We start from the raw sequence: 47,396 nt of genomic DNA on the forward strand, positions 1-47,396 counted from the left end.
GTCGTTTGCTTTGTTATGTATCCAATTATCTTTTATATAAATAAACAGTTTCGTAAACCAAAAGACAATAACAGAGGTCATAAAGTTATTGATGAAGATGTAAAAATTCATATAAGCAGGGTGAAGTTGAAGGACATTTAATTTTTCATTCATTTGGAATATATTTAACTGCTTGTGGATCTCAACCCAACCTAGACCAACGACCGCACTGACAACGAGTGACCAGATGTAAAAGTTCTTCTTATGCAATATGCAATACTGATAAAGCAACATATAAATGACAGGAAGGATGGCTGCATTTACCGAGAATGCAAAAGGAAATTGAGAAAAGATCATATAGGGATGATCAACGTATCCATACCGAACCAGATAAGAATCTCCATACGTAAACAAGACATGGACAGAATATCCATAGAAAAGTACTTCAAAAAATTTTTCTTTATCAATAAATTTAAATAAAATGACTAAAGGAAAGATAAGCCAAAATAAGTGGTACCAAAATTGCCAAGTCGAAGCATCAGAATATAGCGCCCAATACTCATCGGTCATGTAATTTACATTTGTTTGTACTCTATTGATTTTTTCAATAAATTCTTGTTGTGTCATACATGTCTCCTTTCACCCATATGTTTGGTCATGTATGACGTAATTATTCCACAGCTCTTGAACCAAAAGAAAAAGGGTCTGGCTCCTACCCACAGCGGGTAGGAGCCAGACCCCTTTTTACTACATGAAAGCCATATTATTTTTTCAAAGACGCGCCAATAAATTCTCTAAATAGAGGTTGTGGGCGTGTTGGTCTTGAGCTGAATTCTGGGTGGAACTGTGATGCGATAAAGTATGGATGATCTTTTAGCTCAATGATCTCCACAAGTCGTCCGTCTGGGCTTGTCCCAGAGAAGATGAAACCTGACTTTTCCATTTGGTCACGGTATTCATTGTTGAATTCATAGCGGTGACGGTGACGCTCATAGACGATTTCATCGCTATATGTCGCTCTGGCAACCGTTCCGTCTGTTAACTTACAAGGGAACAAACCAAGACGTAGCGTTCCGCCCATATCTTCAACGTCTTTTTGTTCTGGAAGCAGGTCAATAATTGGGTATGGCGTTTCTGGGTTTAGTTCCGCTGAATGAGCACCTTCTAAACCAAGTACATTACGCGCATACTCGATGGATGCTAGTTGCATCCCTAAGCAAATTCCTAAGAATGGCACATTGTTTTCACGAGCATAGCGAATCGCCGAAATCTTTCCTTCTACGCCACGGTCTCCAAATCCACCAGGAACTAAAATTCCATCAGCTGACCCTACTAACTCAGCGACATTTTCATCTGTTACTTCTTCAGCATCGATCCACTGAATATCAATATCCGCATCAAATGCATAACCAGCGTGGCGTAGCGCTTCTGCTACCGACAAATACGCATCTTGCAGAGCAACATATTTCCCAACAAGGGCAATCGTTACTTTTTCAGATAAGTTTTGTACTTTTTCCACTAATGCCGTCCACTCGGTCATATCTGCTTCGTTGCACTCAAGCTTCAAATGCTTACATACGATTGAATCAAGGTGTTGTGCTTGAAGATCTAATGGTACTTGATAAAGCGTATCCGCATCACGTGCTTCGATCACGGCGTTTTTGTCAATGTCACAGAAGAGCGCAATTTTCTCCTTCATATCTTGAGGAACTGGCTTTTCTGTACGAACAACAATCACATTCGGTTGAATACCAAGACTGCGTAATTCTTTCACACTATGTTGCGTTGGTTTTGATTTCATTTCACCTGCCGCAGCCAGGTAAGGAATCAATGTACAGTGAACATACATCACATTTTCATACCCAGCATCACTTTTAATTTGGCGAATCGCTTCTAAGAACGGCAAACTCTCAATATCCCCTACTGTTCCACCAATTTCAGTGATGACAACATCGGCGCCTGTTTCGCGGCCAGCACGAAATACTCGCTCTTTAATTTCATTTGTCACGTGCGGAATCACTTGAACCGTTCCTCCTAAGTAATCACCGCGACGCTCTTTCTTTAAGACTGTAGAGTATACACGTCCTGTTGTTACATTGCTGTTTTGACTAAGGTTAATGTCGATAAAACGCTCATAGTGACCTAAGTCTAAGTCCGTTTCTGCTCCGTCTTCTGTCACAAATACTTCCCCGTGTTGGTACGGGCTCATCGTTCCAGGATCCACGTTAATATATGGATCAAATTTTTGAATCGTTACTTTCAAGCCACGATTTTTCAATAAACGCCCTAGAGATGCAGCTGTAATTCCTTTTCCAAGTGATGATACTACGCCACCAGTTACAAAAATATACTTTGTTGTCGCCATGTTTTCGTCTCCCTTGCTAAATATATAAGTATTCTCTCCTACATGGAGCATCTTCACACGAAATGCAAATTGCTTGCCACAGCTAAAGAAGCTGGCATACAGATTGCTATGGGGGTTTATTCATTATCTTCCCTTTAGGGTATGCTATATAAAAAGAAAAAAACAAAAGTGACAGCTCTCCCTAGAAAGGGGGCGCACTTTTGTTTTTGTTTTATAAAATGATTCCATTGATTTCTTAAGCCCTAAATGATTCTACCTATATTGCTTACAGAAGTCAAGTAGATTTCACCTGTTTTAAAATTAACGAATGTCCTCATCTTCATCTTCTACATCTTCATCATCGTCTGTATCATCAAGATCCAAATCTTCGTCTGTATCCTCAAAGTCCGTATCTTCATCCTCATCTAGATCGTCTTCTTCGGCAATTTCATCAAGTTCATCTTCAAGATCTTCATATTCATCTTCGTAATCTTCAAACCCATCATCAAGTGTATCGGCATCATCCAATGATGCCTTCGCTTTTTTGCGTGGCTTCACTGGTGTTGTGATTTCTTCTTCGGCTTGCTCTAATGGATACCAGCTTTTTAAACCCCAACGGTTGTCTCCTAAAGAGTGAAAGCGTCCATCGATGTTCATATCTGTGTATAGGTTTGAAATACGTAGTTCCACTTCTTCCTTTGACATTCCCTTAACCTCTGCCACTTTTTGTACGAGGTCATAATAATCATAAGGTGTGCGCTCATCTTTCATAATTTCAAACGCAACCTCCACCATCGACATCTCTTGTAATTCTTCTTTATCCAATTGTTGTAGCTTCATCAAAAGGCACGTCCTTTCAGTCAATCTTCTTCTATCTATTAATCCAACCGTTGTTGGCATTTCAAGCATACTTTTCATTATAAACATATTTCCGGTGTTTATGCTAGTTCATGGAAGAAGAAAGTCTTTTTCCTAAGCAATTAGCTTCGTAATATATAAATTCGTTTTGCCTAATTCAATTAATTTATGATCGAGAAGAACGAGTGGGTTGATGGGATCGTGTGGAAAAATAAAGACAATCTCTGCAACCTCCCCATTATTTAACTCGGCATAATGCCCAATAGAAAGCTCCATAAATCTTTGGATAAATGTTAAGGCATAGGTTGGCTCTAGCTTCCCAAAAGACTCATCTTTGATATGTTTCAGAACCCCGTAAAGAGAGTGCCCTTTCCGGTAAACTCGGTCTGATGTCATCGCATGAAACACATCGGCTATTGCGATGACTTTGGAAAAAGGATGAATTTCATCTGCGTTTTTATGGTGAGGGTAACCCGAACCATCCTCCCTCTCATGGTGTTCTAATGCCATTAAACAAATATCTTCCGTGTAAATGGAGTCTTTTTTTAATAGCTTGTACCCATAAGTTGGATGCATTTGAATTGCTTCATATTCTTCATGTGTTAACCGACCTGGTTTCGTCAAAATATAATCACTCAATTGCAATTTCCCGATATCATGCAAAAGTCCGCCAAGTGTAATTTTTCGCTGGTCGGCTTCTGAAAAGTGAAGCCAATTCGCTAACATGGAAGCAACGACAGACACGCCGATATTATGGCGATATGTATAATCATCTTTATCAAGCATGCCTTCTAACAAAGTCGATAGCCGCTCCTGTCGTGCTAATACTTGAACCGTTGGGAGAACGGTTGATTCAATTTCAGTAAGAGCTTGTTTATTTTTTTAAACTTATCAAAAATCACTTTGATTTCATTGGATGCCCCTTCGATTAAGTCCAAGTGGTCAGGTCGATTCGACTTGCCACAAACGGCATTCAAATACTCGATTCTTACATTCAATCTTCGCAGCAGAGATTCCGATAACACCGTTCCCTTTTTTAGCAGAAGTGTCCCTTCGTCATTGACTAAATCATGCAAAAGCTCTAAACCGATATATTTTTGATAAAGTTCCTTTGCAATCATTCTTGACACCCTCCTACCTGCTATTCATTCATTATACAATATTCTCTTTATTTTGACATCTTTGACATAGCAATACCAAAAGGATTATCCAAAAAGAGTTTTGCTCTTTTGGATAATCCTTGAAGTTACCTTCTTTTACATATTTCGACGATACTGACCGCCTACTTCATAAAGCGCTGCCGTAATTTGCCCTAAACTTGCTACTTTAACAGTTTCCATTAACTCAGCAAAAACATTGCCGCCTTGCATAGCTGTTTGCTGAAGTTGTTTTAATGCGGCAGTAGCAACCTTTTCGTGCTTTTTTTGAAATTGACGCAAGTGATCAATTTGTTGCTTTTTCTCTTCTTTTGTTGCACGTGCCAACTCTAGTTCAAAGTCGTTCTCACCTTCATCCTGTTTCGGATTCAAGTACGTGTTAACACCGATAATTGGCAGCTCCCCTGTATGCTTCTTCATTTCATAATACATCGATTCCTCTTGAATTTTGCTGCGCTGATATTGGGTTTCCATTGCACCAAGTACACCGCCACGATCGTTAATTTGCTCCAACTCACGCAGCACGGCCTCTTCAACTAGATTCGTTAACTCCTCAATAATAAACGACCCTTGTAATGAATTCTCGTTTTTTGCTAAGCCAAGTTCTTTTGCGATAATCATTTGAATCGCCATCGCCCGTCTTACGGAGCTCTCCGTTGGTGTTGTGATCGCTTCATCATAAGCATTTGTATGGAGCGAGTTGCAATTATCGTATATCGCCATAAGCGCTTGAAGTGTTGTCCTGATATCATTAAAATCGATTTCTTGCGCGTGCAAGGAGCGTCCAGACGTTTGAATATGATATTTTAATTTTTGACTGCGTTCATTTGCCTTGTATTTATCCTTCATCACCGTTGACCAAATTCTTCTTGCGACCCGACCAATAACTGTATATTCGGGGTCAAGGCCATTGCTGAAAAAGAAGGATAGGTTCGGAGCAAATTTGTTAATATCCATGCCGCGACTTAAATAATATTCGACATACGTAAAGCCATTTGCAAGTGTAAAAGCAAGCTGTGAAATGGGGTTCGCGCCCGCCTCAGCAATATGATAGCCAGAGATCGAGACCGAATAGTAATTCCGAACGTCATAATCAATAAAATATTGCTGAATGTCCCCCATCATTCTAAGAGCAAATTCCGTTGAAAAAATACACGTGTTTTGTCCTTGATCTTCTTTTAAAATGTCAGCTTGAACGGTACCGCGGACCACGTTTAACGTTTGCTTCTTAATCGATTCATACTCTATGCTAGTCGGCTTTCTCCCATGCTCCTTTTCAAAACGAACACATTGCTGGTCTATGGCCGTATTCATAAACATCGCAAGCAAAATCGGAGCAGGGCCATTTATCGTCATAGATACCGATGTAAGAGGGGCACATAAATCAAAGCCCGCATATAATTTTTTCATGTCGTCTAACGTACAAACACTAACCCCACTTTCACCAACTTTCCCATAAATATCGGGGCGATAATCAGGATCTTCTCCGTACAATGTCACCGAATCAAACGCTGTACTTAAACGCTTGGCTTCATCGTCTTTTGATAAATAATGAAAGCGCCGATTCGTTCGCTCCGGCGTCCCTTCCCCAGCAAACTGCCGCTTTGGGTCCTCTCCTTTTCGCTTGAACGGAAACACTCCCGCAGTAAAAGGAAATTGCCCAGGAACATTCTCCTCCATTGACCACTTTAGAATGTCTCCCCAATCTGAATACTTCGGCAAGGCAACCTTTGGGATTTTCAGGCCGGACAGGCTTTCCGTTTTCAGGTCTGTTGTTATTTCCTTATCACGGATTTTCGTCACAAACGTATCCTGGTTATACGCATGTTTTAAAGCTTCCCAGTGATCAAGAATGTGCTTTGAAGCTGGGAGGAGCTGCTGTTTGTACTGGCGTTGGATCGTTTTGAGCTGTTCGGTTGCCTCCTCCGTTTCTGTTGCTTGATCTTTTAGGATGTTAAGGGCACCTGTTACCTGAAACAATTTCCTTGCAACTTTTGCTTGTTCTTCGGTTGTTTTTTTGTACTGGCGTATCGTTTGGACGATATCCCGCAAGTAGTGCGTTTGTTCAGGTGGAATGATCACATTTTGTTTGATCACTTCTGCACTGGTTTCAATCGTCGTCTTCCAGTTGGTTTGACTTTTTTTAGTAATGAGTTCCATTAGAGCAGCGAAAAGTGTATTCGTTCCGAGGTCATTGAACTGACTGGCAATTGTCCCGTACACAGGCATCGCTTCAAGCGGCTCATCAAAGCGGTTATGGCTGCGTTGATATTGCTTGCGTACATGCCTTAGTGCATCCTCTGACCCTTTCCGGTCAAACTTATTAATCGCAATCAAATCGGCAAAATCGATCATATCAATTTTCTCAAGCTGTGATGGCGCCCCGAATTCACTCGTCATCACATACATCGAAATGTCTGCCACTTCAGTGATTTCAGCATCGCCCTGACCAATTCCACTTGTCTCAACAATAATCAAATCATATCCGGCCGCTTTGACGACAGCGAGCGCTTCCTTCAGGCTCGCAGAAATCTCCGTCCGCGATCCGCGGGTCGCTAGTGAGCGCATAAATACACGCGGGTCGAAAATTGCATTCATTCGAATTCGGTCACCAAGCAGCGCCCCTCCCGTTTTTTGTTTTGTTGGATCGATGGAGAGGATCGCGATGGTCTTCTCTTCAAATTCAAAAAGAAATCTACGTACAAGTTCATCGGTTAAGGAGCTTTTCCCTGCTCCTCCTGTCCCTGTAATCCCGACAACCATTGGAGAGGCAGCAAGCTGGTTGGTTGCTTGAATGGTCAATGTTCCATTCATTTCGTGTTCACATGCTGTAATAAGACGTGCTATCGTGTTTGGATGTTTTTCTTTTAGCTTTGTCACGTTATGCTCACCTTTGCCAGCTAGATTAACATCACATTCTCTTAGCATTTGTTCAATCATGCCTAAAAGGCCGTGTTTGCGGCCATCTTCTGGTGAAAAGATTCGCGCTATCCCGTACTCATGCAACTCTTTGATTTCTGGTGGGGTAATAACGCCACCGCCACCACCGTAAATACGAATATGCCCCGCTCCTTTTTCTTGCAGGAGATCGTAACAGTATTTAAAAAACTCGACATGCCCTCCTTGATAAGAGGAGATCGCGATTCCTTGAACATCCTCTTGTATGGAAGCGTTTACAATTTCTTCAACAGAGCGGTTATGCCCTAGGTGAATGACCTCTGCCCCGCTCGCCTGCATGATTCTTCTCATAATGTTAATCGATGCATCATGACCGTCAAACAAACTTGATGCGGTCACAAAGCGCACATGATTTTTCGGACGGTACGTTTCTGACATGAACAATCCTCCCCTACATCAAACGGTGATTGACTCCTTGAAGCAGCTGCTCGATTTGCAAGTTTGTATAGTCTTCTAAACTAAAATGCTTCTGAATTTGCCATCTTCTAAATGTCCACATATGACCTTGCACTAAAATATTATGGGCAACTAACTTCACTTGCGCGTCATGCACGTGGATAACACCTTCTTTTGCACATTCACGAATGACTTGCTCGATCATCTCTGTCATTTCTACTTCTTTTTGAAGCACATAAGATAGCGCCTCTTTCGGAAGTGACTTGGCCTCTTGATACATGACTAGCACTTCATCCTGCATATCATGAATCACCTGAAAATAAGCAGCCACTGCCTTCTTTAACCGATCAATCCCCTTGTTATCTGTATCTAGATGATACGCTAAACGATCTCTAACCTCTTCATAGATTGCATCACAAACAAGGTAAAGAATATCTTCCTTTGATCTAATATATTCATAGAGTGTACCAATACTAAAGCCTGACTCTTTTGCAATTTCTCTCGTCGTTGTGCGGTGGAACCCCTTTTCAATAAATAAGCGGACAGCACCTTTGACCATTTGTTCACGACGTTTTTTAATTAATTCTGGATCTTTGACTAACGATGGAACTGATTTCTTCAAATTTGCCAACCTACTCTCACTTTTATCTCATTCCTTTTAGCATACTAGACTTTGGGACAATCTACCACAGTGAGTTTAGAATATTTTGTTAAATTTGACGTGGATGGATAGGCTGCAAATTTTTTGTCGTGCAATAGCGCTTTTCACTGGTTCGAGAGGCATGTTTATCCGCGAAAATTTAAATTTATCAGCGAAAATGAATTTTTATCGGCGAACGTTGAAATTTAACGGCGAAAATCCACTTTTATCGGCGAAACGGCCGTAAAGTAGCAAAATTCCCATTTTATCGGCAAAAATACTCGTCTTTTTAGCAAACTTATTCAGCTAACAACATCTTCCCTATGACCAATCTTTGTATCTCATTGGTCCCTTCATAAATTTGCGTAATTTTCGCATCACGCATATAGCGTTCAACAGGATATTCTTTCGTGTATCCATACCCTCCAAATACTTGGACAGCTTCAACGGTCACCTCCATCGCCGTATCGCCAGCAAGCAGCTTCGACATAGCCGATTCCTTCCCGTACGAGAGCCCTTCGCTTTCCTTCCATGCAGCTTGATAAGTGAGCAATCGACTTGCTTCAATTTTTGTCGCCATATCAGCTAACTTAAAGGAAATTCCTTGTTGGGTGCCAATCGCTCTTCCAAACTGCTTTCGTCCCTTTGCATACTCAATTGATGCATCTAGAGCCCCTTGCGCGATTCCAACTGCTTGTGCAGCGATTCCATTACGACCGCCATCTAGCGTCATCATCGCAACCTTAAAGCCCTCTCCTTCCTTTCCAAGTCGGTTTTGAGCAGGGACCCGGCAATTTTCAAAAATGGTTTCTGTTGTTGGTGAGGAGCGAATCCCTAGCTTATGCTCCTTTTTACCGACTGAAAAGCCCGGTGTATCGGCATCTACGATGAAAGCCGTGACACCTTGATGCCTAAGACTTGGATCCGTCACAGCAAAGACGACATAAATATCAGCTACTCCACCATTTGTAATAAAAATTTTCGAGCCGTTTAACACATAGTGTTCCCCATCTAGTACAGCCGTCGTCTTCATTGCCGCAGCATCTGAACCCGAGCCTGCTTCAGTCAAAGCATAAGCCCCGATTTTGGTTCCCTCTGCTAACACACGCAAATACGTTTGCTTTTGCTCCTCGGTCCCAAACTTAAAAATCGGCCAACCAGCAAGTGAGGTATGAGCAGACAGTGTTACCCCTGTTGATGCACACACTCGCGAAAGCTCCTCAACGGCAATAACATAACTCATATAATCTGAGCCAATTCCTCCATACTCCTCTGGCCAAGGTATTCCGGTCAGGCCAAGCTCTGCCATCTTATCAAAAATCTCGCGGTCAAAGCGTTCCTCTTCATCACGCTTGGCTGCTGTCGGTGCGACTTCTTTATTGGCAAAATCACGAACCATTTTCCGAATCATTTCCTGTTCTTCTGTTAAGAAAAAATTCATAAGCCTTTCCCCCTAGTTTAGTAACTGTTTGCTTATAACAAGCCGCTGAATTTCACTTGTCCCTTCATAGATCTCACACACTTTCGCATCGCGAAAATAACGCTCAACCGGATACTCCTTCGTATAACCATAGCCTCCAAAAATTTGCACGGCTTCAATGGCAGCTTCCATCGCTGTTTTGGAAGCAAACAATTTAGCCATTGATGCTTCATGGCCACAGCGCATGCCGTTATCTTTTAAATGGGCTGCTCGGTACGTAAGAAGTTTTGCCGCTTCTATTTTGGTGGCCATATCAGCCAACTTAAAAGCAACAGCTTGTTGAGTGCCAATGGCTTTGCCAAATTGCTTCCGATTTTTCGCATAGCTTGTCGCTGCTTCAAAGGCAGCTTCTGCAATCCCTAGGCTTTGTGCTGCAATTCCAATTCGACCAAAATCCAGATTTGCCATTGCAATTTTAAAGCCGTCGCCTTCTTTTCCTAGCAAATTTCCAACTGGAACGCGGGCATTTTCTAAAATAAGTTCCGTTGTATTCGATCCGTGTAGACCCATCTTCTTTTCCTTTTTGCCAACTTGAAACCCTGGTGTGTTTTTTTCAACGATAAATGCTGAGATTCCGTTCTTCCCTGTACCTGGGGCTGTCGTAGCAAAAACGATGTACGTATCTGCTTCGCCACCGTTTGTAATAAATACTTTTGAACCGTTTAACTCGTAATGATCGCCCTTTTTTACAGCCGTTGTTTTTAACGCAGCTGCATCCGACCCCGCGCTTGGCTCAGTAAGACCAAACGCTCCTAAATACGTTCCTGTCGCTAATTTCGTCACATATTTATTCTTTTGCTCTTCTGTTCCAAAATACAAAATCGGATTTGTCCCTACCGATGTGTGTACCGATAAAATCACACCGACGGTTGCACTTACCTTCGATAGCTCATGAATTGCAATGATATAGGATGTAAAATCCATCGCAGAGCCGCCATATTTTTCAGGGATCGGGATCCCCATTAAGCCTAGCTCGCTCATCTTTTTGATGATGCCCTTTGGAAACGTCTCGTGTGTTTCCATTTCATCAATAAAAGGAGTGATCTGCTCTTCTGCAAATTCACGAACCATTTTTCTCATCATCTTTTGCTCGTTTGTGAAGCGTAAATTCATGACTACACCTCCTTAGATGTAATACTAGCTGTATTTGTAAAAACCTCGACCGGACTTTTTCCCAAGCCAGCCTGCCTTTACATACTTTCTAAGAAGCGGACACGGGCGATATTTATCATCGCCAAAGCCTTCGTGGAGGGTCTCCATAATATAAAGACACGTATCAAGACCAATAAAATCGGCAAGGGTCAAGGGGCCCATCGGATGATTCATTCCAAGCTTCATGACTTCATCAATCGCCTCTGGCTCTGCCACGCCTTCGTAAACCGTAAAGATGGCCTCGTTAATCATCGGCATTAAAATTCGATTAGAGACAAAGCCCGGAAAGTCATTGACCTCAACAGGTGTTTTGTTCAGTCTGAGTGCCAATTCTTCAATCGCTTCATACACCTCATCAGCTGTAGCCAATCCGCGGATAATTTCGACTAGCTTCATGACAGGAACTGGATTCATAAAATGCATGCCGATCACTTTCTCAGGTCTATTCGTTGCCGCAGCGATTTCTGTAATAGGCAAAGATGACGTGTTTGTTGCTAAAATCGTCTCTTTGGGCGTTATTTGGTCAAGTTCAGCAAAGATCGATGATTTCACTTCGATGTTTTCGACCGCTGCTTCAATCACCAATTCAGCTTCACTGGCGTTTGCTAAGTCGGTTGATCCCTCGATCCGCTCCAAAATCTCTGTTTTTTCTGCTTTGGTTAATCTGCCTTTTTCTACTTGGCGAGCTAAATGGTTCGAAATGGATGTTATGCCTCGTTGAACATACTCATCTTTTATGTCGTGAAGAATCACGTCAACTCCAGCCATCGCATGGACTTGGGCAATGCCCGAACCCATTTGACCTGCTCCGATGACCATAACTTTTTGAATGTTCATAGCTACTCTCCTTTTTTGTGAATTAGGTTTAACCAAAAGGGAAGAGCGCCCTTTTCCCTTAATAATGCGTACATAGTTTGCGATCGCTACACTCGCCGTGCGCCTTTTGAGAAGTTCGCGCAGGAAGGCTTAAAAGATTACGGCGGCTTCACTGATCGCTTCGGTTTAACCAAAAGGGAAGAGCGCCCTTTTGGTTAAACCTCTATAAGTACCGCGTCTCCTTGGCCTCCTCCGCTGCAGATGGCTGCGATGCCTAGGCCTCCGCCTCTTCTTTTTAGTTCATAGGCTAATGTGAGAATGATGCGGGTGCCGCTTGCTCCGATTGGGTGGCCGAGGGCAATGGCTCCTCCGTTTACATTAATTTTGCTGGAGTCAAGGCCAGCAATTTGCTGACTTGCTAAGGCGACAGCTGCAAAGGCTTCATTGATTTCAAACAGGTCGATGTCACTTGCTTTTTTGTTCGTTTTTTCAAGAAGCTTCTGAATGACCAAACCTGGTGTTTTTGGGAAGTTTTCGGGTTCAATGGCTAGAGCCGTATGAGCAATGATTGTTGCTAGAGGCTCAAGTCCCGCTTTCATTGCTTTAGCCTCAGACATGAGTAGCAATGCTGCTGCACCGTCGTTAACACCTGGGGCATTGCCTGCTGTGATCGTTCCATCTTTACCAAAAACTGGTTTTAGTTTTGCTAATGAGTCTAGTGTTGTATCGATACGAGGGGCTTCATCCTTTTCAATAAAAAGAGGAGCTCCTGCTCGTTGCGGGACTTCGACTCCTACTATTTCATCTGCAAGTTTCCCAGATTCAATCGCCGCCACTGCTTTTTTATGACTTTCATATGCCCATTTGTCTTGTTGTTCTCTCGAAATACCGAGCTCCTTGGCTACAGCATTTCCATACGTGCCCATATGAACATCGCGGAAGGAACAGGTGAGTCCGTCATGAACTAGCCCATCAATGACCTGGCCATTGCCCATCCGTTGTCCCCACCTTGCATTTGGCAGATAGTATGGAGCGTTACTCATCGATTCCATTCCTCCAGCAACTACTACCTCTGCTTCTCCTAAACGAATGAGCTGATCAGCCATTGTTACACTCCTCATGCCAGAAGCGCACACTTTGTTGATCGTTTCTGTCTGAACCGACCAAGGAAGACCAGCATGTCGAGCAGCTTGGCGTGAAGGAATTTGACCAAGTCCAGCTTGCAGTACATTTCCCATCATTAATTCATCGACTTGTTCTTTTTGCCAATTGGCACGACTGAGCGCCTTTTTAATGGCCTGCCCCCCTAATTCGCTAGCACCAAGTGCACTTAGAGCCCCACCATATTTGGCAAACGGAGTCCTTGCTCCACTAACAATGACTGTCTTCATTCGTTTTCCTCCTCCTTTATTCTGAGCGAACGCTCACTCAATTTTTATAAAATGAGAGAAGCCTGATATCTTAAACCAGACTTCTTTCTTGCTCATACTACATTTATGAAAGCCCTTTCTTTTTTATTCTAGTGGACGATCTCATTTTCCTTCTGGATGAGTGATTTTTCTAAAATTTCGACTAGGTCGAGTGTTTGAACGTCTTCTTCGACTTCCTTTGCTTTTGTCCCGTCACTTAGCATCGTTAAGCAATATGGACAGCCGCTTCCGATGACCGATGGCTCTACTTCAAGCGCTTGTTCGGTACGAGCAACATTAACGCGCTGACCTGTGTCTTCTTCCATCCACATCATTCCACCACCGGCTCCACAGCACATGCCGTTCTCGCGATTTCGTTTCATTTCGAGAATTTCTACACCTGGAATGGCTTTTAAAATGTCGCGAGGTGGTTCATACACTTCATTGTACCGCCCAAGATAACAGGAATCATGATAGACAATTTTTTCTTTCACTTCATACTTCGGCTGAATCCGTCCGTCTCGGATCAACTCAGCAAGAAGTTCTGTATGATGGTACACTTCGACTCCTTCTAGGCCAAATTCAGGATACTCATTTTTAAACGTATTGTATGCGTGTGGATCAATTGTGACAATCTTTTTGACATTATGCTTTTGGAACAAATCAATATTTGCTGCTGCAAGCTCTTGGAATAAAAATTCATTCCCAAGTCGTCTCGGTGTATCTCCTGAGTTTTTTTCTTTGTTTCCAATGATCGCAAACGTGACACCTGCTTCATTCATCACTTTTGCAAATGATTGGGCTATTTTTTGGCTGCGTTTATCATATGAACCCATGGAACCGGCAAAGAATAGAAACTCAAATTCCTCTCCTGCTTTTTCCATTTCCTTCACTGTTGGAACGTGAATATCATCGCGACCTGTACGCCAATTTTCCCGCTCTTTGCGGCTAATTCCCCACGGATTGCCTTGGCGCTCAATATTGGTCATCGCTCGCTGTGCATCGGCATCCATTTTTCCTTCTGTTAATACAAGATAGCGGCGCAGGTCGATAATTTTATCGACATGTTCATTCATAACTGGACACTGGTCTTCACAGTTCCGACATGTTGTACAAGCCCATATTTCCTCTTCTGTAATGACATCTCCGATTAAACTTACTGAATATCCAGCGGCTACTTCCTTCCCACCAGATCCTTGCATCGCTAACTGGTTTGCTTTCGTATTGGAAAAAACAAATTCCGGAAGCCATGCTGATTTAGACGTTACCGCAGCGCCTTTTTCAGTTAAGTGGTCACGCATTTTTACGATTAAATCCATCGGGGACAGCATTTTTCCTGTTCCCGTTGCTGGACACATATTTGTACAACGACCACATTCGACACAGGCATATAAATCGACGAGCTGTTTCTGATTAAAGTCTTCAATTTTATTAACACCAAATACTTCTTGGCTCTCATCCTCAAAATTAATCGAAGACAGCTGCCCCACTTTATGAGTGCGTCCTAAGAAAACATTTACTGGACCCGCAATTAAATGCGCATGCTTCGATTGCGGAACGTAAACGAGGAATGTGAGCAAAAACAATAAGTGCATCCACCAAAATACAAAGAATAACGCACCTGCTACAACTGGTGTTACAAACCCAAAAACCGTTGCAATAGTAGAGGCAATCGGTTCAAATCCGCTTAATGATTTATCAAGCCAGATGATCTCCATCCCTTTTGCTAGAAGCTTTGATGTCATTAATCCCCCAATAAAAACAAGAACAAGTCCTGCTTTCCAGCCACGCTTTAAACGGCCTAACTTTTCCACATAGCGGCGGTGAAAGGCCCAGACAACTGCAATTAAGATCATCAGCACAACTAATTCTTGAAAGAAGGTAAAGGCTGGATACAGCACTCCAAGTGGCAAGTGTGAGCCAACCGCCAACCCTTTCCATATTAAATCAATGGCTCCAAGCTGAACGAGTAAAAAACCGTAGAAAAACATGAGATGGATGATGCCGCTTTTTTTATCTTTTAACAACTTCTTTTGACCAAACACATTCACCCAAATTGCATGTAGACGCTCTTTCATCGTATGATTGAACTCGGCTTTTTTTCCAAGCTTGATGTACTCATACCTCGTTTTAACTAGCGTTACGAATAAATAGATGGCATAAGTCACAACGAGTAAGAATAAAATCCAATTAACCCATGTTAACGCTTCCACAAATGAACATCTCCCTTCGCTCTTTCCTTTAATAATACTCCATGGCCATTTATATAAAATGATTATAACACGGTTTGAATGAATGGTCATTCATTTTTTATGATATTTTTCTCATGAACTTCTTCATTTTGCACATGCTAAAAGCAGAACTTTAAAGAGCGTTCGGTGTCTTTTCATAAAGCGCTTGTAGAAAGAAGGTTATGCTATGAATGGATGGGTTATTACTGCTTTAATCTTAATTGCTGTTCTTATTTGGTTGAGAATCGATTTTATTTTAGGACTACGTCAGCAACGAAAAGAAGCAACTCGGCATGTTCAGGAAACACGGTACGGTGAAGTAACCTTTTTACCTACAGGTGATGAGTTTTTTAGAAAGTTGTTTGCTGATATTGAGCAAGCAAATGATCATGTACATTTGCTTTTTTATATATTTAGAGACGACCATATTAGCGGCAAGTTATTGAAAATTATTGAAGGAAAGGCAAAGGAAGGCGTCGATATCAGGCTTTTAGTCGATAAGCTTGGCTGTGACATTCCCAAAAAACGTATAAAGCAATTGAAAGAATCAGGGGTTCGCTTCGCCTATTCTCATCCGGTATCATTGCCTTATCTCTTTTTCACTTTTAACCGGAGAAATCATCGAAAGTTAGTTATCGCTGACGGACGTGTTGGGTATATTGGTGGCTATAATGTTGGAGATGAGTATTTAGGGAGAGATCCTAAATTTGGTACGTGGCGTGACTTCCATTTACGAATTGAAGGAGATGGGGTTCAAGATTTACAAGGGCAATTTTTGCAGGATTGGCAAACAGCGAAGCAAAAATATATGGAAAAGTCCTCTCATTATCCAACATTAAGAAAAGGACCAATCCCACTGCGAATTCTCCCAACAGATGGAGTTTATTTAGAAGAGACATTCATTGATTTAGTCAGTCAAGCAAAAGAAACGATTATCATTGGGACCCCTTACTATATCCCTGGTGAGCCTTTGCAAAGAGAACTAATGGCTGCAGCAAAACGAGGGGTCGATGTGAAACTAATTGTCCCGAAAAAAGGTGATCATCCTCTTGTTAAAGAAGCTGCGTTTCCTTACTTTAAACCATTGCTCGAAGCAGGAATTAACGTTTACCAATATTACCGTGGGTTCTTCCACGCTAAAGCTGTTGTCATTGATAACCAAGTATGCGACATTGGCACAGCCAATTTTGATAAGCGAAGCTTCCATATAAATCATGAAATCAATTGTTTACTTTATGACCCTGAATTTATTCAGAAAGTCTTAAAGGTAATGGAGCATGATATTTCCATTTCAGAACGCCTGACACTTGAAGCCTATCAAAAAAGACCGCTCACTCAAAGGGGGAAAGAACAAGTCGCCAAGCTCGTCTCAGGCCTATTATAAGGAGGCCACTGAAAAAAGGTGCGACTTTCACCTTTTTCAGTGGCCTTTAAGCAATGAGCGGAACCGTTGCTTTGTTTTAAGCCTGCTATGAGTGGGTTTCATAGGTGCAAACTTGCTTTGCACCGGCAGCCGACTTTAGGAGGCTCATGTTTCTCGTAGCAGGCGCGCAACGTGTGGAGCCATTGCTGCTTCCTCGAATCTTCTAAAAGGACTTCTTCAGAGCCTTCGTAATGCTATACCGAGGGGTCTGACCCCCCATACCCAAACTAAAATGGACCCTCTTTATTTGAGGGTCCATTTTAGTTTGGGTGGGCTAGTTGCTTTCGTTTGATCCAGCTGTCAATAATCGCATTACATTGGTCCGGACGCTTTGTTGGCACTTGATGAGCGACTCCGTTTACTAGAACAACATCCACATCTTTTAATTGCTGAAAGAACAGTAATGAATAGAGCGGAGAAACCGCATCTAGCTTTCCGTATATTAATAAAACCGGAACCGTTAGCTGGTTCAGTCTGTCTGTGGAAACATAATCTCTGCCTTGTTCATAAATACGTTGCAACGTATTTGCATCTCCTTGTTTTATAAAGAAAGCCATTTTTCGTTGCTCGCGCTTGGATCGAAAATGGGCTTTTGGCAAGACAAAGGAAAACAAATCCAGTAGTTCATTTTTGGCAGCCCATATTCCTAAATTAAATTCCTTTTCAAGCAAAAATGATGATACTTCTGGGAAGCCACTAATAATAATGACCCCCTTTGTTACGTCTGGGTATAAAAGCGCAAACTCTTGAGCCGTCGATCCCCCGTTTGAATACCCACAGACAATGACAGAGCTAAGCCCCAATTTCATCACAAGAGCATAGGCAATCTCAGCAAAGTCTGTCACTGAGGTTTTTTCGGACCGTTTCATACTTCTGCCACTATCTGTTAAATCAATGAAAATAAGCTGGTAGTTTTCTGCTAGAGCACGCTGATACTCAAACGTTTCTATCCCCATTACAGGTGGATGAAAAAAAAGAATCGGCGTCCCCTCTCCATGAACTTCATAGTAATAATGAGCCTTGTTTGATTTCAAATATGGCAAAGGACCTGCCTCCTTTTACTTTTACGATTGTATAAACGGAAGAAGCCAGTGGAAAAGTTTATACCCTAAATAAACGCCAACGATCCCCATAACACCCGCTAATGCTGGTGGTGCTGGAATGGGTAATTTAATTAGCGCAAAGAAAAAGCCAACAACTAAGCCCGCTATAAGAGCAAGGATTACTTCTTGCATCAATATCCCTTCTTTCTATCTTTACTATGTGTGAAAAGCTCTACTTTATTCGAAGGCACTAAAAAAGGTACGATTTTCACCTTATTTAGTGCCCTTTAAGCAATGAGCGGAACCGTTGCTTTGTTTTAAGCCTGCTATGAGTGGGTTTCATAGGTGCAAACTTGCTTTGCACCGGCAGCCGACTTTAGGAGGCTCATGTTTCTCGTAGCAGGCGCGCAACGTGTGGAGCCATTGCTGCTTCCTCGAATTTTACTAAAATGGACTTTTTTCTGTGGCCCTAACTGTCACCAAACAACCTCTATAACGAACCAAATAATTAAGATAAGCTGTATCATACATTTGGCAAATGTACTGCTCAAAAATGCAAGCAATGAAGCCACGGCCACTTTGAAGGCATGCTGTCCATTTTGGCTAGAGGCAAACTCTGTGATAAAAACTAAGAGAAATGGCACGACAATAAGGCCAAACGGAGGATAAATAAACGAACCGACAATGACACCAATTGCAGCCATTCTCTCGCCCCATTTGGACCCCCCGTATTTTTTTACAAAATATTGACTTGCAATCAAGTCCGCACAAAGGATGACCAGCGTTAACACCCCAGCACCAATCCAAAACCAAACCGAAAGCGAGCCAAGCATAAATACATAGAGCAAGAATCCACCCCATAACACAAGTACAGACGGGATGATGGGAAAAATGAGTCCTACAAAACTAAGTACAAACAAAGCAATAATTGCAATCCAAATAACGACGTTCATTCGTTTCCTCCCAGGACTTCCTCGCCTTTTAGGCAGGATTTTTTCAACGCATTATAGGCTCCTCTTTCTAAAACCCGCATCTTAGCAGGGAAAAGCACTTGGAAGTAGTCCAAGTGCTTTTTTCACTACATTTTCTCTGGAGCTTCTACCCCTACTAGTGCAAGGGCATTTTTTATCGTGACTTGAGTGGCTTTCATAAGTGCTAGGCGAGCATTCGATGCCTCTTTGTTTTCTGGGTCGATAACGCGTTCTGCATTATAAAAGCTGTGTAGCGTGGAAGCCAAATCATGCACATAATTTGTAATACGGTGCGGAATTTGCTTTTGCGCTGCCTCTGCTACCACTTCTGGGAAGTCTCCAATTGCTTTTAACAAGTCGTAAGCTTTTTCAGAAGAAAGAACCGTTAGATCTGTTGCTTCATCAAACGTAAAGCCTTGCTCGGCTCCTTGGCGCAGCATGCTGCACACACGGGCATGAGCGTACTGTACGTAGTAAACAGGGTTTTCATTTGACTTAGAAACCGCTAAATCCATATCAAAATCTAATTGTGTATCTGAGCTACGCATCGCAAAGAAATAACGAGTCGCATCAATGCCTACCTCTTCCATCAAATCTCGTAGCGTGACAGCTTTCCCTGTACGCTTACTCATTTTCACTTTTTCTCCGCCTTGGTACAAGCTCACCATTTGGATGATTTGGACATCTAGCTGTTCTGGTGCATACCCAAGAGCTTGAATGGCTGCTCTCATACGCGGAATATACCCGTGATGGTCGGCCCCCCAAATGTTGATCAACTTTTCAAAGCCACGATTCATTTTATCTTGGTGATACGCAATATCTGGTGTTAAATATGTGTAGCTTCCGTCGTTTTTAATGAGCACGCGGTCTTTATCATCGCCGTATGTTGTCGAACGGAACCAAGTCGCGCCATCCTCTTCAAATGTCTCGCCCTTTTCGGCTAAGACGTTTAACGTTTCGGTCACTTTTTCTGTTTCATATAAAGATGTTTCAGAGAACCAATTGTCAAACTCAACACGGTACTCCTTCAGGTCAACTTTGATTTTTTCTAGTTCTTTTTCAAGGCCATATTGGCGTAAAAATGCATGACGCTCTTCTTCTGAAACATTCACGAACTCATCACCATGTTCTGCCGCTAATGCTTGACCAAATTCAATGATGTCCTTACCGTGATAGCCATCTTCTGGCATTGGCTTATCTTTGCCTAAAGCTTGATAATAACGGGCTTCAAGCGACAAGGTTAAGTTATGAATTTGATTTCCGGCGTCATTAATATAGTATTCTCGTTCTACCTCATAGCCAGCTTTTGCTAACACATTACATAGTGCATCTCCAACAGCTGCACCACGAGCATGTCCAAGATGAAGCGTTCCTGTTGGGTTAGCAGAAACAAACTCAACTTGAATTCGTTTTCCGCCACCTATATTTGTTTCCCCATACGTATCACCTGCTTTTATAACAGCAGGAACAACATCGCGCAAGTAGCTTTTATCCATGAAAAAGTTTATAAAACCAGGACCAGCAATTTCAACTTTTTCAACAGAAGCACGCTCGTTGTTTAACTTAGCAACTAGTTCTTCTGCAATCATACGTGGTGCTTTTTTGGCCACTCGTGCTAGTTGCATAGCCATATTTGTTGCATAATCTCCGTGAGCTTTGTCTTTTGGTGATTCAAGGACAACTTCAGGAATTTCTTCGGCACTTGCTAGTCCCGCTTCTTGCACAGCTACGACAATTTCCTCTTTTAATTTTTGTTTAATTTGTTCTACACTATTCATTAATTGTATCCTCCTCTAATGTCAACCGTACTTGGTGGGTTCCTGTATCCTGACCTTGTAAGGCAAATTTATATGTAAGTTGAATGCGGCCACGGCTCTTGCCAGATGGCCATTGAACGAGTAGCTTATCGGTTATCGCTGTTGTTTCCCATGATGCATCTGGGGTAACATAACGACCAAGCGTTTCCTCTCCAACAATAAACCCTTGTCGCATAAGGACCGACCCTTGCCTAATAAGCATCAGCTCTCTGCCGTCCCATTTCATTGTCGTTTGGACAGACTCTGTTTCGGACAATGTTTCTTGAAAACGCAAATAATCCTGATTTCCTTTATGAAAAAGTTCACCACGCGTCGTAAACTCATAGGAATCAGTATGATCCCCGTGGTTGATTTTCGTTTGAAATCGCATTTTTAATGAACGTTTAGTTGGTTTATTCATCCTTAGCTCGCACACCTCTCTATCACTCAAGTTTAGCGAGTTTGCTACCGACTTGCAAGACGCAAGTCAAGAGACCTGCCCTCCTATATCCTTGCACGGTAAAAAAGAGGAGGAAGGCCACTGAAAAAGGTGAAAATCGTACCTTTTTCAGTGGCCCTTCATTTGGTTGCTCTTTTATGGTTTATATTCGCTCTTATTTGACTAAATCACTCACAAACTTCGGTAGAGCAAAACATGCTTTGTGTAGTTCTTTTGTATAATATTTTGTTTCAAGATCATGAAAGCGACTGTCTTCCACTTCAAGTGGATCGTGTTTTTTTGAAGCAATCGTAAACGTCCACAGTCCACTTGGATATGTCGGAATATTAGCTGTATACAACCGGGTAATCGGGAAAATTTCTTGGACATCCTTAAATACTTTTGTGATGAGTTCACTATGGAACCAAGGATTGTCCGTTTGTGCAACAAATATCCCGTCATCTTTTAACGCTTTTGAAATTCCTTCGTAAAATCCTTTTTCAAACAGCTTAACAGCAGGTCCAACGGGCTCAGTGGAATCAACCATAATAACATCATATTCATTCACTGACTTAGCGATATGCATGAAGCCATCATCGACTTGAACATCAACACGCGGGTCATTTAGTGCGCCTGCAATCGTTGGCAAATATTTTTTAGAATACTCGATCACCTTGCCATCAATTTCAACAAGTGTCGCTTTTTCAACGGATGGGTGCTTTAAAATCTCACGGATGACCCCACCATCACCGCCTCCTACAACCAACACATTTTTGGGATTAGGGTGTGTAAATAATGGGACATGTGCGACCATTTCATGATAAACGAATTCATCTTTCTCTGTCGTCATCACCATTCCATCAAGAACGAGCATGTTACCAAACTCTTCTGTTTCAATCATATCGAGCTTTTGAAAGTCTGTTTGCTCTGTATGATGTGTTTGCTTAATTTTAGCGGTAATTCCAAAGTGCTCTGTCTGCTTTTCTGTATACCATAACTCCATCTTACGTCACCTCATTATTCCTTACTTCTCCTGTATAGGTTCTTCCAATTTTGTACGTTCTACTCTTTCCAAATGAAAGATCTAAAATCATGAAATAACGCCGTCTCCGCATAGAGCATGTCATCCTTTTGCTATTGCCTCTCTCACACTAGTCGCTATTAACTACATTATAAAATCCAACCTTCTCCAGTTTTGTACGTTTAAAAACATCGCTTTTTACCAATGATGAATACATGAGCGAACAGCATAACGACCGCATTTGTTCGCTACTCGCCATTATTAAAAATTATATTTATAGAACGGGGTGACGTAATGGAAGTCGTCATTGACCGACGAGTACGCCGAAGAAGGCGCTTAGTCCGTTTATTTTTTCGTCTTTTTTTAATCTTCTTAGTGTTGGCAGCCGGGGCCGCTGTCGCTCTTTTATCGTATACGAAAATGCAAGGGCCTCCCCCATTAAATGTGTCGCAAACGACTGTTTTTTACGGGGCCGACAATTCACCTATTGGTCAGCACCATCAAGGGGAAAACCGCCATTGGGTCGGATTAACATCTATTGATGAGGAAGTGATTAATGCAACGATCTCGATTGAAGATCGACGTTTTTATAACCATCTTGGATTTGATCTGACGCGGATTGGAGGAGCTGTCGTTGCAAACTTGCGATCACGTTCCATGGCTCAAGGAGCAAGTACTCTTACACAACAGTACGCTAGAAATCTCTATTTAAGTCATGACAAAACGTGGGTGCGCAAGTGGAATGAGTTGCTTTATTCCCTTCGCCTTGAAATGAATTATGAGAAGGATCAAATTTTAGAAGGCTACTTAAATACCGTTTATTATGGTCATGGTGCCTACGGAATTGAGGCTGCAGCTCATCATTACTTTGGAAAGTCGGCAAATAACCTGACTCTTGCAGAAGCAAGCATGTTATCAGGTATTCCAAAAGGGCCAAGTTATTATTCACCGTTAATTGACTTTGAACGAGCGAAACGACGCCAAGCTGTGGTTCTCCAGTCTATGGTCGAAAATGGCGTATTAACTCAAGTAGAAGCAGATGAAGCCCATGCGGAACCACTTAATTTCATTCACGATGAACTGGATACCACCTCAACCGTCGGACCTTACTTTCAAGCCGCTGTTGAAAAGATTCTAATTCAGGATGTTGGGATCGACCCTGCTTTACTCGAAGCTGGCGGACTTAAAGTGTATACAACGCTTGATCCTGACATGCAAAAAGAAGCTGAATATTGGGTCGAGCGTGAGATGCCTGACTCCGAACTCCAAACAGCTTTAGTGGCTATGGATCCACGCACAGGCGATGTGAAAGCACTTGTTGGTGGAAAAGATTATGTAGAGAGTCCATATAACCGTGCAACGGAAGCGAGAAGACATCCAGGCTCATCGTTTAAACCGTTCCTATACTATGCAGCCCTTGAAAATGGTTTCACGCCTGCTTCCACACTTATGAGTGAGGAAACAACATTTGAAATCGAGGGAGGACAACCTTGGTCACCTAGCAATTTTAACGATAATTATGCAGAGGATTTTATTACATTGCTACAAGCGATGGCTTTCTCAGATAATATTTATGCAGTGAAGACCCACCTATATTTAGGGACAGACAAGGCGGGAGAGCTGGCTCACCGCATTGGAGTCGAAAGTCCATTAGGCGATGGGGCTGCATTAGCGCTTGGGGCGACAGATGTGGGAGTAGCCGAAATGGCTAGGGCGTATAGTGCCTTTGCTAACGGTGGGAAAAAAGTAGAGCCTCGTTACATTAAAAAAGTCGTTGACGCAGAAGGCGAAGTACTCTATGAATCAGAGCCGCACCTAGAACAAGTTCTTGATCCAAAGCTAACCTTTATCATTACAGACCTGATGAAAGGCATGTTCGATCCATATTTAAATGCTCATACCTCTGTTACAGGACGCTCTGTATCACATCTAATTAATCGTCCAGCAGCAGGGAAGTCAGGGTCAACAAGCAGGGATAGCTGGATGGTCGGCTACACTCCCCAGCTTGTCACAAGTGTTTGGGTTGGGTACGATAGCAAGACCAATCTTAATCAAGCGACAGATGGCCAACATGCAAAACAAATTTGGGCTAACTTTACCGAGCATGCGTTAAGTGACCAAGAAGCCGTTGACTTCCCTGTCCCTGATGGCGTTGTCGGCGTAGAAATGAACCCACAAAACGGCTTGCTCGCTACTGAGGACTGCCCAACACATCGTGTCACATACTTTGTTGAAGGGACCGAGCCAACAAAAGAATGTCCAAAACCAGCATCCGATGGAGAAGAAGTAGAAGCCATTGATGAAGAAGCCCACGAGAAAGAACGCATTATTGATCGTTTCTTTAAATGGTTCGGACATTAAAGAGCCTGACTCAGGCAGGTCTGTTCTTGACCACCTGAGTCAGGCTTGTTTTATATCGCTTTCATTTCATAATAATCTTGAGTTGAAACCTGTCTAAATCCGCATGATGTATACAAATGAAGGGCGTGTTCATTTTCAGGCACGACTTCAAGAAAAACCTCTTGCCCTTTTTTCACCTCTTCTAACACAGCTTGAATAAGAGCTTCTCGACCTATTCCTTTTCCCTGTGCTTTAGGTGCAACCGCAAACCCGTAAATCCAGCTCTGCTCCTTTTCCTCATGCCAGCGTAGCTTCCCAACCTTATTATGCTCATAATCAATGATCACACTGCCAGAGGTTCCTCCGAGTTCATACATTGTGGCAGCTTCTTTTTTCTCCATTTGAAAGCAAGCGGCATCAAGCTCAATAATAAAATCGAAGTCATCTGCTTGCGCGGGTCTTAATGAGACCTGATCATATGTTGGTTTGAGATCCGTCGCCTCCCATTTCATTTGATACTCTGAAAATGAATAGCGTGAATACTTGTTAGCAAATGCCTTCCCGCTTTTTGAATTAGCAGGTGTATTTAATAAAATCGAATGAAACGATTGTTTTTTTAATTCCTCAAGTGCTTCTGTAAGCAACTGTGTAAAGATCCCTTGCCGGCGATTTTTTGGATGAACCATTCCACAAATTTCCACTTTATTGCCGAAGCTATAAAGAGCTAGAAACCCGACTAACTGTTCCCCTTCATAATGAAAAAAATCACTCTTTTCTGCTGCCTTTCGCGTCTCAAGCAAATCCCAATTTAACTTCAACTCAATGCCCTCTTCTTGCTCACAAAAGTGTTGCAGCTGTTTAATCTCATTTAAAGAGCTTTTTTTTAACATCACGGCATCCCCTTACGTTCTTTTTTTCTTTAAGAATACGCCACAAATATAAAAAAGCGCAAGAGGTGTCCAGTCCCTTGCGCTTTTAGTGTCCTAGTATAAATGTGCTTTTTATACTTCCTTCAGTTTACTCTCAATAATGGAAAAGCTCAAGAGTCGCATACAGTGTTCAAAAATCTTTCATAGTTATTTGAATTTAGGGGTTTACAAATCAAAAATCTCTCTAACTGTTATCCCTCTAATGCTTCACGAAGCTCATTCCCGGAGTTTTCCCACATTTGTTCGTTATGACTTTTCAAAAATTCAGCCAGAATCTTCTTCGATTTATCATCCATATCATCAACGAGAATTTTTCCTTTTAGTGATTTATCCATTTTATTTACATGCTCAGGCAAGCTTTTATATCCACGTCGAATCTCTAGATCCACTGTCATTTCGCAGCCCGCGACACCTGCGTAATATGGCTTTCCGTCTTTATGATTGATCGTCACCCAAACAAGCCAGTACAACTTGCCATTTGGTACTTTCTCCTTATCAGGAAGAAACTTAATACGCTTTTCAACAGCCGAACGAGCATGCAAGGCCCCCATATCGACAAATGCCTCTCCTTCAGTAGGGTCAACAAATACAGGCGATACGTTATCTAAGTTCATGGTACCCGCTCCGTATCCACCGTGGCCGTCGGTTGAATCATTACTCAAAATATTAAACCCCGTGCTTTTTTTCTTTTTCAGGTTATCATTATTTAGTAAGTCCACTTATAAACACCTTCCTTTCACTGCCTTTGTTCAAATTTTACACAAAACAACCTACAATATGCTAGTGTTAAGTAATATTCATTTGTGCATACGCAGGTTAAAAATTCGGCGTTCCCGCTAATAAAAAACTCACTCAAAAAAGAGCGAGTGAAACTTTAGTGAGTGAGCGTGCGCAGCGTTTCAATAAATTCGTATGCTTGTTCGATATCTTCTTCTGTGTAATTCGATTTCTTTTTTAGTGTGAACACTTTTTCTTTCACTTCAGCACGAGGCAGCTCCTCAAAATACAAGAGCGTTGAAACAAGTTCTAAGAAACGTGAGCTTTGGCCGTTTAATTGTCCTATAAGCTTTTCTGTCTCGGGCAAATCAAATTGATACAACTCCAAAAACTTTTGTCCTTCTTCCGAAAGAGCATAGCGGTATTGATAATAATTGCCTTTATCCTCTTTGTTCTCTAAAAGGAAGCCTAAGTTACATAACTCTTCCATCCGCAAGCTTAGTTCTTCTGAATACGGTCCAAACATATGAAATTTAAACCGCTCTGAAAATGGCACGTCCATTTTTTTTGCGATATAAATCATCTTTTGCAGCTTCTTCCGTCCAACAACCTCACCTGCTTGCAAAAAAAGTGCCATCACATTTGCATGATCCTTCAGCAAAGCCTGTTCCCCCTTTTATACATTCAATAAATCTCGAATCTTCTTTTTCACTTCTTTATGTTCACGCTCATCCTCTAAGTAATCAAGCGGAAAATAGAGCTTATGATCGGTACGTTTCTTTCCAGAGATCGCTTCAACAACATCGGATTCTCGCGATAGCTCACGTAACTTTCCATTTGGCATAATTAAATGGATCGGCAAGCGCTCTTCTTCTTCACCAGGACGATAAAAGTCGTACGGCAGATCTGACGATGAATCAACGACTAAGTAGTAGTCAGGATTCAAGTCCGCTTGACGGAACAAATCTTGCAAGAGCGGCCAATCATTCATGCGCAAATTCGGATTAAATTCGACGTACTTAAATAATTTTCTATTACAGAATCTTACACAAAGATCACGTAAAATGCGATCCTCTTCTTCTTGCCAAATTTGAAAATAATAGAGAGTTATCGCCTCATCTAACCGCAAATAATCGTCCAAGCTCCCTTTTCCATCAAAAAACGAGTAAAAGTGGTGTGGCTTGTGCTTAAACTCATAGCCTTGTTCATATAATTCCTTTGCTCGCATAAAAATTTTGCTTAAAATGACCTCTCCGCTCCGTGTCACAGGGTGAAAATAGACTTGCCAGTACATTTGATAACGACTCATGATATAGTCTTCAACTGCATGCATTCCACTTTGCTTAATCGCTACTTGATCCTCCATCGGACGCATAACACGCAAAATTCGTTCCATATCAAAATGACCGTAACTTACCCCTGTGTAATACGCATCACGTTGCAAATAATCCATACGATCGGCATCAATTTGACTCGAGATAATACTTGTGACTAACTTATTTGAATAGGTCTTTTCAATGACATCAGCAACTGCCTGCGGGAAATCTGGGCTAACATTTGTGAGCACTTCATTGACTTCGGTGTCTCCTAAAATAATTTGCCTTGTCCATTCTTCATGGTCCGTATCAAACACTTTTTCAAAGGAATGAGAAAATGGCCCATGACCGACGTCGTGCAAAAGGGCCGCCGAAAGGGTAAGGAGACGCTCATGTTCATTCCAATGAGGACGTCCATGGAACACATCGAGAATTCGTTTTGTAATCTCATAGACCCCTAACGAATGGTTAAAACGCGTATGCTCTGCCCCGTGAAATGTCATATACGTTGTACCGAGCTGCCTAACTCGACGCAGACGCTGGAATTCCTTTGTGCCAATTAACGCCCAAATCAATTCATCCCGCACATGGATGTACCTATGTACTGGGTCTTTAAATACCTTCTCTTCTTCCAATTGACCATAATAAGGTTTTGTCATATCCGTTCCTCTCGTTTCCGGTAATAATATCTCCATTATAAAGGAAGAACGAGCTCATGTCAGGAGGTTATGGGCACTGACCCCAACAGCACATAAAAAATCCCAGTTTTTTATTCAACTGGGATTTATTTTTTTAGTTTTTTCATTACTTTTTCAATGAGTTGATCTTCATCTGGCGCTGCGACCGGACGATTATTCACAAATGCAAACGACTTTTTTCTTCCTGGCCCACAATATGATTGGCATTTTATATCAATGGTTGCTTCTGCATCCACTTTTTTTAAACGTGGGATAAGTGTTTTAATGTTGGTCGCTTGGCATTCATCACAAATACGAAATTCGTTTGCCATTTTACCTGACCCTTTCTCTTACTAATATCTATATGTTAAACGGAATCATCTCTTTTTAAACCATGAACTAGTATAACATAAAGTTCAAGAGAAGCAATTGATTATTGCTTTTAACAATATGTGTAAAGACGTGTAACCAGCGTAACCCCTTCTTTTTTCCACTCCAGAAAACCCATGCTATAATAAGAAGATGATGAAAGGGAGTGCAACCCTTTTTCGATTTCATGAATATGTATAGGAGCTTCGCCCATGACTATTTCTATTCCATCTGTTTCACCTACTTGGCGTTTTGTAGACCACACAACATTTGGGCCGCAATTTGACGCCCTCCAATCCTTTGCCTATGATGATACACTTTGTACGTTTATTGGCCAACAGCAAGGTCTTTCTACCGTCAGAGCGTGGGTTCACCACCAAACGATCGTCCTTGGCATTCAAGATAGCCGCCTGCCTGATATCGACGATGGACGTACCTATTTAGAATCACAAGGGTACCGCGTGATTGTTCGCAATTCTGGCGGACTTGCCGTGGTCTTAGATGAAGGTGTTTTAAATCTCTCCCTTATTCTTAAGGAGGAAAAAGGCTTTTCAATTGATGCTGGTTATGAGCTGATGTACGCCCTGATCAAAAAGATGTTGGCCCCTTATTCTATACAAGTTGATGCTTACGAAATCGTCGGCTCATACTGCCCAGGAAGTTTCGATTTAAGTATTGGCGGAAAAAAATTCGCAGGCATTTCACAGCGCCGAATCCGTGGAGGCATTGCCGTTCAAATTTATTTATGTGTAACGGGCAGTGGCAGCGAACGCGCTCAGTTCATTCAGCAATTTTATCAAGAAGCAGTGAATGGCAAGGAAACAAAATTTGATTACCCAATCATCCAACCTCAAACAATGGCATCTTTAAATGAGCTTCTTCATGAGGAATTTACGATTGCCAAAATCATGACGCTTTTATTGCAAACGATGCAAACAGAAGGTGTACAGTTAACCGTTCAGCCGTTTTCTACGGAAGAACAAAGCTTATTTTTAGAGAACTATGACCGAGTGCTAGCCCGTAACGAAAAAGCATTAAAGCGGTAAAAATGGAGGAACTAAAGAGAGGGCTGCCCCCTCCCCTCCACCATACAAAAAAAGGCCAGCTTAGCCGGCCTTTTTTTGCATATATTAGTTCATTACCTTTTGATTAATCGCCTGCATTGCTGTAATGAGGGAAAGTTTATACACATCCGCTGCGTTACAACCGCGTGATAAATCATTTACTGGTTTATTCAGTCCTTGAAGAATTGGCCCAATGGCATCATAGCCGCCGAGACGTTGTGCAATTTTGTAACCTAGGTTCCCTGACTCAAGGCTCGGGAAGATGAAAACATTAGCTTGGCCTTGAAGCGGGGAATCTGGTGCTTTCTTTTGTGCGACCGCAGGAACAAACGCTGCATCAAATTGGAACTCCCCATCAATGACTAAATCCGGTCTGGTTTCTTGTGCTAATTTTGTTGCTTCAGATACTTTTTTCGTTTCAATTGAAGAGGCTGAGCCTTTTGTTGAGAAGCTTAACATCGCTACTTTCGGGTCAATTCCAAACACTTTTGCTGTTTCAGCTGTTGCGATCGCAATCTCAGCTAACTCTTCACTGTTTGGTGCAATGTTGATCGCACAATCACCAAAGACAAATTTCTGCTCTTCTTTCACCATAACGAACACACCGGATGTACGCTTAATTCCTGGTTGTGTTTTAATGATTTGTAATGCAGGACGTACCGTATCACCTGTTGAATGAGCAGCTCCACTAACCAATCCGTCCGCTTTACCAAGATACACAAGCATCGTACCAAAATAGTTCACATCAAGTAGTAGCTTGCGCGCTGACTCTTCTGTTTCTTTCCCCTTACGACGTTCGACAAATGCAGCAACCATTTCATCCATTCCGTCATAATTATGTGGATCTAAGATTGTCACATCATCACCAAGGGCAATTCGGTTCTCAATAGCCTTCGCACGTACATCTGAAACATTTCCGACTAGGATTGGTGTAACCACACCATCCTTTGCTAAATTGGCTGCGGCTTCTAACACTCGTTCGTCTGTACCCTCAGGCAACACAATCGTTGGATTATGTCGTTCAACCTGTGCTTTTATTTCTGAAAAAAGATTACTCAATGTTGATTCCCCCTAAACTCTTACGCTCTATTCATTATATGTTAAGGATACTCCTCTTGCATGCAAAAAGGAACCATATTTGTCAAGTTCACTAAAGTGTTAATTTTTCTAAAAATCACTATGTTTTCGCTTTCACACTTACTACATTAGCATTTTTCGTTATTTCTAACATTACCTTTAGGATGACCAAAGGATTCGAAGCATATGTGTCGAATAGATATTACCAGAAAGTGAATGATCATTCATTTTAAAAGGAGGTTCTTCATGTCTTCATCTATTGTTTTATACAAAGTTGAGAATGAAACCGCAACAATTACACTGCACCGTCCAGAGGTCAAAAATGCATTAAGCAAAGAAATGCTCGATGAAATGTTTCTTTGTTTTTTAAAGGCTAACGATGACAAAGAGGTAAAAGTCATTGTCCTCGAAGGTTCAGGTGATGCTTTTTCTGCTGGAGCTGACATTAAAAGCATCCCCTTAGAGGACATGCAAGCGTTTGACTACGGTACGTATTTAGATGAAACGTATAACCGATTAATTCGCCAGATTGTCTCGACACCCAAACCTGTCGTTGCTTATGTCAACGGGCTCGCTGTTGGGGCCGGTTTGAGCATTGCTCTTGCGTGTGATTACCGAGTGGCGAGCGCTAATGCAACATTTGGTCTTGGGTTCTTAAAGATCGGTCTTGTTCCTGATGCAGGGGCATCCTATTTTCTTCCGCGTCTCGTCGGATTAAGCAAATCAATGGAATTCGCTTTAGGACAAATGGTTTCAGCAGATGAAGCATTACAAATGAATCTCATTACCCAAATGGAACAATTGGATCCACTCGTTTCTCAATTACGCAATGTTCCACCAACGGCCTATCAATTAATGAAGAAAAACTTCCTTCACGGCTTAGATCATCACCTTGAAGACGTGTTACAAATGGAAGTGGATGCCCAACGTCAAGCAGGAAAAACAAAAGAACACCAAGCTGCTATTATGAGGTTTTTAAAAAGGTAACAAATGGCTATGCTAAATTAGCGTCGAGGCTAAATCAAAAGGTCTAAATGAACCTTTTGATCTAGCCTCTTAACAATTTAGACACTTCTTCTTCTGTATCCCTAGCTGTGTTCATGGCTTCCCAGTTTTAAATATGATATAGTATCGGTGATTACATATTTGAAACGACTTTTGATTACAAGGAGATGATCTTAATGAGTGAAGCTGCAATTACATTAGATGGTTGGTATTGCCTGCACGATTTCCGTACGATTAATTGGCCGGCATGGAAAACGATCTCAACAGAAGAACGCGAGCAAATTTTAGCTGAATTCCATTCGATGATCGATAAATGGGAACAAACAGAAGCAAGTGAGCAAGGAAGCCACGCGATTTACTCAATCGTTGGTCAAAAAGCAGATCTGATGCTTATGATTCTTCGCCCGACAATGGAAGAATTAAATGAAATTGAAGCTGCATTTAACAAAAGCCGCTTAGCTGAATACACCATTCCTACTTACTCTTATGTATCCGTTGTAGAATTAAGCAACTATATGGCTGGTGAAAGCGATGAGGATCCTTATCAAAATCCACACGTTCGTTCACGCCTTTACCCACAATTGCCAAAGGCAAACCATGTATGTTTCTATCCAATGGACAAGCGTCGTGACGGCGAGGATAATTGGTACATGCTTCCGATGGAGGACCGTCGTTCACTTATGCGCAGTCATGGCATGATTGGTCGTAGCTATGCAGGAAAAGTAAAGCAAGTGATCACTGGCTCTGTTGGTTTTGACGACTGGGAATGGGGCGTTACCTTGTTTGCAGATGATGTTCTTCAATTTAAAAAACTTGTCTATGAAATGCGCTTTGACGAAGTATCTGCTCGTTACGGTGAGTTTGGTTCTTTCTACGTTGGAAACATCCTTGCGCCTAGTCATCTATCTAGATTCTTTCACGTATAAATACTCATTGACCACATCGAAAAAAGATGTGGTTTTTTTTCGTCTGAATTTCAAAAAGATGGGACAGGATAACGAGACTAGGCTAGACTACTCACTAAAAAAACTTATGCATACGCCCCTTTTTTAAGTCATATAGTGAAGTAACTGCACCGCCTACGGCAAATCATCCTTTTTTCTTTTTAGGATGCAGTTTTCGTTTCTTATCTCTTACAACATCCAAGATTGTCAACTTGATAGGAGGTGAACGAATGGCTGTTATTAAAGCTAATTCAAATGATATCGATATGCTTGCAAGACTGATGCGAGCGGAAGCAGAAGGGGAAGGAGAACTTGGAATGTTAATGGCAGGAAATGTCATGGTGAACCGTACCAGAGTTCGTTGTTTGGACTTCGGTAACGTCAATACCATTCCTCAAATGGCCTATCAGTCTCCAGGTGGATTTGAAGCTGTACAGAAGAGCTATTTTTATCAAAAAGCCAGGGAAAGAGATCGGCGCTTAGCACGCCGGGTTGTCAATGGTGAAAGGTTTCATCCTGCAGAGTTTTCATTATGGTTTTTCCGTCCAGAGGGAGCATGTCCAGCACAATGGTGGGGGCAGTGGAATACTGGTCGTTACAAACTACACTGTTTCTACCAACCTTTGCAAGCAGAATGTTCTGAAGTATTTGGGACGTTTTAACTAAAACAAAAAGGGGCGATCAATGTGTATCAACAACCGTGGTATCCGCAACAGCAAGGAACATCAGGATATGGACAGCAGGCTTACCCAGCACAACAACAGCAGCCCACTCAACAAACAAGTCAATTGCCTTATCAATCATCACAAATGTATCAATATCAAGTACCTGGATTTGCACAACAACAACAACCAACCCCAGGAATGAATGGACAGCAATTTTTTGGCCAACCGGATGGCATGCTGCCACTTGAGCAATCTTTTATCGAGAACATTCTTCGCTTAAATCGGGGAAAAGCCGCTACGTTTTATATGACATTTGAAAACAATCCTGAATGGAATGCTAGAGTATTTAGGGGGATTGTTGAAGAAGCTGGTCGAGACCATATTATCGTTGGTGATTTCGAAGACCAAACACATTACTTACTACTGATGGTTAATCTTGATTATGTTGAGTTCGATGAGCCAATTGAATACGATTATCCGTTTAACGGTGCTGCACCATTAGCTACCTACTCACCTCGTCCGGATGGGTCCTAATTCTCGCTTCAATAAACATAGAAAACACCCCTGTTATGAGTTCCATAGCAGGGGTGTTTTCATGTAAAGAATCGGTAATATAATTATAGCCCTCTCAATACAGCTAATCCTAATAAGACCCAGCCAACGATAAAAGCAAGGCCACCGATTGGCGTGATCGCACCCAGTTTCGTTACTCCGGTCAGTGCCATCGCATATAGGCTTCCTGAGAATAGCAAAATGCCAATAAGGAAGCTCCAGCCTGCCCCATTTAAACCTGGCAGCGGGGTTTTTAGTGCAATGATCCCGATAGCAACAATTGCCAACCCGTGAATCATATGATATTGCACCCCTGTTTGATAATTTTTCATCATTCGCTCTGTAAGTCTAGGTTCTAATCCGTGTGCACCAAACGCACCAATCACAACGGAAAGACCCATCACGATGCTACCTATTAATAAAAATAATTTAGCCACTTTTGTTCGACTCCTTTTCAAATTAACTTAAGCCAATTGTTACCATGACTTTATTTATAAGGCTGTTTTCGTATACTTTTTATGGGTGGATGTGTTCTCCACGTGTTCATTCCATTGCGTTCCAGCCACTCGCACCCGCAAGGAGGTGGCGAGCCTCCTCGGCCTGTGGGGTCTCGCCCCTACCTCTGCATCCCGCAGGAGTCGAGTGGCTTCCGCTTCATTCCACTACGAGAAAAAAATTCTTAACAGCCACCAATCTTTATGAAAAACTCCCATGGCGGCGCTTCACGCCACCACCGTCTATCAGAAAAAAGTAAAGTTAATCGCTAGTAATGAATTGCTTCAACTCACTTTGTTCATATTTGTAAGTCTTGAAATACTTAAATTTTGCTTTTTTCATAAAAACAACCTTTCCAAAACAGCCATTTTCAAAAAAGTCTGATGATATTTTGCCAATTTACGTGAAATTCCACTTTTCTTTAACTAAAATAGACAAAAAGGAGGTTATATATGAGCTCTATTCAGGTTCGTCCTTATACCCTGTCTGACTTTGAAGGATTATTAGGTGTTCAAAAAGAAGCATTCCCTCCCCCTTTTCCAGAGGAATTATGGTGGTCACGGAATCAAATTGAAGCCCATATTACAACATTTCCAAAAGGAGCTTTGTTAGCTGAACTAGATGGGATCGTCGTTGGTTCTGCCACGTCCCTCCTTATTGCTTTTGACGGCAAACCGCACACATGGGATGAAGTCGCAGATCACGGCTACATCCAAAAAAGTCATAATCCTGCAGGCGATAGCTTGTATGGAATCGATTTATGTGTACGGCCTAGCTACCGAGGAAAAGGCATTGCAGGCGCTCTATATGAAGCCCGAAAAGAAACCGTTAGACAGCTCGGACTAAAACGGTTCATCGCCGGCTGCCGTATTCCGAATTATCATGAATATGCAAACCAACTCGATGTAGACAGCTATGTAGAAGCTGTAGAAAAAGGAGAGATTAAAGATCTAGTTCTTTCCTTTATGTTAAGGCAAGGCCTGCGTCCACTTCAAGTGATGCCAAACTATCTTGAAGATGAAGAATCGCTTGACTACGCGGTGCTCGTCGAATGGAGAAATGATCAACTTTAGCAATGGAGCCACTGAAAAAGGTGAAAGTCGCACCTTTTTCAGTCCCTTCTTTAAAAATCGAGGATGTTTCGATCCTTCTCATCCATCTCTCCACCACTTTGAACTAGCGGCTTTGCCACGCTAATTGGCTGTGGTGTCGCCTGATTTCCAAAACTTTGTTGAGGTGTCATTTGCATTGGCATCTCTTTTGCAGCAGGTGTTGAGCCTTTTAATAGATTGCAGTATGCTTCAATAACCGCTGAAGTCTCACGAACGGTTGCCTGGTCGCCATTAGAAATGGCTTGTCTAAGTTTTGTTACTTGAGATTCTATGTGGTCGCAAATTTGGTTTGCTGGAATGTTCATTTTGTTCTCCTCGCTTTTGTGTGAATGATTTTATATTATGTAAGGGAAAGCTCTCCCTTTTGACCTTAATTTTGCGTACACCGGGAGCACTGGCTTCTCTCGCCGTGCGCCTTACGAGAAACCCACTCGTAAGGCTTAAAACATGACGGCGGCTCCGCTTTGCGCTTCGGCATAAAGCAAAAAGGGAAAGTTCGCCCTTTTGACCTTAATTGGGCGTACATCGGGAGCGCTGGCTTCTCTCGCCGTGCGCCTTACGAGAAACCCACTCGTTAGGCTTAAAACATGACGGCGGCTCCGCTCAGCACTTCGGCATAAAGCAAAAAGGGAAAGTTCGCCCTTTTTGCTTTATGCCTCTAGTTTATCATAGTCCTCCTCACAACAAAAAGAAGGAGCTGATCGGGTTAGTGATCAGTTCCTTCTTTTTGTTGTCTTGATGCAAAGATAGCCTTGACACCTGCTATGTTCACTCCTTGTTGGATGAGTGATTTGATTTCGAGAAATCGTTCGATGTCTTCTACTGAAAACATTCGTTGATTCCCTTCATTTCTTGATGGTTTGATGAGCCCTTGTTCTTCATAATAACGAATTTGTCGGGCAGACAAGTCCGTCATCTCCATTACTACACGGATGGGAAAACATGCTTGACGTCTTGAAATGTCTGACTTCACTCGCTCCCCTCCTCCTTCGTTACCATTCTATGATTGAGACAACCGACCTTTAGCTAAGTAAGTGTAGACATCTCGTAATGTCTCAAATCCCTTCTCTTTCGCTAGTCGAATGTTTTTTTGCCATAATTGTGCCGTAATTAGCGCATCCTCTAATGCATGATGCCTCTTTTGTACGGGTATCTCGTAATATGCACAGCACTCATCCAATGTGACGAGTTTTTCCGGTACGACAATTTTTGTTAAAAAAGATGTGTCAATGATCCTATGTTGAAATGTCGTCCGTAATGTTTGCCATGTTGCATGAGACATGAATTTCTTCTCATGAGAAGCATGGTGGGCAACAAGAGTTGAATGCCCGATAAACTTATAAAAATCAGATAACACATTCACTAATGGCGGAGAATCACTTAACTCTTCCGCTGTTAATCCTGTTAAATCTAGTATTTCAGCTGAGGGAGAATTAGAACATTTTACAGTGGAGTAAAAGGTGTCCTCCTCATATATCTCCCATCCTTTCATTTTCACGGCTCCAATTGAAAGGATACTATCTCCTTTATCCGGGTAAAACCCACTCGTCTCCAAATCAAAAATAATAAAGGAAAGCTCAGAGAGCGGGCGATCTAGAACGTCTTCTTGCTTTAACTGACGTTGAATTTGACGTAATTGAGAAAGTCTGGCAGCATCAGACTGCTGTTGAAGTGATGTATAGACATTGGGACTTAATCGATTTGACAACTGCTTAACTAGTTGCACCATATTATTTATCATTGTTTATTCACCCTTTTAGCAGCCTTTCTATAGTCTGATATAGCCTTTGCCCTTCTCTTACCCAATCTTTTAATCGCCGTTTCTCTTCCTTGCTTAAATCTTCAATAGTGAGGTGATGAATGTATTCATACTGCTCTATGTTTTTTTGCCATAACACTCGTTGCTCCAACAAATCCTCAAATGCTTCCTGTAATTTTTTTACCTCACTATGCTTATTCGACAATTGTTGAAACCTCTCAATGGTTGAACTTGCTAATATTTTCTGCTCAATTGCAAGTAACCGCAAACCATTAACGTAAGGAAAAAGAACAATTTGTTTAAAATCGAACTTTCCTTTATGGATTCCTTTTGTTTCTACTAAAAGCTGATTAAACAACCCAATTCCCTTTTTCAGTCTTCCTGTATTTTCCGTTAACCTTTTTAGTGATTGAGGGTGGCTTTGTATGAATTCATAGGTCGTTTGTTTTAACTGTTTGACTAGTTCATGTTTCCCATACACCGACCTCGCATCCACAAATGTCAGCGTGTATCTAAGCGTTTCCCATCTATCTTCTCTCAACCAACTTTTTAGTTGCTCCTCCCATTTCTCAAAGGAGCGACACCATTTCGAATTTGATGCCATCACATTTCCGTCACAGCGATCATATCCTACTTTTTCAAGAGCATAGACAATTTCTCTTCCAAGATAGAGGAAGTATGACTTATCCTCTTCATTGCTGCTTTCATAAACAAGTCCATGATCTTGATCACTCCAAAAGGATTGCTCGAGTCTGCCTCCACTTCCCATAAGAAAGAAAGCAAAGTGAGCGGGCGGTTGGCCCCACTCACTTTCTGTCTTTTTAAGAGCGAGACATACCGCTTTTTTTATGATCTGTTCATGACTATCTTGAAGTGAGGCCGAGGTATGCTCCTGTTTATGAATAGTCGAAAGGCGTTCTTCGTATAAAAGCCGAAGCCCTTCATCCCATTCGTTATCATTAAAGGTAGGATAACTCTTTGCCCCTCTCATCTATTAAGCTCCTGTCTTTTCGTTTCCTGGCATGCTTTCAGGATAACCGTAGCTGCCGTGCTCACTAAGGTCAAGACCAACAATTTCTTCTTCCTCAGATACACGAAGTCCTCCACATACAGCTTTTGTTACTAACAGTAAGATGTAAGAAGCGATAAAGGCGAACGCACCACACGCGACAACACTCAAAACTTGAACTCCTAGTTGACTAAGTCCACCGCCGTAGAACAAACCAGCTGACCCACCGTTCATAGCTGCAAGCTCAGGAGTAGCGAAGAAACCAGTAGAGATTGTACCCCAAACACCCGCTACACCGTGAACAGATAATGCAAAAATTGGATCATCAATGCGAGCTTTGTCAAAAAACTTCATTGAGAAGAATACAATTAAACCACCAACGATACCGATAATTACAGCTGCCCATGGAGCAACGAATGCACATGATGCTGTAATGGCTACTAGACCTGCTAATGCACCGTTTAACATAGTTGGCACATCGGATTTCCCTGTCATTGCCCAGGCAATGAATAGTGCTGCGACTGCACCAGCTGCAGCTGCTAATTGTGTATTTAATGCTACATATCCAAAGAATGCGTCTGCTACTTCTAATGTACTACCTGCGTTAAATCCGAACCAACCTACCCAAAGAATGAGAACACCTAGAGCTGTGTAAACTTGGTTATGGCCCGCTAGATCATTGGCTGAACCGTCTTTGTTGTATTTACCTAGACGTGGCTTTAATAAAATGGTCGCTGCAAGTGCTGCCATCGCACCTGTTAAGTGAACTACTGTAGAACCTGCGAAATCTTGTTTTCCTAAGTCAGCTAACCATCCGTCACCCCAAATCCAGTGTGCAACGATTGGATAGACAAAAGCTGAGAATAGGACCGCGAAAACGATGTATGCTGATAATTTTGCACGTTCTGCAAATCCACCAAAAGCAATGGTTAATGCGATTGCTGCAAACATTAACTGAAAGAAGAAATCAACGGATCCAACTAACCCTTCATCTGCAGTAGAGAAGTCGCCAAAGAAGAAATCAGATAATCCAATAAAAGCATTTCCTTCCCCGTATGCAAATCCCCAACCTACAGCCCAATAGACTAATGAAGCAATACCGACTGTGAAGATCGTTTTTCCGGCAATGTGTCCTGCGTTTTTCATACGGGTTGAACCCGCCTCTAAAAGAATAAATCCACCTTGCATAAAAAGAACTAAGACTGCACAAATCATTACCCATAAATTATCCATAAGTGCTAATTCAGTCATTTCTTTCCTGCCCCCTTTAAATGTGTACACGTTAGCGTCAGAGAAGCTAACATCTGTTGTTAGTTCTTATTATACGTACGAAATATTCTGAATCTACTCTATTGTCAGGTATTCTGACACACTTTTAAATCAAGCTCCTTATATGTAAAGGCTTACCACACTGACCTTACTAGCGTTTCAGCGAAAACAAAAAGACCTACGCAATTTTTGCGCAGGCAAGCGAATTTTATGTACATTGCATGTGAGATTTTACAATTTAGTCGATTTCCCACTCTATGGAGCCTTGTCCATTTTCTTTTAATAGTTGATCGATCGTTGAAAAAGGCTTGCTTCCTAAAAAGCCGCGATGAGCAGAAAACGGACTTGGATGTGCCGCTTCGATTATGGCATGTCTCTTATTTGTGATCATGCCTTTTTTTGCTTGGGCGTGCTTGCCCCACAACACAAAAATAACAGGCTGTTCTCGATCATTTAATGCCTTGATCACCGCATCGGTAAACAGCTCCCACCCCATTCCTTTATGAGAAGCTGCCTCTGATTTTCGAACAGTGAGTACGGTATTCAATAGCAGTACTCCTTGTTTTGCCCACGAAACAAGCGACCCATGGGTTGGACTCTCATGACCAAGGTCTGCTTGAAGCTCTTTGTATATGTTTTTTAATGAAGGTGGAATTTTTACTGTTGGCTTTACAGAAAAACTAAGTCCATGAGCTTGATTGGGCCCATGATACGGATCCTGACCTAAGATGACTACTTTTGTGTTTGAATACGAAGTGTACTCTAACGCTTGAAAAACTTCCTCTTTTGGTGGATAGACCGTATATTTTTCATATTCCTCCGTTAAAAATGACAGAAGTTCATTGAAATAGGCTTTTTCTAACTCAATATTTAGGACATCTTGCCAATCATTTGTTAGTTTCATCTCGACACTCCTTTGTTCCTTTCATAGTATACCATTGGATTCTTTCCGATCTCATCCATTTGCTGTCCAAACTTCATCATATTCAATCCAAAATGAGACTGTTGCTGTCCAAACTTCGCCACATTCAATCCAAACGCTTCCAACAACAAAAAAACCCGCCCCCGCAAGAAGCGGAAACGAGTATGCATCCTACTATTTTTTTGTTGTATCCTCTTTTAAGCCAAGAATCCAAGTCGCAATAAAGGCACCTGCTAAAGCGATCAACATTCCAATTAAGTAGTTGATAATGTTGGCTGTTCCAAACGGTGCGGCGATGGCGATCATCGGAATTCCAGTTAATCCATAAGCGTTAACAAAGACGTTCGTAAATACAACATACGCTCCACCTAAGGCACCACCAATAGCCGCTCCAATAAACGGACGCATAAAGCGTAAGTTCACACCAAAAATAACAGGCTCTGTAATTCCAAGGAATGCAGAGAACGATGCAGGAAGTGCAATTTCCTTCACTTTTTTATTTTTTGTTAGGAAAAATACGGCAAGGCCGGCACCACCTTGAGCAACATTAGCCATCGCCCAAATTGGTAGTAGGAAGTTCACACCTAAGTCAGCGATAAGCGCTGCTTCAATGGCATGGAAGCTGTGATGAACCCCTGTAATAACAATCGTCGAGTACAGTCCACCAAAGATAAGACCCGCAAAAACCCCGGCTGTATTATAAATAAAATCAAGACTCCACGTTAGTCCATTTCCAAGCCATGTTCCAAGTGGCCCGACAAATAGCATCGCAATAAACCCGGTTAACATGACGGTAATGAAAGGAACCACTAGTAAATCAATCGCATTTGGAACGATTTTGCGTAAGCCTTTTTCGATTTTACTCATAATGTAAACAACGAGCAGGATTGGAATAACCGTTCCTTGGTACCCGAGCAATTCTACATTCATTCCTAAGAAAACAACGGACTCTGGCACGGCATCGGTAAGCATCCATGGATTCAGTAACACTGGATGTGTCATAATTCCACCAAGAACCGCTCCAAGATACGGATTCGCTCCAAACTCCTTCGCTGCACTAAACCCAATTAAAACAGGAAGAATGATAAATGCCGCACTTGAAAACATATCCAAAAATAAAATCCAAGGACTATCAGGTGAGACCCATTCAAAGGCTGTCATCATTCCAAGCAGCCCCATTAACAACCCACTTGCCACAATAGCTGGAATGATCGGTACAAATATATTAGAAAGTGTACGAGCAAGTCGAGCGAATGGATTCATTTTCTTTTTAACCGCATCGCTGTGATTGACTTGCTTTTCTCCTTCCTCTGATGCATTTGAACCGACTCCTGTCATACTAACAAATTCACCATATACTTTATTCACTAAGCCTGTTCCGAAAATAACTTGAAATTGCCCCGAAGCACTAAATACACCTTTGACCCCGTCAAGTTCTTCGATGGCTTGTTGATTTGGTTTGTCGTCGTCGTTTAAGACGATACGCAAGCGAGTGGCGCAGTGTGTAGCACTAATTACGTTCTCTTTCCCACCTAAAAGTTCAACTAGTTCACTAGCAACTTTTTTTGTATCCATAACTTCTTCCCCCATTCTAAGCTGTTATATTTTTATTAAATGCGGAATCTGAACTTCTTTATCTGCAACAAAAAAAGACCTAAAATGGACCTAACCGATACGCGTAAAAGATACACGTATCCCGTTAGTCCATCTTAGGTCTTGCCTGCTTTATCAGTAACAATCCCACATATCCAATTGATTCCGCTTTCAGTTTATACCTTTTCAGCACCATTCGTCAATATTGTTTGCAAACTTTCTCATTGGAAATATTTAATTTGTAAAAATCCCCTTAATGATTCGTACGATCAATCTCGGTGCATACAAAAAGAGTTCAATAAAGAAACCAATCACATCAGGCAGCCATAAATACTTATCATCAGACTTTTTTCTCTTTTTGTCCATTTTATTCAGGCCCTTCTTCATGGAAATCTAGTTCAAACTGTAAATTCATCGGCTCATCAGGTAGATCTTGCAAGGGCTCTTTCGAAGTTACCTCGACCGTTTCGTCTACTTCCTCAAAGGTAATGTTATCGATCCAAACACTCCCTGCTCCACATAGCAGCAAACCAATACTAATAATCGCTCCATCACTTGGAACATCGAGCACTATTTCATACTGATTCCAATTCACTGTCCCTTTAATGGCACGCGACTCCATATTGTCAAAAGCAACTATTTCCTCCGCTTCGCCATCAACCCGCATCCATAACCCCGCCCAAAGCTCGACGTTTTCCGCTTTGACAAAAGCCGCAAAGCGCATGCGTTTATCACGGTATTTTTTTGCTTTAAACATTTGCATCATCGTCCCAAATCCACTAATTTGCTCTTTCTTCGATCGAATGACTCCAGACGCTCTGCCACCATGAACAGTTTTGAAATCACTACCCATCTCATAATCGAATGGGTTCGACCCACTAGGGAGCCATCCTCTAGGCATAACGTGTTCCATTGGAATATCCTCCTCTTTTACCATTAATTTGCGAGTGAAGCGCCGGTACTTGGCTGGGCTGACTTGAAATAAATGCTTAAATGCTCTCGTAAACGATTCTTGCGATGAAAAATGATATTTAATCGCTATATTTATAATTTTTTCATTTGTCATCACAAGATCGCACGCAGCATGGGTTAGACGGCGACGCCTGACATACTCAGCTAAAGTCATTCCCGTTACGGATTGAAAGATTCGGTGAAAATGAAAGGGGGAATAAGCAACATGTTCTGCTACTTCCTCAGTCGAAATGACTTCTGTTACGTGCTCCTCCATATAGGAAATGGATTGTTGAACTACTTTTACGTATTGATCTCTCATCAAATCGACTCCCTTCTCACTTATCATAACAAAACAATTTTATCCATTTTTGATATTTTTTGCGATTCTTTTGAAAAGGCTATATTCGCATACTTTGTTTTTTTTATGGCTTACTTGTCCTTCACATGTTCGTTCCTTTGCGCTCCAGTCACTCGCACCCGCCAGGAGGTGCCGAGCCTCCTCGGCTGTGGGGTCTCGCCCTACCTCTTCATCCCGCAGGAGTCAAGTGACTTCCGCTCCATTTCACTATGAGAAAAACTATTAAATAGCATCAATCTTGCGAAAACAGCCTTTCAAAAAGATGATGTTCAAAATAGGTAACAGGTTCAGGTTTTGGAGGGCAACGTGTTTGCCGGATCCTCATTCCGTTATTTCTTACTTTCTTCATGTTTTTAGCATGGTTCCGGATTCTGGTTCCGTTATTTGCCTTATTAACTTCAATAGATTTTGCATAAATAGCGGAACCAGGATCCACTTACGCCCTTTAAAACAGCTTTTCTTCCTAATAACGGAATGAGGATCCACTTCATCTATTGATGCCACCAATTCCCCCCCTGTTATTGTGTCAAGCCCTCTTGGCACAACTGCTAAAAGGGCGCTAAAAAAGAAATCCCCTCCTTTTCTAGCGCCCTCTTTAAGCCTTTAATTATTTAATTTCCATGCTTCAATCGATACATTTTCTGTTCCACTAGCCGCAAAGGAAATGCCTTTCTCCTCTACATCTGGATAGATCCGTGCCGTAAAGACTTCTTCGCCGTCATTGATAAACACTTCAATCGAAGAGGTATCAAGGAACATGCGCACACTCTTTAATTGATTCAAATGGCAAAATCTCTCCTCCACCGTCTCCCCGTCAACATAGCTGATCCGGTCTAGCTTAAAGAGTTTATCAGTCGGGTTGTAAACAAGATTGGCATGATTCCGAATATGAATGGTTATCGTACTCGTTACCGTCTCTAGTGTTTCAAGGTTGATTTCGATTGCATCCCCTTCCACACCTTCAAAAGCTTGAGCTTTGCTGCTAAGGTTAACAGCTTCATATTTGACCCCTTCACTACGCAACTCTTTTAGTTCCTCTACTGGAAGTTGATAGACTTTGCCGTTTTTTAGCTTCAATTCTCTTGGAAGTGTCATGGCGTGAACCCACTTATGCTCAATTGTCGGGTGGTCCTCCTCACGCTCTTCTGGTAGCCCAAGCCAACCAATCATAATACGGCGACCTTTTTCATCTAGAGTTGTCTGCGGCGCATAAAATTCAAAGCCGCGGTCTAACTCAACAAATTCTCCGTGGTTGTATTGAATCGATTCATAATCTAATTTGCCGATCACATAACCGGCTTGATAGAGATTTTGATAATACGTTCCACTTGGCTCTAGTCCTTGCGGAGAAAAAACCAATACATCTTGCCCATCAAGCTCAAATAGATCGGGACATTCCCACATATAACCAAAGTCTTCGAACGACCCGATATGAGCTCCTGCAAATGCCCCAAGATGCTCCCAGTTCTCTAAATTTTTTGAACGAAAAAGTACCGCTTTACCCGTTTCATCGAGGCTTTGCGCACCAATCACCATGTAGAAATATTCGCCATGCTTCCACACTTTTGGGTCGCGAAAATGCGGTGTATAATCTTCAGGTAGATGAAGGACAACCCCTTTTTTCTCAAAGCGAAAGCCATCTTTTGACTCTACCATAACTTGATAGCTTTCTCGGTTGTTGTTTTCATCCTTCACATTACCGGTGTAAAACAAGTACATCTGGCCATCATGCTCGATTGCACTGCCTGAATAGCATCCATTTTTATCAAACCAATCACTTGGTGTAAGGGCAATGTCATGGTGCTCCCAATTGACGAGGTCCTTTGATGTGTAATGGCCCCAAAACTTGGCGCCATGTCCCGTGTTAAACGGATTCCATTGATAAAATAAATGATAGTCTCCTTTGTATTGGATAAACCCATTCGGATCATTTAACAACCCCACAGGCGGCATTACATGATAAGCCAATCGGTAAGGGTCGGCCTCCACGACTTCCCTATATTTGTTTACTTCCTCATATGCTTGTTGACGTAATTGTTGATCTAACCCTTGCATCATCTTCGCTCCTTTGTATTCTTTTTCGTGAACTCATCGTATCCTACCTTCGGATACCTTGGCAAACATAACGTTATTCCTGACTATAGAGGGTTTTATCTTGCCTGTTTAGCGCTTTCTCTAACACTTGAATTGTTAAGTCCTCTGTAGAAGGTAGCGTAAGATCAGCTCGTACAAGCGACGGTTCACTTCCGACACCCACGGAAAACATCTCTGTTTGGAGAATTCCTGTTAAACCCGCCTCTCCATCTTCTATAGCCACACAATCAGTTGGTGAAACATGAACCATTTCTGCAGCTTTCAGAAAAATTTCTGGATCAGGCTTTCCCCGAGTTAATTTCGTTACGTCAACAACTCCCGCAAAATAAGGAAGGAGCTCAAGCCTTGTTAGCACTCTGCTCGCATTTTGACTCGCTGAAGCAACAACCATCGTCACTCCACTTTCTTTTAATTCTTTAATAAAAGACCGTATTCCAGGTTGTGTGTCTTTTTCGGTTAGTTCGTTAATTAACTGGATGTAATGGCTGTTTTTTATTTCACAGCAGCTTTCAAACTCTTCATCTGATAAAGAGACACCTGACTTTTCAACAATCGCTTGTACGGTTGCTCTGCGACTTAATCCTTGCAGCTTTTGATTCCATTCCTCATTAAATGCTATACCGAGTCGATCGGCTACTTTTTTATTAACAATGTAATGTAAGTGAACTGTATTTGAAATAACTCCATCCATATCAAAAATAACTGCTTTTATTTGCTTCATACACATCCCCCTAAATTTATTTAGCAAATCGAAAAACTTTTTATAGGCATTGATTGTTAATTTGTGTAAAATAGAGCTACATTAACGGAGAGGAAGTTGAATATGCCGAAATCAGAGCATCAAATAGGCGTGTTCGCCGCTATTTTTGCCTACTTAATTTGGGGAATTCTCCCCTTGTATTGGAAGCTTCTTGAACCAGTATCGGCTGGCGAGGTGCTTGCTCATCGAATTGTCTGGTCATTGGTCTTTATGATTCTTATCTTAGCATTTAAGAAACAACTTCGTTCAAGCTGGAAGGAATTCATCTATATCTTTACCCATATTCGTTCAGCCGTTGCTATTATTTTAGCATCTTGCTTTATTACGTTAAACTGGTTTGTATTTATTTGGGCGGTTAACAGTGATCGTGTCGTTGAAGCTAGTTTAGGTTATTACATTAATCCACTAATCAATGTTTTGTTAGCGATGGTCTTTTTAAAGGAGCGGTTTACACGTTGGCAAGGCATTTCTATCGGATTGGCGTTTATCGGGGTTGCGGTTATGACGATTTTCTACGGAGTCATCCCGTGGGCAGCACTGATTCTGGCCGTATCATTTGGATTATACGGGCTTATTAAAAAGATGGTAAAAACCGGGGCCATGATTGGTCTTACGATCGAAACCTTATTAATGGCACCATTTGCATTATTGTTTTTAACGTGGTTCTACAAGCAACCAGAGAATTCATCGTCGTTTGGATCCGTTCATGCCGAGACAACATGGTTACTAATGGGGGCCGGCGCTGTCACAGCGATCCCTCTGTTATTATTTGCGATTGGCGCCAAGCGCATTTCTTTCTCATTGATTGGCTTCTTGCAATACATGGCGCCCACGATCATGCTTTTAATTGGGGTCTTTTTATACAACGAACCCTTTTCTCGCATTCAGCTAACTGCATTTATCTTTATTTGGGTTGGGTTGTTCATCTTCTCAACTTCAAAAACAACTGTGTTCAAAAAGCTTACAAGTAAGATATTTAAGTCAAATTCTAAGCAAGAACCAAAAGCATCCTAACAAGCAGCAGAAGGCACTGAAGAAGGATCATTCGAGGCCACTGTAAAAGTGCTCGTTTATTTAGGACTTGAAAAGGAGCTTTGATCTCGCTCCCGGGATGGGGGGCACGCTTTCCGCAGGCGGGCGTTGAACTAACCGGCTGCGCCGGTGGATTTCAACCTGCCCTTCCCTCCTGCAGGAGACGGCCCCCCATCCCGTCCGCTTGTTTTAGAGGAAAGATAGAAATTCCCTACATTTCAACGATCAAAAGAAACTAGGGTAAATAGCGCAAAGAAGGCACTGAAAAAGT

46 protein-coding genes and 1 pseudogene are annotated in these 47,396 nt (G+C 41.9%); 9 read left to right on the forward strand and 38 right to left on the reverse strand.

Going from position 1 to position 47,396, the window contains the following annotated elements; translation table 11 throughout:
* The 12 genes from LQ50_RS17925 to LQ50_RS17980 form a co-directional block, all read right to left on the reverse strand.
* A partial coding sequence (locus tag LQ50_RS17925; RefSeq protein WP_052144841.1) for a hypothetical protein occupies positions 1-606 on the reverse strand: 606 nt, incomplete at its 3' end.
* Positions 607-742: 136 nt separating this feature from the next.
* A complete protein-coding gene (gene pyrG / locus LQ50_RS17930) occupies positions 743-2,344 on the reverse strand; it encodes a CTP synthase (RefSeq protein ID WP_034631872.1) in 1,602 nt (533 codons plus the stop codon).
* 300 nt (positions 2,345-2,644) lie between these two features.
* Complete coding sequence (gene rpoE / locus LQ50_RS17935) at positions 2,645-3,163, reverse strand: DNA-directed RNA polymerase subunit delta (protein WP_034631873.1); 519 nt, start codon at positions 3,161-3,163, stop codon at positions 2,645-2,647.
* A 132-nt stretch (positions 3,164-3,295) separates the two neighbouring features.
* The gene (locus tag LQ50_RS17940) at positions 3,296-3,979 is read right to left on the reverse strand and encodes an HD-GYP domain-containing protein (RefSeq protein ID WP_052144842.1); all 684 of its coding nucleotides are present in this window, start codon (positions 3,977-3,979) and stop codon (positions 3,296-3,298) included.
* A gap of 23 nt (positions 3,980-4,002) precedes the next feature.
* Positions 4,003-4,302 (reverse strand): hypothetical protein, encoded by a 300-nt coding sequence (locus LQ50_RS17945; protein WP_034631875.1) that lies wholly within the window; start codon positions 4,300-4,302, stop codon positions 4,003-4,005.
* Positions 4,303-4,437: 135 nt separating this feature from the next.
* Complete coding sequence (icmF, locus tag LQ50_RS17950) at positions 4,438-7,674, reverse strand: fused isobutyryl-CoA mutase/GTPase IcmF (RefSeq protein ID WP_034631877.1); 3,237 nt, start codon at positions 7,672-7,674, stop codon at positions 4,438-4,440.
* A 13-nt stretch (positions 7,675-7,687) separates the two neighbouring features.
* A complete protein-coding gene (locus LQ50_RS17955; protein WP_505669918.1) occupies positions 7,688-8,323 on the reverse strand; it encodes a TetR/AcrR family transcriptional regulator in 636 nt (211 codons plus the stop codon).
* 307 nt (positions 8,324-8,630) lie between these two features.
* Entirely contained in the window at positions 8,631-9,773 is a 1,143-nt protein-coding gene (locus LQ50_RS17960) for an acyl-CoA dehydrogenase (RefSeq protein ID WP_034631879.1), read from the reverse strand.
* Positions 9,774-9,785: 12 nt separating this feature from the next.
* Positions 9,786-10,925 (reverse strand): acyl-CoA dehydrogenase, encoded by a 1,140-nt coding sequence (locus tag LQ50_RS17965; RefSeq protein WP_034631881.1) that lies wholly within the window; start codon positions 10,923-10,925, stop codon positions 9,786-9,788.
* A 24-nt stretch (positions 10,926-10,949) separates the two neighbouring features.
* On the reverse strand, positions 10,950-11,801 hold the full coding sequence (locus LQ50_RS17970; RefSeq protein ID WP_034631884.1) for a 3-hydroxybutyryl-CoA dehydrogenase: 852 nt from the start codon (positions 11,799-11,801) through the stop codon (positions 10,950-10,952).
* A 194-nt stretch (positions 11,802-11,995) separates the two neighbouring features.
* The gene (locus LQ50_RS17975; RefSeq protein ID WP_034631886.1) at positions 11,996-13,171 is read right to left on the reverse strand and encodes an acetyl-CoA C-acetyltransferase; all 1,176 of its coding nucleotides are present in this window, start codon (positions 13,169-13,171) and stop codon (positions 11,996-11,998) included.
* 128 nt (positions 13,172-13,299) lie between these two features.
* Positions 13,300-15,402 carry a (Fe-S)-binding protein gene (locus LQ50_RS17980; RefSeq protein WP_034631887.1) on the reverse strand — a complete coding sequence of 701 codons (2,103 nt, stop codon included), beginning with the start codon at positions 15,400-15,402 and terminating at the stop codon, positions 13,300-13,302.
* A 205-nt stretch (positions 15,403-15,607) separates the two neighbouring features.
* Here LQ50_RS17980 and cls point away from each other — a divergent pair, with 205 nt between their 5' ends.
* On the forward strand, positions 15,608-16,804 hold the full coding sequence (gene cls / locus LQ50_RS17985; protein ID WP_034631890.1) for a cardiolipin synthase: 1,197 nt from the start codon (positions 15,608-15,610) through the stop codon (positions 16,802-16,804).
* Between the two features lie 299 nt (positions 16,805-17,103).
* On the opposite strand, the gene LQ50_RS17990 is transcribed toward cls, so the two are convergent.
* From LQ50_RS17990 to speE, 6 genes are all read right to left on the reverse strand, one after another.
* Positions 17,104-17,886: an alpha/beta fold hydrolase gene (locus LQ50_RS17990; protein ID WP_034631892.1), complete on the reverse strand. Its 783-nt coding sequence runs from the start codon at positions 17,884-17,886 to the stop codon at positions 17,104-17,106.
* Between the two features lie 21 nt (positions 17,887-17,907).
* Complete coding sequence (locus LQ50_RS17995; protein WP_034631895.1) at positions 17,908-18,078, reverse strand: XapX domain-containing protein; 171 nt, start codon at positions 18,076-18,078, stop codon at positions 17,908-17,910.
* Positions 18,079-18,362: 284 nt separating this feature from the next.
* Complete coding sequence (locus tag LQ50_RS18000; RefSeq protein ID WP_034631897.1) at positions 18,363-18,839, reverse strand: DUF456 domain-containing protein; 477 nt, start codon at positions 18,837-18,839, stop codon at positions 18,363-18,365.
* A gap of 125 nt (positions 18,840-18,964) precedes the next feature.
* Positions 18,965-20,635, reverse strand: a complete 1,671-nt coding sequence (argS, locus tag LQ50_RS18005; protein ID WP_034631899.1) for an arginine--tRNA ligase — start codon at positions 20,633-20,635, stop codon at positions 18,965-18,967.
* Positions 20,628-21,074 (reverse strand): YwiB family protein, encoded by a 447-nt coding sequence (locus LQ50_RS18010; RefSeq protein ID WP_034631901.1) that lies wholly within the window; start codon positions 21,072-21,074, stop codon positions 20,628-20,630. Before LQ50_RS18010 ends, argS begins: the two co-directional genes overlap by 8 nt.
* A gap of 193 nt (positions 21,075-21,267) precedes the next feature.
* Positions 21,268-22,095, reverse strand: a complete 828-nt coding sequence (speE, locus tag LQ50_RS18015) for a polyamine aminopropyltransferase (RefSeq protein ID WP_034631903.1) — start codon at positions 22,093-22,095, stop codon at positions 21,268-21,270.
* Positions 22,096-22,407: 312 nt separating this feature from the next.
* Here speE and LQ50_RS18020 point away from each other — a divergent pair, with 312 nt between their 5' ends.
* Positions 22,408-24,474 carry a transglycosylase domain-containing protein gene (locus LQ50_RS18020; protein ID WP_034631904.1) on the forward strand — a complete coding sequence of 689 codons (2,067 nt, stop codon included), beginning with the start codon at positions 22,408-22,410 and terminating at the stop codon, positions 24,472-24,474.
* A 50-nt stretch (positions 24,475-24,524) separates the two neighbouring features.
* Here LQ50_RS18020 and LQ50_RS18025 read toward each other — a convergent pair whose 3' ends face one another.
* The 5 genes from LQ50_RS18025 to LQ50_RS18045 form a co-directional block, all read right to left on the reverse strand.
* Positions 24,525-25,343, reverse strand: a complete 819-nt coding sequence (locus LQ50_RS18025; RefSeq protein WP_034631907.1) for a GNAT family N-acetyltransferase — start codon at positions 25,341-25,343, stop codon at positions 24,525-24,527.
* Positions 25,344-25,573: 230 nt separating this feature from the next.
* Entirely contained in the window at positions 25,574-26,101 is a 528-nt protein-coding gene (locus LQ50_RS18030) for a YwhD family protein (RefSeq protein WP_084138915.1), read from the reverse strand.
* Between the two features lie 155 nt (positions 26,102-26,256).
* Complete coding sequence (locus LQ50_RS18035; RefSeq protein WP_034631909.1) at positions 26,257-26,760, reverse strand: YwgA family protein; 504 nt, start codon at positions 26,758-26,760, stop codon at positions 26,257-26,259.
* A 15-nt stretch (positions 26,761-26,775) separates the two neighbouring features.
* A complete protein-coding gene (locus LQ50_RS18040; protein ID WP_034631911.1) occupies positions 26,776-28,074 on the reverse strand; it encodes an HD domain-containing protein in 1,299 nt (432 codons plus the stop codon).
* Between the two features lie 125 nt (positions 28,075-28,199).
* Positions 28,200-28,424, reverse strand: a complete 225-nt coding sequence (locus tag LQ50_RS18045; RefSeq protein WP_034631914.1) for a YuzB family protein — start codon at positions 28,422-28,424, stop codon at positions 28,200-28,202.
* Positions 28,425-28,673: 249 nt separating this feature from the next.
* On the opposite strand from LQ50_RS18045, the gene lipL reads away from it, so the two are divergent.
* Positions 28,674-29,507 carry an octanoyl-[GcvH]:protein N-octanoyltransferase gene (gene lipL / locus LQ50_RS18050; RefSeq protein WP_034631916.1) on the forward strand — a complete coding sequence of 278 codons (834 nt, stop codon included), beginning with the start codon at positions 28,674-28,676 and terminating at the stop codon, positions 29,505-29,507.
* 84 nt (positions 29,508-29,591) lie between these two features.
* Here lipL and pta read toward each other — a convergent pair whose 3' ends face one another.
* Positions 29,592-30,584, reverse strand: a complete 993-nt coding sequence (gene pta, locus LQ50_RS18055) for a phosphate acetyltransferase (RefSeq protein WP_034631920.1) — start codon at positions 30,582-30,584, stop codon at positions 29,592-29,594.
* Positions 30,585-30,848: 264 nt separating this feature from the next.
* Here pta and LQ50_RS18060 point away from each other — a divergent pair, with 264 nt between their 5' ends.
* The 4 genes from LQ50_RS18060 to gerQ all read left to right on the forward strand — a co-directional run bounded on the left by LQ50_RS18060 (position 30,849) and on the right by gerQ (position 33,750).
* Positions 30,849-31,589: an enoyl-CoA hydratase/isomerase family protein gene (locus LQ50_RS18060; RefSeq protein ID WP_034631922.1), complete on the forward strand. Its 741-nt coding sequence runs from the start codon at positions 30,849-30,851 to the stop codon at positions 31,587-31,589.
* Positions 31,590-31,783: 194 nt separating this feature from the next.
* On the forward strand, positions 31,784-32,533 hold the full coding sequence (gene hemQ, locus LQ50_RS18065; protein WP_034631924.1) for a hydrogen peroxide-dependent heme synthase: 750 nt from the start codon (positions 31,784-31,786) through the stop codon (positions 32,531-32,533).
* A 248-nt stretch (positions 32,534-32,781) separates the two neighbouring features.
* Positions 32,782-33,213 (forward strand): cell wall hydrolase, encoded by a 432-nt coding sequence (locus tag LQ50_RS18070; RefSeq protein WP_034631926.1) that lies wholly within the window; start codon positions 32,782-32,784, stop codon positions 33,211-33,213.
* Between the two features lie 24 nt (positions 33,214-33,237).
* The gene (gene gerQ, locus LQ50_RS18075) at positions 33,238-33,750 is read left to right on the forward strand and encodes a spore coat protein GerQ (protein WP_237563746.1); all 513 of its coding nucleotides are present in this window, start codon (positions 33,238-33,240) and stop codon (positions 33,748-33,750) included.
* Positions 33,751-33,833: 83 nt separating this feature from the next.
* On the opposite strand, the gene LQ50_RS18080 is transcribed toward gerQ, so the two are convergent.
* On the reverse strand, positions 33,834-34,205 hold the full coding sequence (locus tag LQ50_RS18080; protein ID WP_034631931.1) for a DUF423 domain-containing protein: 372 nt from the start codon (positions 34,203-34,205) through the stop codon (positions 33,834-33,836).
* Between the two features lie 510 nt (positions 34,206-34,715).
* On the opposite strand from LQ50_RS18080, the gene LQ50_RS18085 reads away from it, so the two are divergent.
* Entirely contained in the window at positions 34,716-35,336 is a 621-nt protein-coding gene (locus tag LQ50_RS18085; RefSeq protein WP_034631933.1) for a GNAT family N-acetyltransferase, read from the forward strand.
* Positions 35,337-35,386: 50 nt separating this feature from the next.
* Here LQ50_RS18085 and LQ50_RS18090 read toward each other — a convergent pair whose 3' ends face one another.
* The 13 genes and pseudogenes from LQ50_RS18090 to pgmB all read right to left on the reverse strand — a co-directional run bounded on the left by LQ50_RS18090 (position 35,387) and on the right by pgmB (position 46,054).
* Positions 35,387-35,680, reverse strand: a complete 294-nt coding sequence (locus LQ50_RS18090; RefSeq protein WP_034631936.1) for a DUF5327 family protein — start codon at positions 35,678-35,680, stop codon at positions 35,387-35,389.
* A 422-nt stretch (positions 35,681-36,102) separates the two neighbouring features.
* Positions 36,103-36,348: pseudogene (locus LQ50_RS18095) on the reverse strand (MerR family transcriptional regulator); the annotation flags it as partial.
* Positions 36,349-36,375: 27 nt separating this feature from the next.
* Entirely contained in the window at positions 36,376-37,116 is a 741-nt protein-coding gene (locus tag LQ50_RS18100) for a 3'-5' exonuclease (RefSeq protein ID WP_034631938.1), read from the reverse strand.
* Positions 37,117-37,123: 7 nt separating this feature from the next.
* Positions 37,124-38,125, reverse strand: coding sequence for a DUF294 nucleotidyltransferase-like domain-containing protein (locus LQ50_RS18105; RefSeq protein ID WP_034631939.1), 1,002 nt, complete (start codon positions 38,123-38,125; stop codon positions 37,124-37,126).
* Positions 38,126-38,128: 3 nt separating this feature from the next.
* Positions 38,129-39,394, reverse strand: a complete 1,266-nt coding sequence (locus LQ50_RS18110) for an ammonium transporter (RefSeq protein ID WP_034631941.1) — start codon at positions 39,392-39,394, stop codon at positions 38,129-38,131.
* A gap of 256 nt (positions 39,395-39,650) precedes the next feature.
* Positions 39,651-40,316, reverse strand: a complete 666-nt coding sequence (locus LQ50_RS18115) for a uracil-DNA glycosylase (protein ID WP_034631944.1) — start codon at positions 40,314-40,316, stop codon at positions 39,651-39,653.
* Positions 40,313-40,465: a hypothetical protein gene (locus LQ50_RS25530; RefSeq protein WP_161784699.1), complete on the reverse strand. Its 153-nt coding sequence runs from the start codon at positions 40,463-40,465 to the stop codon at positions 40,313-40,315. Before LQ50_RS25530 ends, LQ50_RS18115 begins: the two co-directional genes overlap by 4 nt.
* 43 nt (positions 40,466-40,508) lie before the next feature.
* On the reverse strand, positions 40,509-41,909 hold the full coding sequence (locus LQ50_RS18120; RefSeq protein ID WP_034631946.1) for a sucrose-specific PTS transporter subunit IIBC: 1,401 nt from the start codon (positions 41,907-41,909) through the stop codon (positions 40,509-40,511).
* A 252-nt stretch (positions 41,910-42,161) separates the two neighbouring features.
* A complete protein-coding gene (locus tag LQ50_RS26315) occupies positions 42,162-42,293 on the reverse strand; it encodes a hypothetical protein (RefSeq protein ID WP_272913733.1) in 132 nt (43 codons plus the stop codon).
* A gap of 1 nt (position 42,294) precedes the next feature.
* Positions 42,295-43,200: a helix-turn-helix transcriptional regulator gene (locus LQ50_RS18125; protein ID WP_034631948.1), complete on the reverse strand. Its 906-nt coding sequence runs from the start codon at positions 43,198-43,200 to the stop codon at positions 42,295-42,297.
* Between the two features lie 384 nt (positions 43,201-43,584).
* Complete coding sequence (locus LQ50_RS25535; RefSeq protein ID WP_161784700.1) at positions 43,585-43,743, reverse strand: hypothetical protein; 159 nt, start codon at positions 43,741-43,743, stop codon at positions 43,585-43,587.
* 99 nt (positions 43,744-43,842) lie between these two features.
* Entirely contained in the window at positions 43,843-45,294 is a 1,452-nt protein-coding gene (locus LQ50_RS18135; RefSeq protein ID WP_152608251.1) for a glycoside hydrolase family 32 protein, read from the reverse strand.
* A 73-nt stretch (positions 45,295-45,367) separates the two neighbouring features.
* Positions 45,368-46,054, reverse strand: a complete 687-nt coding sequence (gene pgmB / locus LQ50_RS18140) for a beta-phosphoglucomutase (protein WP_052144843.1) — start codon at positions 46,052-46,054, stop codon at positions 45,368-45,370.
* Positions 46,055-46,156: 102 nt separating this feature from the next.
* On the opposite strand from pgmB, the gene rarD reads away from it, so the two are divergent.
* Entirely contained in the window at positions 46,157-47,107 is a 951-nt protein-coding gene (gene rarD / locus LQ50_RS18145; protein ID WP_034631958.1) for an EamA family transporter RarD, read from the forward strand.
* Positions 47,108-47,396 lie beyond the last annotated feature (289 nt).

This window comes from Halalkalibacter okhensis (assembly GCF_000787375.1).
Classification (GTDB): domain Bacteria; phylum Bacillota; class Bacilli; order Bacillales; family Bacillaceae_D; genus Halalkalibacter; species Halalkalibacter okhensis.

Coding starts and splice junctions, on each gene's coding strand:
- LQ50_RS17945 (WP_034631875.1), bottom strand. CDS start 4,302: ATGATTGCAAAGGAACTTTATCAAAAATATATCGGTTTAGAGCTTTTG.
- LQ50_RS18045 (WP_034631914.1), bottom strand. CDS start 28,424: ATGGCAAACGAATTTCGTATTTGTGATGAATGCCAAGCGACCAACATT.
- LQ50_RS18105 (WP_034631939.1), bottom strand. CDS start 38,125: ATGAGAGGGGCAAAGAGTTATCCTACCTTTAATGATAACGAATGGGAT.
- rarD (WP_034631958.1), top strand. CDS start 46,157: ATGCCGAAATCAGAGCATCAAATAGGCGTGTTCGCCGCTATTTTTGCC.
- LQ50_RS26315 (WP_272913733.1), bottom strand. CDS start 42,293: ATGGACAAAAAGAGAAAAAAGTCTGATGATAAGTATTTATGGCTGCCT.
- LQ50_RS18020 (WP_034631904.1), top strand. CDS start 22,408: ATGGAAGTCGTCATTGACCGACGAGTACGCCGAAGAAGGCGCTTAGTC.
- pyrG (WP_034631872.1), bottom strand. CDS start 2,344: ATGGCGACAACAAAGTATATTTTTGTAACTGGTGGCGTAGTATCATCA.
- LQ50_RS18000 (WP_034631897.1), bottom strand. CDS start 18,839: ATGAACGTCGTTATTTGGATTGCAATTATTGCTTTGTTTGTACTTAGT.
- LQ50_RS18085 (WP_034631933.1), top strand. CDS start 34,716: ATGAGCTCTATTCAGGTTCGTCCTTATACCCTGTCTGACTTTGAAGGA.
- lipL (WP_034631916.1), top strand. CDS start 28,674: ATGACTATTTCTATTCCATCTGTTTCACCTACTTGGCGTTTTGTAGAC.
- LQ50_RS18125 (WP_034631948.1), bottom strand. CDS start 43,200: ATGAGAGATCAATACGTAAAAGTAGTTCAACAATCCATTTCCTATATG.
- LQ50_RS18100 (WP_034631938.1), bottom strand. CDS start 37,116: ATGATAAATAATATGGTGCAACTAGTTAAGCAGTTGTCAAATCGATTA.
- LQ50_RS18025 (WP_034631907.1), bottom strand. CDS start 25,343: ATGTTAAAAAAAAGCTCTTTAAATGAGATTAAACAGCTGCAACACTTT.
- LQ50_RS17970 (WP_034631884.1), bottom strand. CDS start 11,801: ATGAACATTCAAAAAGTTATGGTCATCGGAGCAGGTCAAATGGGTTCG.
- LQ50_RS18060 (WP_034631922.1), top strand. CDS start 30,849: ATGTCTTCATCTATTGTTTTATACAAAGTTGAGAATGAAACCGCAACA.
- icmF (WP_034631877.1), bottom strand. CDS start 7,674: ATGTCAGAAACGTACCGTCCGAAAAATCATGTGCGCTTTGTGACCGCA.
- LQ50_RS17995 (WP_034631895.1), bottom strand. CDS start 18,078: ATGCAAGAAGTAATCCTTGCTCTTATAGCGGGCTTAGTTGTTGGCTTT.
- LQ50_RS18010 (WP_034631901.1), bottom strand. CDS start 21,074: ATGAATAAACCAACTAAACGTTCATTAAAAATGCGATTTCAAACGAAA.
- LQ50_RS18090 (WP_034631936.1), bottom strand. CDS start 35,680: ATGAACATTCCAGCAAACCAAATTTGCGACCACATAGAATCTCAAGTA.
- LQ50_RS18070 (WP_034631926.1), top strand. CDS start 32,782: ATGGCTGTTATTAAAGCTAATTCAAATGATATCGATATGCTTGCAAGA.
- LQ50_RS18120 (WP_034631946.1), bottom strand. CDS start 41,909: ATGGATACAAAAAAAGTTGCTAGTGAACTAGTTGAACTTTTAGGTGGG.
- LQ50_RS17975 (WP_034631886.1), bottom strand. CDS start 13,171: ATGAAGACAGTCATTGTTAGTGGAGCAAGGACTCCGTTTGCCAAATAT.
- LQ50_RS18110 (WP_034631941.1), bottom strand. CDS start 39,394: ATGACTGAATTAGCACTTATGGATAATTTATGGGTAATGATTTGTGCA.
- pgmB (WP_052144843.1), bottom strand. CDS start 46,054: ATGAAGCAAATAAAAGCAGTTATTTTTGATATGGATGGAGTTATTTCA.
- argS (WP_034631899.1), bottom strand. CDS start 20,635: ATGAATAGTGTAGAACAAATTAAACAAAAATTAAAAGAGGAAATTGTC.
- rpoE (WP_034631873.1), bottom strand. CDS start 3,163: ATGAAGCTACAACAATTGGATAAAGAAGAATTACAAGAGATGTCGATG.
- LQ50_RS18135 (WP_152608251.1), bottom strand. CDS start 45,294: ATGCAAGGGTTAGATCAACAATTACGTCAACAAGCATATGAGGAAGTA.
- LQ50_RS17965 (WP_034631881.1), bottom strand. CDS start 10,925: ATGAATTTACGCTTCACAAACGAGCAAAAGATGATGAGAAAAATGGTT.
- LQ50_RS17960 (WP_034631879.1), bottom strand. CDS start 9,773: ATGAATTTTTTCTTAACAGAAGAACAGGAAATGATTCGGAAAATGGTT.
- cls (WP_034631890.1), top strand. CDS start 15,608: ATGAATGGATGGGTTATTACTGCTTTAATCTTAATTGCTGTTCTTATT.
- hemQ (WP_034631924.1), top strand. CDS start 31,784: ATGAGTGAAGCTGCAATTACATTAGATGGTTGGTATTGCCTGCACGAT.
- LQ50_RS18040 (WP_034631911.1), bottom strand. CDS start 28,074: ATGACAAAACCTTATTATGGTCAATTGGAAGAAGAGAAGGTATTTAAA.
- speE (WP_034631903.1), bottom strand. CDS start 22,095: ATGGAGTTATGGTATACAGAAAAGCAGACAGAGCACTTTGGAATTACC.
- LQ50_RS18115 (WP_034631944.1), bottom strand. CDS start 40,316: ATGAAACTAACAAATGATTGGCAAGATGTCCTAAATATTGAGTTAGAA.